Source organism: Streptomyces fulvorobeus (assembly GCF_013167895.1).
GTDB lineage: Bacteria > Actinomycetota > Actinomycetes > Streptomycetales > Streptomycetaceae > Streptomyces > Streptomyces fulvorobeus.
The window spans coordinates 3,649,708-3,705,885 of sequence record NZ_BLWC01000001.1 but is presented as its reverse complement, the minus strand read 5'-3'; the positions used below and the strand labels follow the sequence as shown (position 1 = coordinate 3,705,885).

The following is a 56,178-nucleotide window of genomic DNA, read 5'->3' as shown; positions in this document are numbered from 1 at the left end:
CTCGGTGGCGAACCCGTCCCATCATCACTGACGTACACCGTCACCTGCCTCAGCCTCATGATCACCTCCACCGGGACCAGCCGGGACCGCGTGTGGCAGTGCGCGTTGGTCACGAGCTCGCTCACGCAGAGTCGGGCATCATCCGCGAGCGGGGGGCACCCGGTGCTGCACAGCACACTGCCCACGAAGTCCCGGGCGATTCGGGGGCGGTGGGGCCGCTCGGCACGGTGAGGCGGTCGCGCTCGCCGCGTGGCGGGATGTGCGGAGTGGTGGGTGGCAGGGCGGTTACGGAGGTCTGTCAGGGTTACGGAGGTCATGTCACGGTCTCCCTACGGGATCTGGTCTCGTACACGCCACGCGTGGTCCGGGTCCGTGGCATTGACCACCTGCGACTCAACTGCGTCGCGGGTGGCTGCACTTCAGACCTGACGGCACGTGTTGCGGTGCTGCACATACCGTAGGGTGCATACATGCTACGGGACAAGGTTGTCGAAAGGATTCACACGCCCGGGTGGACCGACGAGGGGGTACGGGCAAGATTGTGGCCGGACAGGGGAAGGTGACATGCCGCCGAGGGACAACCCGACTGCTCGCCAAGCGCGCCTTGGCGGAGAGCTACGGAAGCTGCGCGAGCACGCGGGCAGGACCGCGCGCGAAGCCGCCGGGCTCATCTCCACCGATCAGGCCAAGATCAGCCACATAGAGGCTGGCCGCATCGGCGTCAGCGAGGATCGCATCCGGCGTCTGGCCACCTTCTACGCCTGCGACGACAGGGCGCTGATCGACGCACTGTGCACCATCGCGCGAGAGCACCGCGGCCAGCACTGGTGGGACGAATACCGTGGTGTACTCGCCCCCGGCTTCCTGGACATCGCTGAGCTGGAGCACCACGCGTGCTACATGCGTTGCCTTCAGTCCGTGACACTTCCGGGGGTGTTGCAGACACCGGAGTACGCACGCGCGCTGTTCGCCGGAGTGCTTCCCTCATTGCCCGGTGACGAGGTCGAGGCGCGGATCGAGCACCGCATGCGACGGCAGTCCGTCTTCGACCGGGAGAAGCCCCCGAAGTTCGAGGCCGTTGTACACGAGGCCGCCTTGCGGATGCGCGTCGGTGGACGGAAGGTCGCACGCCGTCAGCTCGAACACCTTCTGGAGGCGACCGAGCACCCCTGGGCGACACTCCGCGTGATCCCCTTCACCAGCGAGGAGTTCGTCGAGGTCACCCAGACGGTGTTGTACACGGGCGGGGTCGTACCCCAGCTCGACACCGTGCACATCGACGCGCCCTTCGGCGGCGTCTACCTTGACGCCGCCGCCGACCTGAACAAGTACCGGATGCAACTCGACTTCGCCCAGCGGGTTTCCATGAAGCCCGAGGAGTCGCGCAGCCTTATTCACCACATCGCACGAGACCTGTGAGAATCCCAGCATGAGCGCAGAAATTGAGTGGCAGAAGTCTTCGTTCTCCGGTGGCGGCGGCGAGCAGTGCGTCGAGATCGCGGAGCATGCCGGAGAAATCCTGATGCGCGAGAGCGATGAACCAGGCGTGGTGACCGTCACGAGCCGGAGCAAGTTTTCCGCATTCATCGAGGGAGTCAAGGCTGGCGAATTCGATCATTTCGCCCGTTAGACACCTGTCGCCCTGAACGTCGAGTGCCCCCTGCCCATGCCGGGGGCACTTTTGCAGCTCTGACACATATGCTCCGGAGCACCCTTGCGCCGCACTGTGACGTGACGCTACCGTCACCATGCGCCGCGCACGTCGGCCGTGATAGCAGCAGGGCCGCCCCTCTGACGACGTAACTTCTTTTACCTGCTGTCCCATTGACGCAGGTTCCCTTGACTGACGCTGCGATCGGACGGTCGACCATGCGTACACCACCTCGTACCGCCACACCCGCCACCCTGCGCCTCGACCGCGGCTTCCGCTTCGAGTCCCTGCGGTGCGCCCCCGCCACCTGCTTCCGTCCCGAACCGGTCGACCTCCGCATTCTGGCCACTCCGCAGGAAGCCATCCGCGCCATCCAACATCCAGCTCCGCGTCAGCCACGTCCTCGGGCTTACCCCGCGCGAACTCGCCCGAGTCCTCTACTGGTCCGACCAGGGCGGCTGGGTGCAGGCGCCCGCCGCGCTTCATCGCGGGGAGCGCTGCGGGTTCGTCCTCATGCTGCGCAAGGGCCGTCACATCGAGTGGATCGTGCGACCTGTGCGATACCACTCGTTGACGCCGCTGGGATCCGCACACTGTGGGTGTCATCGAAACAGCACCGAACGGAATCGTGTTCATGAGTACAACGGTCATCACAGAACACCCGGCCTGGTACGAGACCCCGGATGGTGAGCCCGTACGCGTCGTCGAGCATCAGGGCGCTGCCTGGCTCGCCCACTGGGAACGCGACCGCGAGCACCTACTGTTCCACCCCTCGACCCCGACGTCGGCGAGCAGCCCTCCGTCGCGTATACCTCCTCAATCGACCTGCCCACACCCAGCGAAGCGACGCCATTGCTCGACGAGTTGGTTTGCCTCGGTACGGTGGCCCGGCTCACGAATCCCTCGTTGTGGGACGCGGTCACGACCGCCCTCCTCCGGCAGGTGGTTACCGCCGCGCAGGCCCGGAAGCGACACCGGGCGTTCTACACCGCGTACGGCCGTAGCTTCGTCACTCCGGCCGGTCGGCTCGCTCTGGCCCCTTCCCCCGAGACCGTCCTCGACATCTCCGACGACGGGTTCGCGGCTGTCGGCGCCAAATTCAACCGCACGGCCTTGCGAGCCGCCGCCGAGGCATACCTCGATCGCGGCGAGCACTGGACCACCCTCGACGCTGAATGCCTGATCAAGGAGCTCGTCGAGGTGCCCCGCATCGGCCCGTGGACGGCCGCGGCAGCCGTCGCCGACTACACGGGCGACTTCTCGATCTACCCGCACGGCGACCTCGCCGTGCGCACGTGGGCCGACAAAGCCGCACCCGGTCTCGCCCTGCCGAGAGCCGAAGCACCGTTCGAGGCCCTGTGGCACCGCTGGGCGCCCGACCGCACCCACCTGCACGCCCTGACCCTGTTCACACTCACTTGGGGGAGCAATGACCTTAACGGCCACGGAGGAACACGCAACCACTGATCTGATCGCAGGCGCCGACCCGAACCGCGCGCTCGACGCCCTGTTCGTCAACGCCCCGCTACGCGACTACGGCCTGCGGCCCCGGACCAACGACTACACCTTGCCTGTGCTCGGCATGGCGTACATCGCCACGTACGCGCAGCATGTCGGGGGGTTCAACGTGGGGGTCCTGGACGCCGAGGCACACGGCCTCGGCATCGAGGAAACCATCCGAGTCGTAAACACCGCCCGCCCCGCTGGACGGGCATGAACCTGCTCGCCCCCACGTACGAGATGTCGGCCCGAATCGCCGCCGCCCTCGACCCCGGGATCGCGCTCATGGTCGGCGGACACCATGCCCGTGCCATGCCTACCCGCATCCTCGACGATCCCCGTATGGCGAACCTGCGTGCCCTCGTGATCGGTGAGGGCGAGACCCGCGTCGCCGCCCTGCTCGACGACGAGCACCGTCGCACCGAGTTGCCGGGGGTGATGTGGCGCGACCGCCTGCTCGGTACACACGCCGTCGGCATGACTCGCGGGAACAAGGCTCATTGGCTCGGTCCGGACATCGACGCCCTGCCGCTCGTGAACCGCGTGTTCCTGCCGCAAGACCCCTACGTTGCCGATGACGGGCGGACCGAGGCGAACATCGTCGGCTCACGCGGGTGCCCTTACGACTGCACGTTCTGTGGCGCGGCAGTCTCGGCGAACCCGGACGTCAAGATCCGGCCTCGGTCACCCGAGGGCATCGTCGCCGAACTCGACCACCTGCACGACTCCCACGGAGTGACCGCGTTCCGCTTCGTGGACGACCTCTTCCTCGGCGCCAAGCGGGTGATCGCGCCGCAGATGGAGGCATTCACCCGGCACGGCATCGGTGACCGGTACGTCTGGGACGCCACTGGACGGATCAACGTGATCGACCGTCTTGACGACGACATGCTCGACACGCTCAAGGCGAACGGTCTGCGCGAGGTCGCCCTCGGGATCGAGTCCGGCAGCGACCGCGTGCTCGCTGTCATGGACAAGCGGATCACGGCGGAGATGACCGAGGACGTGACCGAGCGCCTGCTCAAAAAAGGCATCGGCGTAAAGGGCTATTTCATCCTCGGCTACCCGGGCGAAGAGCAGGAAGACCTCGACGCCACCGTGCTCCACATCCACAACCTGTGGAAAATCGCCGACCACAGCCCCGGCCGCTTCCGGGCGAGTGTGTTCGAGTTCCGCCCCTACCCCGGTACACCGGTCTGGCAGGAGCTCACCACCGCCGGCCACGACCCCGACAAACTGCTCGCTTACTCCGACGTCGACCTCACCGCAGACGGCGCCGACGAGTCCATGCGCGCCCGCGATGAGTTCAATTTCTCAGTGAACTTCCAGTTCGGCACCGTCCCCCTGCCCAGGCTGCGTGCCACCCTCGCGACGCTCACCCGCGAGCAGCATGACCGGAACCAGAGGGGGATCGTCGTATGACCCGCCGTTCGGGCGTGTTCGTCACCCTTGACGGCCCGAGTGGCGTCGGGAAGTCCACCACACTCGCAGAACTCGACCGCCTGCTGCGCAACGACGGCCGAACCGTCCACAGCACAACCGAGCCCTCGACAAGCGCCCTCGGCGAGTTCACCCGCAAGAGTGCAGACTCTCTCAGCGGTCGCGCACTCGCGTGTCTCGTCGCCGCCAACCGGTACGAACACATCGACAGGGACCTGCGGCCCCTGCTGGGCACCGGCTTCACCGTCGTCTGCGATCGGTACCTCGCGTCGTCCCTCGTGTTGCAACAGCTCGACGGTGTGCCCGAGCAGTTCCTGCTCGACCTGAACGCCGACATCCTGCTGCCTGACCTCGCCGTGATCCTCACCGCCGAACCGGTCGCCATCGGCGCCCGACTCGCCGAGCGCGGGAAGCGCCACCGATTCCACGACGACCCGAGGGCCCCGCCCGTGAGGTCGAGCTCTATACCGAGGCCGCACAGACCATGAGGAACCTAGGCGTGCACGTTCTCGTACTCGACTCCACCGAGGCATCCCCTTCGGAGGTAGCGGCCCGAATCTCCGACGTGCTACCCCCGGACGGGAGTAGCGTTTAAAGCCCCACCAGACCCGACGACCATACGGTGAACCCATGGCCCCAGCACCCGCAGCCCCCGTCATCGACACACACGTGATCCTGCGCACCGGTGACAAGATCCTGCTGTCTCAGCGCGGTGGACCCTATGGCTACGGCAGGTGGCACGCGCCCTCCGGCAAGCTCGACCAGGGAGAGCCGCTCACCGTCGGCGCCGCCCGCGAGCTGCGTGAGGAAACCGGCGTCGAGGTCGACCCCGGGCATCTGACGCTCGTCCACACTGTGCACCACAGACAGGAGGACGACACCGAGCGCATCGGTCTGTTCTTCGAGGCGACCGAGTGGGAGAGCGAACCGGTCAACCGCGAGCCCGAGAAGTGTCTCGGCCTCGAATGGTTCTCTGTGCACGAACTGCCCGAGGACATCATCGAGTACCCTGCCGCCGGCCTGCTCGGCTACCTCCGGGGGAACGGCGCACTCACCGAACACGGCTGGTAGGCGGCCCTTGCTCACTCCGCCCGCCGGTGCCGTACGCACTCGGCGGGCGAAGTCGTGGGCTCACTTCCGGGGAGCGCCCCGCGTCAGGTCGAGCAGCCGCCAGTGGCAGCGGCAGCGGCTACGTACGCAACATCCGCGAGATTTTCCCTACCGGCGGAAGAACGCCTTCTACTACGTCTGAGGGTTCAACCGGCGTGGGCCGGGCCGTCCAGTCAGGTGCCGGGCGGCCGATCTCGCATGATCAGGAGTTCGGAGCCACCTTCGCGAGACCGTTGATGATGCGGTCCATCGCGTCGCCGCCCGTCGGGTCGGTCAGGTTGGCGAGCATCTTCAGGGTGAACTTCATCAGGACCGGGTGGGTCAGGCCGCGCTGCGTCGCGATCTTCATCACCTTCGGGTTGCCGATGAGCTTCACGAACGCGCGGCCCATCGTGTAGTACCCGCCGTAGGTCTCCTTGAGCACCTTCGGGTAGTTGTTCAGGGCCAGTTCGCGCTGGGCCGGGGTCGCGCGGGCGTGTGCCTGGACGATGACGTCCGCCGCGATCTGCCCGGACTCCATGGCGTACGCGATGCCCTCGCCGTTGAACGGGTTGACCATGCCGCCCGCGTCACCGACCAGCAGCAGCCCCTTGGTGTAGTGCGGCTGGCGGTTGAAGGCCATCGGGAGCGCGGCGCCCCGGATCGGCATCGTCATGTTCTCGGGGGTGTAGCCCCAGTCCTGCGGCATGGACGCGCACCACGCCTTGAGGACCTCGCGCCAGTCCAGCTCCTTGAAGGCGGAGGAGGAGTTGAGGATGCCGAGGCCGACGTTGGACGTGCCGTCGCCCATGCCGAAGATCCAGCCGTAGCCCGGCAGCAGCCGGTCCTCGGCGCCGCGGCGGTCCCACAGCTCCAGCCAGGACTCCAGGTAGTCGTCCTCGTGACGGGGCGAGGTGAAGTACGTACGCACCGCGACGCCCATCGGGCGGTCCTCGCGCCGGTGCAGACCCATCGCGAGGGAGAGCCGGGTGGAGTTGCCGTCCGCGGCGACGACGAGCGGGGCGTGGAAGGTGACCTCGGTCTTCTCCTCGCCGAACTTCGCGTGCACACCAGTGATGCGGCCGGTGCGCTCGTCGAGGACCGGGGCGCCGACGTTGCAGCGCTCGTACAGCCGCGCGCCCGCCTTCTGCGCCTGCCGGGCCAGCTGCTCGTCGAAGTCGTCACGCTTGCGGACCAGTCCGTAGTCCGGGTACGAGGCGAGGTCGGGCCAGTCCAGCTGGAGCCGGACGCCGCCGCCGATGATGCGCAGCCCCTTGTTGCGGAGCCAGCCGGCCTCCTCGGAGATGTCGATCCCCATGGAGACGAGCTGCTTGGTCGCGCGGGGGGTGAGGCCGTCGCCGCACACCTTCTCGCGCGGGAACGCCGTCTTCTCCAGGAGGAGGACGTCCAGTCCGGCCTTGGCCAGGTAGTACGCGGTCGTGGAGCCGGCTGGGCCCGCCCCGACGACGATCACATCCGCGCTGTGTTCGGAGAGGGGCTCGGTCACGGTCGGATCTCCCGAGGAATCGGAATCGTGTGCCGCTCGGCACAGGTCCCGTGCAGTCTATGGGGGCACGCCGGTCAACTCTCCGAAGGGCTCCCCGATGCCGATCGCAGCTGGTCCGACCCCCGCCGTACGTCTGCGCGTCCCGACCGACGAGGACGCCTTCGCCTGGCACCGGGTGTTCGCGGACCCCGAGGTGATGGAGTTCCTCGGCGGCAGGCCGGCGGAACTCTCCGTGTATGAGGAGCTGACCGCGCGCCAGCGCCGCCACGACGCGGAGCTCGGCCACTGCCTGTGGACCGTGCTGGACGACCCGGGCGAGGTGCTCGGCTTCACCGGCGCCCAGCCGTGGCCGCACACCGCCTACGGGCCGGTGGGTGAGACCGAGATCGGCTGGCGGCTCGGCCGGGCCGCCTGGGGGCGCGGTTACGCGACCGCCGCCGCCCGCACCGCCCTGGAGCGGGTACGGGCGGCCGGGGTGAAGGACGTCGTCGCGATGGTCGACTCGCGCAACATACGCTCGCTCGCGGTGGCCCGGCGGCTCGGCATGCGGCAGGCCGAGACCTTCACGACCCCGGTCTCCGGGCAGCAGGCGTACTGCTTCCGGCTGGAGCTGTGAGCGAGCCGGTGCCGCGCGCCCGGCAGACCCCGGGTCAGCGGCGTACGCCCCGGTGCAGGGCCACGACCCCGCCGGTGAGGTTGCGCCAGGCGACGTCCGACCAGCCGGCCTTCTGGAGCAGGGCGGCGAGGCCCGTCTGGTCGGGCCAGGCGCGGATGGACTCGGCGAGGTAGACGTACGCGTCGGGGTTGGAGGACACCGCGCGGGCGACCGGCGGCAGGGCGCGCATCAGGTACTCGGTGTAGACCGTGCGGAAGGGCGCCCACGTCGGCTGGGAGAACTCGCAGATCACGACGCGTCCGCCGGGCTTCGTCACCCGGTACAGCTCGCGGAGCGCCTGCTCCGTGGCCTGCACGTTGCGCAGCCCGAAGGAGATCGTCACCGCGTCGAAGGTCCCGTCGCGGAACGGCAGCCTCGTGGCGTCGCCCGCGGTGAAGGGCAGCCAGGAGTTGCGCTTCTTGCCCTCGCGGAGCATGCCGATCGAGAAGTCGCACGGCACGACGTACGCGCCGGTCGCGGCGAAGGGCAGCGAGGACGTCGCCGTACCCGCCGCGAGGTCGAGGATCTTCTCGGCGGGCCGCGCGTGCACCGCCTTGGCGACCTCCTTGCGCCACAGCCGGGCCTGGCCGAGCGAGAGCACGTCGTTGGTGAGGTCGTACCTGGCCGCCACGTCGTCGAACATCGAGGCGACTTCGTGCGGCTGCTTGTCCAGGGATGCTCGGGTCACCCGCCCATTCAAGCAGCCCGGTGCCTTGCGTACCGCAGCGGTGCGGGAGGGCTGCGGCCTTCCGGGTCCGACCAGGGGCGCCCCGGCCGTGCGCCTCACCGCCGCCGGTGCACCAGCCGCCCCGCCAGTACGGTCGCCACGCACCCGCCGTCACCGTCGATCACGGCCAGATCCGCCCGGCCGCCCACCGTGAGCACCGGCCGGTGACCCGCCGGCACCCGTACGAGACCGGACCGGTCGACCGCGGCCCGTACGGCCGGGTCCGTCAGGTCGTCGACGACCGCGGTGACACCCTCCCCCAGCAGCACGTGGATGCCCCGCCGTACGGACTCGCCCCGGTGGTCCGGCCGTCCGGGCAGATACGCGTCCGGGTGGAAGGTGTCCTCCAGCAGCGCCCGCACCCCGTCCCGCACCCGTCCCGGGGCGATCTCGCCCGGCCAGTGCCGCACCCGCGCGCCCGGGTGGGCGGCGGACAGGTCCTCGTACCCGCCCACGGCCGCGACCAGCCGCCCCTCGACGAGTACGGCGGGCCCGGCCGCGGCCACGTGCAGCGTCAGCACGCGGGGGCTAGTTGGCGCTGAGGAGCCTGAGCTCCGGGTGGGCCGTGCCGCCCGCGATGGCGGTGGACGAGATGTGCGAGACGACGCGCTCGTCGACGGGGTCGTTCGCCGGGTCGTCGTGCACGACGAGGTGTTCGTACGTCGTGGCGCGCTGGGCGGGGACGCGGTCCGCCTTGCGGATCAGGTCGATGATCTCCATGCGGTTGGAGCGGTGCCTGGCACCCGCCGACGAGACGACGTTCTCCTCCAGCATGATCGAGCCCAGGTCGTCGGCGCCGTAGTGCAGGGAGAGCTGGCCGACCTCCTTGCCTGTCGTCAGCCAGGAGCCCTGGATGTGGGCGACGTTGTCGAGGAAGAGCCGGGCGATGGCGATCATCCGCAGGTACTCGAAGAGCGTGGCCTGCGTCTGCCCCTTCAGCTTGTTGTTCTCCGGCTGGTAGGTGTACGGGATGAACGCGCGGAAGCCGCCCGTGCGGTCCTGCACGTCACGGATCATGCGCAGGTGCTCGATGCGCTCGGCGTTGGTCTCGCCGGTGCCCATCAGCATGGTGGAGGTCGACTCGACACCGAGTCCGTGCGCGATCTCCATGATCTCCAGCCAGCGCTCGCCCGACTCCTTGAGCGGGGCGATCGCGGTGCGCGGCCGGGCGGGCAGCAGTTCGGCGCCCGCGCCCGCGAAGGAGTCGAGCCCCGCGGCGTGGATGCGCCGGATGGCCTCTTCGGCCGACACGCCGGAGATCCGGGCCATGTGCTCGATCTCGGAGGCGCCGAGGGAGTGGATGACCAGCTGCGGGTACGCCTTCCTGATCGCGGAGAAGTGCCTCTCGTAGTACTCGACGCCGTAGTCCGGGTGGTGGCCGCCCTGGAACATGATCTGTGTGCCGCCCAGTTCGACGGTCTCCGCACAGCGGCGCAGGATGTCGTCGAGGTCGCGGGACCAGCCCTTGGCCGTGTCCTTGGGCGCCGCGTAGAACGCGCAGAACTTGCACGCGGTGACGCAGACGTTGGTGTAGTTGATGTTGCGCTCGATGATGTACGTGGCGATGTGCTCCGTACCCGCGTACCGGCGGCGGCGTACGGCGTCGGCCGCAGCTCCCAGCGCGTGCAGCGGTGCCGACCGGTAGAGGTCGAGCGCTTCCTCCGGGGAGATCCGCCCACCCTCGGCGGCGCGGTCGAGGACGGTCTGAAGGTCGGCCTTCTCGGTCACCGGGCTGTCACCTTTCGGTGGTTTTACAACGAATCCACGGACCGATCCAGCCTACGCCAGGCCCTGTCGGGCTCAGTCGCCGGACCGGGTGAGCGTGCCGCGCGGTGTGCCCGCGCCCTCCTCGTACGACTGGTAGGCGAGGGTGTCTTCCGGTGTGAGGGTGAAGGTGAGGTCGGCGGCGTCGCCCGTGCACAGGCCGGCGCTGCTCGGCCGGCCGGGGTCGGGGCGTTCGCGGATCTTCACCACCCGGTCGGTGGCGGAGGCCAGTTCACCGATGCTGTGGCAGGTGACGGTCGTGCCGAGCACGGTGAGCGACACCTTCATGCGGGCCACGTCGGCGCCCTTGCGACCCGGGGTGAACACCGTGGTCAGCACGCCGTGCGGGGCGCCGCTCCGTTCGGTCACCGGGCCCTTCCAGGTGCCGGTGAACGCCTTCGGGAGCGCGCCCGTCCGAAGGGCGGACGCCCCGGGCGAGGGCTCGCCCGACCGGCTGGGTCCGGACGGCGCCGCCGCCGGTCCGTTCTCCTTGCCGTCGCCGCTGTCCGGCAGCAGACCGGACAGCACCCCGCTGCCCACGGTCACGGCGGCGAGTGCGCCGGCCACGGCCAGCGCCACGGTGCAGCTCACCCGCCGGCCACGACGGGCACCGGGCCGCGGGCCGGTGTTCAGGGTGAGGGAGAACCGGGGGTCAAGGGTACGAGGCCCTGGCACACCGCCGGAGCCTCCCTGGTCACCGGGACTTCCCGGGCCTCCTGTGCCTACGGCATCTCCCGGGCCTCCTGGGCGTCCCGGGCCTTCGACACCGCCCGCCGACGGTGGGACGGCCGGCCGGGGCGGCGCCATGAGGGGCGGTCCGAACACACCCGCCACCGGGTAGAGCGACGCGTCACGGGACCGCGCGGGCCCTGACGGCTCCGGGTCGTCCTGCGGTTCGAGGTCCAGCAGCGCCACGGCCGCCCGGCTGACCTCGCGCACCAGCGGGTTCGGCAGCCAGCCGGAGGCCACCATCGCGGCGGCGCCGCCCGGTGCGAGCCGCCTGGCCAGCTCCGCCGGGCGGGGGCGGCCCGCGGGGTCCTTCGCCAGGCACCCGGCGACGACCTCGCGCATCTCGCCCTCCAGATCGCCCAGTTCGGGCTCCTCGTGCACCACCTTGTAGAGGAGTACGGCCGAGGAGTCGCCGGGGAAGGGGGCGCTGCCCGTCGCCGCGTACGCGAGGACAGCGCCGAGCGAGAAGACGTCGGCCGCGCCGGAGATGTCCAGACCGCGGATCTGCTCGGGTGCCATGTAGCCCGGCGAGCCGACCGAGACCCCGGTGGAGGTGAGGGAGACGGTGGCGCCGGTGGCACGGGCGATGCCGAAGTCGATCAGCCGGGGGCCGTCGAGGGCGAGCAGCACGTTGGAGGGCTTCACGTCCCGGTGGATGAGGCCCTCGGCGTGGACGGCGGCCAGCGCCTCGCCGAGACCCGCGCCCAGGGTCCGCACCGCGTACTCGGGCAGGGGCCCGTGCGTGGTGACGGCCTGCGACAGCGGGGGCCCGGCCACGTAACCGGTCGCCACCCACGGCACGGCCGCGTCCGGGTCGGCGTCCAGGACCGGGGCGGTCCACTGCGCGCCGACCTGCCGGGCCGCCTCCACCTCGCGGCGGAAACGGGCGCGGAACTGCTCGTCGAGAGCGAAGTGCGGGTGCACGACCTTGACGGCGACGGTGCGTCCGCCGACGCTGCGCCCCAGGTACACCCGGCCCATCCCGCCGGCGCCGAGCCTGCCGAGGAGCCGGTAGGCGCCGATGGTGCGCGGTTCGCCGGCTTCCAGCGGCTGCATATGGACTCCCCCTGTGGACCTCCCGACCTGCGCCCCGAAGCCTAGGCGCACGGGTCACCCGGTCACAGGCAAACGTTCTGCCGATTTCACCCCTATAGGGAACGAACGGCGGTTTTCGCCACGGCGAAAGGCGTGAATGTGCCGTTCATCCGGGCGGTACGGGGACGGATAGCCCGGTCGATAGGGGCCGATACGCGGGGCGATACGGCAGCCGTTACACCGGCCCCAAGCGGAGTGCGCGCGGGACTCGCCGCCGGAGGCCGTCCGCATTCGGTGGACAACGGCCCGTCACACCTGCCGGACGCGCATCCCTTTCGTTCCATTCACCGGAAGGGAATGGAACGGACCGCCTGCGGCGGTAAGGCGATAAACGTCCGCGAGGCCGCGATCCCTCCATTCAGGGCCGGGCCCCATTACCCCGTACCGTCCGCTGGTACGGAGCCGTACTCTCAGCGCCGAGCAGTTCCACCCGCACGTCGGCGGGGAAGCCGGTCGTCGCGCCGGTCCGCCTGGCGAACTCCCGCACACCCTTCAACTGGTCCGGGCCGAAGCGGAAGTCGAGCGTCGTGAAGTACCGCTCCAGGAGTTCCGCGTCGAACACCTCCCAGCGCGCCGCCTGCTCGGCCACCTTGGAGACCTCCTCGAGGGAGACGTCCCGGGAGGCGAGGAACGCCTCGTGGACCTTGGTGACGTACTCGGGGTGCGCGGCCAGGTAGTCCTTGCGGGCCGCCCAGACGGCGAAGACGAACGGCAGCCCGGTCCAGTCCTTCCACATCTGCCCCAGGTCGTGGACCTGGAGGCCGAGGCGCGGGGCGTCGTGCAGATGGGCGCGGAGCGCGGCGTCGCCGATGAGCACGGCGGCCTCCGCCTCCCGCATCATCAGGCCGAGGTCCGGCGGGCAGGTGTAGTAGTCGGGCTCGACCCCGTACCGCTCGGAGAGCAGCAGCTGCGCCAGGCGTACCGAGGTGCGGGAGGTCGAACCGAGCGCCACCCGGGCGCGGTCGAGCTGGTCCAGCGGAAGCTTGGAGACGATCACGCACGACATGACGGGGCCGTCGCAGCCGACCGCGATGTCGGGGAAGGCCACCAGGTCGTCCGCGTTGCGCAGGAACTCGACCAGCGTGACGGGGCCGATGTCGAGCTCGCCCTTGATCAGCTGCTCGCTGAGTCTCTCCGGGGTGTCCTTCGAGAGCTCCAGGTCGAGCAGGGTCCCGGTCCGTGCCAGCCCCCAGTACAGGGGGAGGCAGTTGAGGAACTGGATGTGGCCGACGCGCGGCCGGCTGCGACGGTCGTCGCCTTCGACGGGAGAGACGGTTGAATTGTCCACATCGCGAGGCTAGACCCGCACCCGCCGGGGGGCGTCGGCGGGGCGTCCCGGGCACTCCCCCGAGCCGGCCGCGGGGTCTCCCGGAGCCCCTCTCCGGGGGCCCGTCCGGTCCTCTCGTCAAACATCCGGATGAAGTGATCTTTACCCCTACCGCTCCCCGCGGAGTGCGTGCTAGGCTCGCCGCAAGTTGCAGTTTGGTTTCCCTTGCAGTACAGAGCCTGCGGAGCATGTAACCCGCAGGCTTTTGTAGTTTTCAGACTTGTTTGCAGGTTCTGGAGCAGGGCAACCCTTTGGCCCAAGGAGGGCTTATGGCTACCGGAACCGTCAAGTGGTTCAACGCTGAAAAGGGCTTCGGCTTCATCGCCCAGGACGGCGGCGGCCCGGATGTCTTCGTTCACTACTCCGCGATCAATGCGTCCGGGTTCCGCTCCCTGGAGGAGAACCAGGCCGTGAACTTCGACGTCACTCAGGGACCCAAGGGTCCGCAGGCTGAGAACGTCACCCCGGCCTAGTTGCCCGGGTCGGTCGATCGCGGCCGGCATAGCAGTACCCAAGGAGCCCCGCTCCTCCGCCTCGGCGGGGAGCGGGGCTCCTGCCTTTCCGCCGTCCTGGTTCCGGTACGGCGCTCCGTCGCCCTCCTCCGGTTGCGAATCGTTGTCGAGGGCTTGTGCAGAGCGTCACCCGTAGCTGACGACCCGGGCCAGAACAAGGCAGACTGTTGACCGCGATAGCAGTGGTAAGGAGCGATCCGGATGCACGCCGCACATCGGCACACGGGCGGGCATACCGAACAGGCGCGATATCGGGCAGGACCGGCGGGCGAGCAGGACAGGGGGCATCAATGGACCGTGACAACGGGCCACGCGTGCGCGTTCCGGAGCAACGTGCGCCGCTGCGCGGCGAATCCGGCACCGCGCTGCGCTTCGCCGTGCTCGGGCCCGTACGCGCCTGGCGCGGTGCGGAGGCGCTGCCCTCGGGTTCGCCTCAGCAGCGGGCCCTGCTGACGGCCCTGCTCCTGCGCGACGGCCGCACGGCCACCGCGGCGGAACTCATCGACGCGTTCTGGGGCGAGGACCCGCCCTCCCAGGACTGGCCACCATCCGGACGTACGCCTCACGGCTCCGCAAGATCCTCGGCCAGGACACCCTGGTCAGCGAGTCCGGCGGGTACGCGATCCGGATCGGCCGCGACGCCCTGGACGTCACGCTCGCCCAGGATCTGGCCGCCGACGCGGAGAAGGCGCGGGCGGCCGGGAACCGGCAGCAGGCCCGGGCTCTGATCAACAAGCTCCTGGGCCTGTGGGACGGCGAGGCGCTCGCCTCCGTACCCGGCCCGTACGCGGAGAACCAGCGCACCCGCCTGGAGGAGTGGCGCCTCCAGCTCACCGAGACGCGGCTCGACCTGGACCTGGAGGTCGGCTGCCACGCGGAGGCCGTCTCCGAGCTGACCGCGCTCACCGCGGCGCACCCGCTGCGTGAACGCCTCCGTGAGCTGCTGATGGTCGCCCTGTACCGCAGCGGCCGGCAGGCCGAGGCGCTCGCGGTGTACGCGGACACACGCCGCCTCCTGGCCGAGGAGCTGGGCGTCGACCCGCGCCCGGAGCTGGCCCAGCTCCAGCAGCGCATCCTCACGGCCGACGAGGAACTGGCCCGCCCCCCCGACGAGCCGGTCCCGGCACCTGCGGCGGTCCGCCCCGCCCAGCTCCCGGCGACCGTACCGGACTTCACGGGCCGCTCCTCCTTCGTGGCGGAGCTGGGCGACCGGCTCGCGACCGCCGAGGCGTCCGTCATGGCGGTCTCCGCGCTGGCGGGCATCGGAGGGGTCGGCAAGACGACTCTGGCCGTGCACGTCGCCCATGAGGCCCGGCCGCACTTCCCGGACGGGCAGCTGTACGTCGACCTCCAGGGCGCCGGGGCGCGGGCCGCCGAGCCGGAGACGGTCCTCGGCGCGTTCCTGCGCGCCCTGGGCACCCCGGACTCCGCGATCCCGGACTCCCTCGACGAACGGGCCGCGCTCTACCGGTCCACCCTGGACGGCCGCCGCATCCTGGTCCTCCTGGACAACGCCCACGACGCGGCCCAGATCCGCCCCCTGCTCCCCGGCACGGCGGGCTGCGCGGCCCTCGTGACGAGCCGCGTCCGCATGGTCGACCTGGCGGGCGCGCACCTGGTGGACCTGGACGTGATGTCCCCCGAGGAGGCCCTCCAGCTCTTCACCCGCATCGTCGGCGACGAACGCGTCAACTCCGAGCGCGAGGCGGCCCTGGACGTGGTCGCCGCCTGCGGCTTCCTCCCCCTGGCCATCCGGATCGCCGCCTCCCGGCTGGCGGCCCGCCGCACCTGGACGGTCTCGGTCCTCGCCGCCAAGCTCGCCGACGAGCGCCGCCGCCTGGACGAACTCCAGGCGGGCGACCTCGCGGTGAAGGCCACCTTCGAACTCGGCTACGGCCAGCTGGAGCCGGCCCAGGCCCGCGCTTTCCGTCTGCTGGGCCTGGCGGACGGACCGGACATCTCCCTGGCGGCGGCCGCGGCCCTGCTGAACCTGGAGGTGCACACGGCGGAGGACCTGCTGGAAGCCCTGGTCGACACCTCGCTCCTGGAGTCGGCGGCCCCGGGCCGGTACCGCTACCACGACCTGGTGCGCCTCTACGCACGCGCCTGCGTGGAACGGGACGAGCAGCCGCCGGCCGAGAAGGAGCTGGCGCTTTCGCGGCTGCTGGACTTCTATCTGGCGACGGCGGCGGGGGTGTACGCGCTGGAGCGGCCGGGAGACCGGCTGGTGGACCACCTGGAGCCGACGGAGTACGAGGGACTGTCGTTCGCCAACCGGCGCTCCGCGCTGGACTGGCTCTACGCCGAAGCCGGCCCGCTCCTGTCCTGCGTCCGCCAGTCGACGGGGCCAGGCACCCTGCGCCGGGCGGTCGACCTCCTGTGGGCGGCGCTGGATCTCGGGGAGTCCGGAGCCGATTCCAAGCAGTACGAGTCCGCCGCCTTCGCCGTGCGGGACGCCGCCCGGGCCTGTGCGGACCGGCGCACCGAGGTCCGGGCCCTGGTCACGCTGACCGATGTGCACCACACCACGGGCCGCTTCGACCAGGCCGAGCAGGAGGCGGAGGAGATCACCCGGCTCGTGGAGGCCGAGAGCGATCCGCTGCCGGGCTGCTGGGCTCCCAACGCCCGGGGAATCATGGCGCTCTACCAGAGCCGTCACGAGGACGGCGAGACCTATCTGACCCAGGCCATCGAGAGTTTCCGCCGCATCCAGGACCGCCCCGGCGAGGCCAGCGCCCTGTGCAACCTCTCGCGCATCCACCTGGCGACCGGGCGCACGGCCAGTGCGGTGTCCCTGGCCCAGCAGGGCATAGACATCTACGACAGCATGGGCCACGCCCTGCGGAGCGCGAACGGCCGCTACGCGCTGGGCATGGCACTCACGCAGAGCGGACAGTTCACCGACGCCGCCGACCGGCTCCTGGAAGCCCTGGACGTCTTCCGGGAAAGCCGCCAGCGCCTGTGGGAGGGGATGACGCTCTTCCGGCTGGCCGAGGTCGACCTGGCCGCAGGCAGGCCGGCCGACGCCGCCACGACGGCCGAGCAGGCCCTGACCGCGTTGCGGGGCATCGGCGGCGAATGGCGCCGGGGGAACGTACTCACCGTCCTCGGGCGCGCACTTGAGGACATCGGGCAGTTCGGAAGGGCCCAGGTCTGCTGGCGCGAGGCCCTGGGGATCTACGAAGGACTCGGGTCGAAAGAGGCCGACGACGTCCGCGCCCTGCTCTCGTCCGTGGCCTCGGTAGCACCCGCGTAGGGCCGTAACGGCCGGCGTTCATCGTTCGTTTATCGCGACCCGCCACTCTCATGCATGTCGGTCCGTCGCGTCGGGGGGCAGACGGGGTGGCCGAAAGGCCGTAGCACTATGGTGAGCGGCCCTGGGAGGCCCGTCCGGCAGTCCACGGGGGAACAGCCGGGCGGGCCTCGCCCAAACCAACTCGAAGTACGTCAACGGGAGAGCAGATCATCATGGCTGATGCGACGAAGAAGAACCCGGTGGTCAAGCCGGCCGACATGCACGCCACGGGTGGTGACGCCGAGCAGATCACCACCATGGACATGCACGCCACCGGTGGCACGATCAAGCCTCTGGACATGCACGCGACGGGTGGCGAGGCCACGACCGAGGACATGCACGCCACGTCCGAGCCCGCCAAGTAGCTTTTCGCCGACGGGGGTACGGGGGGAGTGGCCGCGGTGGCGCGGAGGGGAGCCATCGCGGCCACTGCATGTCCGCGCCCGGTCCACGTGTACGCGGTGGGCGGCGCCCCGGTCAGCGGCGGGGCCGCGCCGTGACGCGGCAGCTCTTCACCCTGGATACCTTGCGGGGGCTGTCCATGCGCACGGAGAGGGTCGTGACCTCGCCGTACGCCGAATCGGCGGTGGCCTCGCCCGTGTCGACGGTCCTGCCGCGCGCGTCCAGGAAGGCCACCTCGACGTCGTACGTCCTCGCCGTCCCGGACGCCGTCGACCTGAACTGGACGACGGACGAGGTGACCGCCCCGCGCCTGCCCTTGCGGGCCTGGGCGCAGCGGATGACGCGCACCTCGGGGGCGTCGGTGGCAGTGGAGCCCGGGGTGGGCGTGCCGTAGCCGGTGCCCCCGGACGAGCCGCCCGACGAGTCGTCGTCGGAGCTGTCGTCGGAGACGTGGTCGTCGTTGCTCTTCTTCGAGCTGGAGCAGCCGCCACCGCCGGAACCGCTGCTCTTGCCACTGCGGCTCTTGCCACCGCCGCCCTTGCCCCCGCCGCCGGCCGTCGAGAACCCGCTGAGCGCGAGCACCACCACGACCAGTACCGCCGCGAACCTGATACGTCGCCGCATCATCGATGCAGCCCTCCTTGCGTGGTCGGCACGTTCCCCGGCAGCCGGGCGGACCGCGCGACACCGTCACGCACAGCATGGCGCCGGCGACTGGCAGGACGGTCATGACCCTGTCACGGTCTTGTCATGGTCCCCCGGGACGTCCGCAGGTCTTCCGCCCGGCCGTCCGCCCGGTCGCGAGGGCGTTGGGCCCGGCGTAGCGTCGGTTGCGCGCGGGCGCGTGCGCGCGCAGGCCGCTAGCTCTTCGCGGGAGGCCCCTGATGATCCGCAACGTCCTCGGTTCCCTCGTCGCCCTGGCCGGCGCTGCGGCGGCCGCCGTGAGCCCCTTCCGGGACTGGTACGAGGACCGGGCCGGGCTCGACTACCGCGTCCAGGACCTCTTCGGGGCATCACCGACACGGAGTCCGCGGTGCTGGGCTCCCTCCTGCCGCCGTTCCTCATCGCCGCGCTGGTCGCCCTGGTCGGCGTGGTGCTCCGGTCGCGGCTCGTGGTGGCCTTCGCCGGGCTGGTGGTCCTGGGCCTGACCGTGCTGTGGATGGTCCGCCAGGGTCAGGAGGCCAACGGCCTGACGGTGGGCGGCGACGGTTCCGCGCTCCGGGACGGAGTGGCGCTGGCAGGGGCCGGCGGGCTTCTGCTGCTGCTCGGCGCGGCGCTGATGCCGGGGCGGCGGGCCCGGTCACGGACCGGCCGTACGGAGCCCTACCCGGCGCCCGGGCCGGACCAGCCGGACGCCTGGCCGCCCACCGGGGAGCCGGGACCGCCCGCGCGGCCGTCGCCGTGGCCGGAGCGGGAGGCGGACCCGTACGCGGGGCCCGGTTCCCGAGACGACCAGGAGACGCGTTCGTATCCCACCCGGGGTGAGTGGCCCGACCGACACCGTCCGCCGGACGCCTGACGCCTCACGTCACGCCTGACGCCTCACGTCTGAAGCCGCCTAGGCGCGCGCCCGGTTGCCGGTGCCCGTTCCCTTCAGCGCGTCCAGCGCGTACACGCAGCGGTCCTTGCTGCACGCGTACACCACGCCCGCCTGCACCACCGGCGAGCCCGTGATCTCGCCTCCGGTGGCGAGCTTCCAGCGGAGCTGGCCGCCCGCCGCGTCCAGCGTGTAGAGCACGTGGTCCGCCGAGCCGAAGTGCACGCGCCCGTCCGCGACCACCGCGGTGCCCACCACGTCGCCGCCCGCGGCGAAACGCCACTTCGGCGTGCCGGTCACCGCGTCCAGCGTGTACAGCGCGCTGCCGCTGCCGACGTGGACGTTGCCCGCCGCCACCAGGACCGGCTCGATCGACTGGCGGGCCTCCGTCGCGATCCGCCAGCGGTCCTTGCCCGTCGCGGCGTCGAGGGCGTACACCGTGCCGAGGTAGTCGGCGAGGTACACCCCGCCCCCGGTCACCGCGGGCCCCGGGGCGAAGGCCGGCGGGGAGAGGAAGGCGGCCGGTGACTCGAAGTGCCAGCGCACATGGCCGGAGGCCGAGTCCACCGAGAGCACCCGGGTCCCCGCCGACACGTACACCCAGCCGTCCGCGGCCGGTGCGACCCGGACCGGCACGCCGCCGCAGGACGCCGCGTCCCCGATCGGGTACGACCACCGCTCCGCGCCGGTACGGGCGTCGACGGCGCGCAGCCGGGCGTTCTGCCAGAGGTACACCGTGCCGTCGTGTATCGCGGGCCCGGCCTCCGGCGTCTCGAAGTCCGTCTGGACGCCCGTGGTCTCCCACAGCTTGTCGCCGCTGGACGCCTCCCACGCCTGGACGCCGCCGCCCCGCGTCCCGGTCACCACCGTGCCCCGGTCGGCCTTGAGGGAGTACACCCAGGCATCCGACTGCAGGCGCCAGCGTTCGGCGCCGGTCGCCGCGTCGAGCGCGTACAGGGACGGGCCGTCCGAGCCGTGTATCCGGCCGCCGTCGACGGCCATCGCCCAGGCCACGTCCCGGGTCTTGAACTGCCGTCTCCCGTTGCCCACGTCCAGCGCGTGGACCTCGAACGACGTCACGTACAGCAGGTCACCGGCGACGACCGGCGTCCCCCACACATCGTTCGACATGCGAAAGCGCCAGGGCCGCCAGCGGTCCGGCGCGGCGGGCACCGCATCGGGCGCGGGCGCGGGGCCGGCACGGGGGCGGTCACCGGGGTGGCACCGTTCACCCCGGCGGGCGGGCGCACCCAGCCGGTCGCCGGATCGGCGTGCGCCGCCGCCGCGCCGCGGGTCTCGCCGGGCCGCAGCCCGGGGCCGATCGGCACCTTCGCCCCGGCCAGCCGTACGGGTCCGCCGCCGGGCGGAGGGGATGAGGCGAGGGCCTGGCCCGGCAAGGGGGAACGGAGGTCGGCGCCGCTGCGCCAGGCCGTGTCCCACTCGGCGCCCTGCGGGGGGCGCGGCGGCCTCTGCGGCGGCGGAGGCACTGCCACCGGGGCGGCGTGCGCCGGAGCGTGCGCGGGGACCGGGACCGCCGGAGCGATCGTGCGGCCGCCCCCGCGCCGCTGTTCGATCATGGCGGTGGCCCGGTGCGGCAGCCACGCCGACGCCGTACCGCTGTCGTCGCTGCCGGAGGCGAAGAGGTGCGGGGCGAGCTGTGACTGGAGATCGGCGGGGCTGGGCCGCCGGGTGGCTTCCATCTGCATGCAGGACTCGATCAGCGGCCGCAGATCCTCGGGCAGGCCCTCCGTGTCAGGGCCCTCCCGGAGCAGCATGAACACCGTCTCGACGGGGTTGGCGCCGTGGAACGGCGCGTGCCCGGTCGCGGCGAACACCAGGGTCGAGCCGAGCGAGAAGATGTCGCTGGCCCCGGTCACGCTCCGCGAGTCCCGCGCCTGCTCGGGAGACATGTAGGCGGGGGTGCCGACCGCCACGTTCGTCATGGTCAGGCGGGTGTTGGAGACACCGGACGCGATCCCGAAGTCGATGACGCGCGGGCCGTCCTCGACGACCAGCACGTTGGAGGGCTTCATGTCGCGGTGGACGAGACCGGCGCCGTGGATGGACTGGAGCGCCTCGGCGATCCCGGCCGCCAGCCACCGCACCGCCTGGGTCGGCATGGGCCCGCACTCGTTCACTATCTCCTCGAGCGAGGGCGCGGGCACATAGGCGGTGGCCAGCCACGGCACCGCCGCCCGCGGGTCGGCGTCGACCACGGCTGCCGTGTAGAACCCGCTGACCGCGCGGGCGGCCTCCACCTCACGCGTGAACCGGACCCGGAACAGCTGGTCCTCGGCGAGCTCCGTACGCACCGTCTTGATCGCCACCCGCCGGCCCGACGCCGAGCGCGCGAGATAGACCAGCCCCATGCCGCCGGCGCCGAGTCGTCCCAGCACCTCGAACGGGCCGATCCGCCTCGGGTCGTGCTGCGTCAGCTGTTCCACCACTTGCCCTGCCACCTCCCCGTACGGACCTCAGGAACAGAAGCCCGCGAAATCCCGCCATGTGCAGCGTCTCACCACTGGGCACCACCTGGCGGTGCGCACCCCGATTCTTCCTGTCGGAGGTACCGGTTGCGAACCCGGGGCCGGATCGGGGTGTCCTATGTCACTTCATCCGTTACTGGGACACGGGGGTGCGGGGTGAGGGCGGGAGACGTGCCCCGCTCAGGGCAGGAGTTCGGTCGGCTGGAGTACGGCGAAGGCGGCGCCCTGGTCGTCCTGGACGACCGCCATCCGGCCGTACGGGATGTCGAACGGCGGCGCGGTGACCCGGCCGCCCAGGCGGACGACGGTCTCGGCCGCCCGGTCGCAGTCGGCGACCGCGAAGTAGGTGAGGAAGTAGCTGGGCATCTCGGCGGGGAAGGCGTCCGTGATGAGACTGCGCCCGCCGACCGCCGTGTCGGGCCCCGGTTCGGTGCCCGGGGGCGACCACATCCGGAAGTCGACGCCGGACTCGGCGGTCTCCGCGTGCTCGTCGGCCGGCTCCGCGATGTCCGTCCCCGCGAAGCCGAGAACGCGCTCGTAGAAGGCGTCCACGGCCTTTGGCCGGCGGGTGTGGACCTCGGTCCAGCAGAAGGAGCCCGGTTCGTTCTGCTTCTCGAAGCCGGACCGGTCGCCGGCCTGCCACAGCCCGAACACCGCGCCGCCCGGGTCGGCCGCCAGGGCGAGCACTCCGGCCCGGCCCGCCCGCACGGGGTCGGTGATCACCTGGCCGCCCGCTTCCCTGACGAGGGCCACCGTGGTGGTGATGTCGTCGGTGGAGAAGTAGACGCCCCAGGCGGTCGGCATCCGGCCGTCCTGTTTGGCGGCGAGCGCGGCGACGAGCCGGCCGTCGCTGAAGGCGTCGGCGAACGGCAGGCCGTCGCCCGCGCGGAAGGTCCAGCCGAAGAGCCCGCCGTAGAAGCGCTTGCCCGCCTCCAGGTCGGAGAGCTGCACATCCACCCAGCACGGTACGGAGTGCGCGAATGCGGCCATGGGGCCCGGTCCTTCCGTAGCGACGACAGCCGGACGGTGACGCCCGTCACAGTCAACGTAACGGCGCGCGCGGCACCGCGCGCCCCGGGGCGCCCATACAGAACATTCACCCCAGTCGGGAAGACCTCGCACCCGGCGTGGGCGGAGTTGTCCACCGAAGTTGTCCACAGGCTGTTGATAACACTTATGCCGTGTGAGCTCCGGGCCGCGCTCCACAGTGCGAAATCTGGCCGAAAAGGGACCCCCACACCCCTCCGGTCCTGCGGCGTTCCCCATTTGCAGTCGGCCGAATCGCGCTCCGATCACCCCTCGGTAAGCTGACGGCATGACAGGACAAGTACGCACTGTCGACGGCCGCGTGGCCGGTCGACGCGGTCAGGCGACGCGGCAGAAGCTGCTCGACTGCCTCAGCGAGATGCTCAGCTCCTCGCCGTACCGGGACGTCAAGGTCATCGACGTGGCCCGGAAGGCGGGGACCTCACCCGCGACCTTCTACCAGTACTTTCCCGACGTCGAGGGCGCCGTTCTCGAAATCGCCGAGGAGACGGCCAAGGAGGGCGCGGGGCTGACCCGGCTGGTCGCCGGCCGCTCCTGGGTCGGCAAGGCCGGCTGGCAGACCTGCGAGGAACTGGTCGAGGGGTTCCTCGACTTCTGGCGCCGCCACGACGCCATCCTCCGGGTGATCGACCTGGGTGCCGCCGAAGGCGACAAGCGGTTCTACAAGATCCGCATGAAGATCCTGAATTCGGTCACCAACTCCCTTACGGAGTCGGTGAAGGAGCTCCAGGCCAAGGGCAAGGTAGACAAGGACGCCAGCCCCGCGGCGATGGCGGGCTCCCTGGTCGTGATGCTGGCGGCGGTCGCCTCCCACCAGAAGGGCTTCACCACCTGGGGCGTCAAGCCGGCCGAACTCCGCCCCAATCTCGCCATGTTGGTATACCTGGGCATCACCGGCAAGAAGCCGTCGAAGTAGGGTCGGCGCCGGCACCCTCACCCGCCTGCCGGGACCTCAGCGCATCCTCCCCGAACCGGGCACCCGCCTGCCGGGACCTCAGCGTCCCCTCCCCGCCTCAGCGCATCCTTCCCGCCTCAGCGTCTCCTCCCTGGGGTGAAATGACCCCATGCCCGATTCGCACAGCACCTTCCTCGGCCTGCTCCACACCCAGCGCGTGTGGGACATCGACCTCCCCGCCTTCGACCCGGCCACCGCGCCCGGCGATCCCCTCCCCCTCTTCCACACCTGGTTCGCCGAAGCCGTGGCCGCCGGGCAGCCGGAGCCGCACACCATGTCCCTCGCCACCGTCGACGAGGAGGGCCGCCCCGACGTCCGTACGCTGATGCTGCACGACGCGGACCGGCGCGGCTGGCACTTCGCCTCGCACGCGACCAGCGCGAAGGGCCGCCAGCTCGCCGCCAGGCCGTACGCCGCGCTCGGCTTCTACTGGCCGGCGCGGGGGCGGCAGGTGCGGGTGCGGGGACCGGTCCGCGAGGCGGACCGGGCGGAGAGCCTGGCCGACCTGCACGCCCGCTCGACGGGTGCGCTGGCATCGGCGCTGGTGGGGCGGCAGAGCGAGGTCCTCGCGAGCCGGGACGAGCTGGTCCGGGCCTCCGAGGCCGCCTGGGAGCGGGCCGGTGCCGCCCCGGCCACCGAGGTGCGCAGCTGGACCCGGTACGTGGTCGAGCCGCGTGAGGTCGAGTTCTTCCAGGGCGACGCGCGGCGGCAGCACGTACGTCTGCGGTACCACCTGGACGCCGGCTCCTGGGTGCGGGAACTCCTCTGGCCCTGAGCCGGGCCCGTCCCGTACCGGCCCGTGATCAATTCGCAACCGATTCCGCCCTTGACCGAGACCCATCAAGTGAGCGCGCGATTACGCTCCATAGCCATGCCCGACAGCACGTCCGCCCCCCGCAGCCCCGTATCCGCCACCGCCGAGGCCGGTCCGGCCGACCTCACCGACGACCGGCCCGTCTACGTCGTCGGCGCGGGGCCCGGCGGTCTCGCCGTCGCGGCCGCCCTGCGCGCACAGGGCGTACGGGCCGTCGTGCTGGAGAGGTCCGAGAACGTGGGGGCCTCCTGGCGCCGCCACTACGACCGGCTGCGTCTGCACACCACCCGCCGCTGGTCCGCGCTGCCCGGCCTCGCGATACCCCGCCGGTTCGGGCGCTGGGTGGGCCGTGCGGACGTGGTGCGCTACCTGGAGAAGTACGCCGAGCACCACGCGCTCGAAGTGGTCACCGGCGTCGAGGTCTTCCGTATCGACCGGGCGCAGGACGGCACGGGCTGGCAGCTGACCGCGAGCGGCGGCCGGGTCCTGACCGGGCGGGCCGTCGTCGTCGCCACCGGGTACAACCACACCCCGCACGTCCCTGACTGGTCCGGACGCGACACGTTCACCGGCGCGCTGCTGCACGCGTCGGAGTACCGCGCCCCCGCCCCGTACGCCGGAAAGGACGTCCTCGTCGCCGGGATCGGCAACACGGGGGCGGAGATCGCCGTGGACCTGGTGGAGGGCGGCGCTTCCCGGGTCAGGATCGCGGTGCGCACCGCTCCGCACATCGTCCGCCGCTCCACCGCCGGCTGGCCCGCGCAGGCGACCGGCATCCTCGTGCGGCGGCTGCCGGTACGGCTCGTGGACCGTGCGGGCGCGGTGATGGCGAGACTCGCCGTACCCGACCTGTCCGCCCACGGTCTGCCCCGCCCCGCCACGGGGCTCTACTCCCGGGTCAGGGAGGGTGCGATCCCGGTCCAGGACGTGGGCCTGATCGGCGCGGTGAAGTCCGGCCGGGTGGTGCCGGTGGCGGCCGTGGAGTCCTTCGACGGGGACGCGGTGGTCCTGGCCGACGGCACCCGGGCCACCCCGGACGCGGTGATCGCGGCGACCGGGTACCGGCGGGCCCTGGAGCCCCTGGTCGGCCACCTCGGCGTCCTCGACGCGCGGGGGCGTCCGGTGGTGCACGGCGGCCGTGCGCCGAAGGGTGCGCCGGGCCTGTACTTCACCGGGTTCACCAACCCGATCAGCGGCATGTTCCGCGAGATGGCCCGGGACGCCCGCAAGATAGCCAGCAGCGTCTCCCGCGGGCGCTGAGGCCGGAACCCGCCGGGAGACCGTCCGCGCGCCCGTGCGTCTGCCTATCGTTGCGCCATGGACGTGTTCGATGAACTGCTGGGCGGCGTACGGGGCAAGGGCACGGTGTTCGGCCGTTCGGTGCTGTGGCCGCCGTGGTCGCTGCGGTTCACGGACTGTGCGTATCTGACCCTGTGCGTGCCGCTGCGCGGAGCCGGGTGGATCGTTCCGGAGGGCGGGACTCCGCTCCGGGTGGAGGTCGGCGAGGCCGCGATCGTACGGGGGCCCGCGCCGTTCGTCTTCACCGACGACCCGGAACGGGCGGCGGGTGCCGCGGTACGGGACGTGCACTGGTCAGGGGAGACGGGCGGCGAGCGGGTCCCCGTGGGGGAGACCGACGGGCCCACCGTCCTGATGGCCGCCGTCTACGACGTGCAGGCCGCCGTGCCGCAGCGGCTGCTGCGCGTTCTGCCGCCGGCCCTGGTGGTCACGGACGAGCACGACTGCGCGCCGCTGCGGGACTACCTGGAGGCGCAGATCGCCGGGCCGGGACCGGGGCGGCAGACCGTGCTCGACCGGCTGCTGGACTGGCTGCTGGTGTGCACGCTGCGCGACTGGTTCGACCGCCCGGAGGCCGAGCCGCCCAAGTGGTACGGGGCGCTCGGGGACGAGGTGGCGGGGCCCGCCCTGCGCGCGATGCACGAGGACCCGGCGCACCCGTGGACGACGGCGGAGCTGGCCGACCGGGCGGGGGTGTCGCGCACGACCCTGGCCAAGCGGTTCACGGAACTGGTCGGGGAGAGCCCGGTGGCGTATCTGACGGAGTGGCGGATGACGCTCGCCGCCGACCTGCTGGTGCGCCCCGAGCTGACGGTGGGGGCCGTGGCGCGACGGGTGGGGTACGCGGACGCGTTCGGCTTCAGCGCGGCCTTCAAGCGGCTCAGGGGCGAGAGCCCGAGCGCCTACCGGCGGGACGCCCCGGACGCCCGCCGGAACCAGGAGGCCCCGGCGGGCTGAGCGGCGGGGCGGGCGCGCGGGTTCGGGTAGGGGTCGCGGCAGCGGGGCGGCGCGGGAGCGGGGACAGTTCCTCCGCTGTCCGCGCCTCCGCTCCTCCGCGCCCCGCTCCCTCTCCGCCCGTCAGCGCTGCCAGGCGCCGCCCGCCGCCGCGTCCCGGACGAAGTCGGCGAAGTCGCGGGGCTCGCGGCCCAGCGCGCGGCGCACGCCGTCCGCGACCACGGCCTCCCGGTGCGTACGGATCGGCCTCAGCGCGTCGGTCCACAGGGCCGCTTCGTCTTCCGGCATCCCCTGGGCGAGCAGGCCCGCCAGGAACTCCCGCTCGTCGGCCGGCACGTACACGCACCGAACGCCGGTCGCCTTCTCGATCTCGGCGAGTGCCGCGCCCATGGAGAGCGCCCGGGGGCCGGACAGCTCGTACACCTGGCCCTGGTGGCCGTCCTCGGTGAGCGCGGCGACCGCCACCGCCGCGATGTCGTCGGCGTCGACGAAGGCCACGGCGCCGTCCCCGGCGGGCAGGGCGAGTTCGCCGGAGAGCACGCCGTCCAGGAAGACGCCCTCGTCGAAGTTCTGCGCGAACCAGCCGGGCCGCAGGACCGTCCACTCCACGCCGGAGCCACGGACGGCGGTCTCACTCTCCATGTGCGGCCCGTTGCCGTCGTAGGACGCACCGAAGTAGCCGGGGACGTCCACGCCGCGGGCGGAGAGCAGGACGATCCGCCGCACCCCGCTCGCCACAGCCTCCTCCACGAGGGCGGGCGTCGGGGAGGGTGAGACGTCCAGCGGAACGATGTAGACGGCGCCCGCCCCGGCGAGGGCGGGCCGCCAGGTGGAGCGGTCCGCCCAGTCGAACGGGGTCTCCCCGGACCGCGAGGCCGCCCGCGTCTCCACCCCTCGCGCACGGAGTCCGGCCACGACGCGGCGCCCGGTCTTGCCGGTGCCGCCGATCACTACCACGGTTTCATCAGTCATGATCCGAGCATGCGCCGGCGCTCGGGCCGTGCCCATGTCCCACCGTCCGCGATGGATGTCCGGGCGTCCGCCGACGCCCGGACGTCCGGGCCGGGTTACGCCTTGGGCGTCGGGTTCACGACCACCTTGGCGGTGTTGTTACGGGTGTTCGGGTCGAACGCGAAGGCGGGCAGGCCCGGGCTCTCCGGGCGCAGGTACACCCGGCCCTTGGCGTCCGGGACGACCTCGTCGATCCGCAGCTGGAATGGGAAGGTCCGCTTCGTGCTCTCCGAGACCCAGTACGGCATGGCGCACGAGTAGCGGGGAGCGCCCAGGTGCCGCGGGTAGTAGGCGCCGGACAGCGTCCTGGCCTGGCAGCCCTCGGGCGCTCCGGTGACGGTCACGCCCCGCGGGACGGTGAAGTCGACGACGGCGACGGCGTCACCGGAACCCAGGTTGCCGACCCAGGCCGGTCCCCTGTTGCGGAAGGTGAGGGCGGCGGGGACGGTGTCGCCCGCGGCACCCGCGACCCGTGCGCCGCGCACGGCGAAGTCCGCCGTGTTGACCACGTCGAAGGCGGCGATGCCGTAGTTGTCCTCGGCCGAGAGGTCCGTGGCGCCCGCGCCCGGCTCGATCCCGACGTCCAGTCGCTCGTCAAGCGCGTGCGCGGCGAGCGCGAGCTTCAGCCCCCCGGGCAGCGCGAAGGACGCGCCGGGCTCGATCACCTCGTCGAACGTGCAGTCCACGTGGGTCATGATCGCCTCGCCACCGTCCGTGTCCCGGTAGGTGCACGCGGGGTGGCGGGCGGCGAAGCCGAGCCCGTAGGAGGCGGACATGCGGACCGAGAAGCCCTGGGACCGCTCGTTGCCCTTGTTCGTCACGGTCAGCGGTACGTCGTGGACGGTGCCGGGGAGGACGTCCTTGACCGGGGCAAGCCCGCCGAGGGCGAGGTCGGGGCCCGACGCGACCGTCAGGGTCGTGTCGAACGAGTCGAGCGGGGCCCGCATCTCGCCCTCGGGTCCGGTGGCTACGGCGGAGTAGACGATCCGGCCCGTGGCCCCGGCGGCGGCGCCGTCCGCTGCGCGGACCGTCAGGTTCACCTGCGGGTGTAGTCACCCCAGCCGACGGGGACCTCGGGCACGCTGCACACGGCCGTGGTGCCGCTCGGCGCGCAGTTGCCCGGCCAGGTCACGTCGGCGATCCCGGCGATGCCCGTGATGTCGACCGTGAGCCGGCCGTCCGTGACCGTGAAGTTGTCGTTGTCGTGGGTGAGGCCGACGTCGAGCGCTCGCTCCTGGGCCGCACCTCCCGCCGCCCCGAGCGGCAGGCTCAGCTCGCCGGGAACGCTGACCCACAGCGTGTCGCTGTCGGCGGCCGCGGGGGTGGCGAGGCCGCCCACCAGGAGTGCGGCAGCCGCCGCGGCGCAGGTGCCGAGGTAGACGGCACGTCGGGTCGGGACAGGTCTCATGTGATCCCCCATGGGTGGTGCTCCGGCAGTATCAGGGCGTCAGCAGTGGGTTCTCCGCAGGGCGGCGCCGACGCCGGCACCTGTTGGACGGGTGAGGAGGCCGTGAGGTTGTAGCAAAAACGATCTTTACCGACTTCGCGTGTCCCGCCGGAGGACGTGCGGCTGCTTCACTGGCTGACCGGCACCTGACCGGGCCATCACGGCGGGGAGCGGCGGGGAGCGGTGAGCGCGGACGTGAGCGGTGCTCACCCGCGCCCCGGCACACCGCCGCCCCGCCGCCTCACCCGGCCGTACGCCCGCGCACCCGGCCGCGTATCGCCCAGGCGTGCGCGCATCCCGCGGCGGCCGCCCCCACCCCGTACCAGAACAGGTCCGGAGCGTTGAAGGTCGAGCCGAGCACCAGCCGGGCCGCCGTGCTCCTGGCCGCCAGCTCCGCCGGTACGTCCGTCAGTTGCGTGAACTCCACCGCCCAGCTGAAGGCCAGCGCGATCCCGGCCGCCACCGGTGGCCGGACCCGGGGGCGGCCACCACCACGAGCGTGTGGATCAGGACCGTGTAGAGCGCGTCCCCCGCGTACTTCGCCACGTCCCCGTCCGCCGCCGCCCGCACCCCGAGCCCGGCCGCCACGGTCAGCACCGCGGCACCCGCGGCGGACAGCCGCACGCCATTCGTTCCGTTCATCCGATCCGCTCCAGCCGTCTGATCGGCCGCGCCACCAGCAGCACGGCCACCACCCCCATGTTGATCACCGCTCCCGCCAGCAGTACCTCCGGGGCCCCCACCGCCTCGGCGACCGGTCCGGCCAGCGCGCGGCCCGCCGCGACCATCAGGAGGGAGCCGGCCACGTCATAGGCGTGCAGCCGGTTCAGGGCCTCGGGCGGCACATGGGTCTGCACCGTCGTCGACCACATCACCAGCCAGAACGCGGACACCGCGCCTCCGACGAACTGCCCGGCCGCCAGCGCCGGCACGGACATGTCGAACCCCAGTGTCAGCAGGGTCAGCGCCACACCCGACAGGGCGACGGCCCCCGCCGCGAGCGGCCGGCGCGGGCGCAGCCGCAGGGCGAGCAGTCCGCCGAGCACGCTGCCGGCGCCGTTGACCGCCATCATCACGCCGTACGTCGTAGAGCCGTGCCCCTCGGTGACCAGGACGGCGGTCAGCGGGAGCATGGGACCGAGGACCGTGAACCCGTACACCGTCCAGACCGCGATCACTCCCCACAGCCAGGAGCGGGCCATGAACTCCCGCCAGCCGTCCACGAGTTCGGCGGCGAACGTGCCGCGTACCGCCTCGTCGGACGGCGCCGGGGCGAGGCGCAGGAGGAACAGGCAGACGCCGGACACGGCGAAGGTCACCGCGTTCGCCGCGTAGACCGCCCCGGCGCTCGCCAGCCCGACGAGCACCCCCGCGAAGGCGGGCCCCGCCATGGTCATGAGTGCCTCGGCGACCCTCAGGACGGCGTTGGCGCGTTGTACGTCGGCGGAGACCCGGGGCACGGTCGACGCGACGCCCGGCTGGAAGAGGGCGGCGCCGACCCCGGCCACGGAGCTCAGCGCGTACACCACCCAGAGCGGCGGATCACCCGCCGTGAAGGTCACGCAGAGCACGACGGCCCCGCCCAGGCGCAGCACATCGGCGATGATCATCATCCGGCGCGGGGTGAACCGGTCCGCGAGCACACCGCCGAACAGCACGAAGAACGCCAGCGGGCCCATCCAGGCGGCCAGCGCGAAGCCCACGGAGGACGCGGGGCGGCCCGCGCCGAGCAGTCCCGCGGTGAGCGCCACGGGGATCATCCCGTCACCGAAGAGCGCGACGGTACGGGCCACGAAGAAGAGCCGGAAGTTACGGTTCCACAGCGGCCCCGGCAGGGCGGTCCCCTTCGACCCGGAGGGCGGCGGGAAGGCCGGGAGGAGCGGCTCGGCGGCACGTCCGGCATCGGGTACGCAGACGCCGTCCGCGGGTTTCTCCATCACAGCGGTGACATGTATCAGCTTTTGGTCTGTACCAGCTAGTGGTGAAGGGAGTCCGCATGCCGCAGCGGATCGTCCTCCTGGCTCTCGACGGGCTGCTCCCGTTCGAACCGGGCACTCCGCAGAGGCTGTTCGGCGTCAGCCGGCGGACACCCCCTGGAGGGTGTCCGCCGGGTGTCACCCGTTCCTGCTCTGCGCGATGCCCGAGCCGGTCACCGGCACCACCGGTACTCCGCTCGCCCCTGCCACCGCCCGCTGAACACCGAACGCCGCTCCGGGGACCACCACAGGAACGGCCGGGACCCCGGAAGCCGCACGGGCCGGCAGCGGCACACCGCTGTCGACCTCGCACCAGATCTGCTTCCCGGCACCCTCCGGCTGCCAGCCCCAGCGGTCCGCGAGGCCGTCCACCAGCTCCAGGCCGCGGCCGTTGGTGTCGTCGCCTTCCGCGTGCCGCGGCCGCGGAGGACACCCGCTGGCGTCGGCGACCTCGACCCGGACCGTGCCGACCTCCCCGGCCGAGCCGAAGAGCATCCGCAGCACGGCCGGACAGCCGGTGTGGACGACCGCGTTGGTGACCAGCTCCGAGATGAGCAGGATGAGCGTCTCCGCGAGCGGCTCGTCGTCCCCTATCCCGGACCCGACCAGCCTCGACCGCGCCCACCTGCGGGCCCGCCCCACTTCCGCGGGATCCGGCCCGACCTCCAGCTGAACCTGAAGCACCTGCACCGCTCACACCATCCGAACCGGCGGACACATCGCCTCGCGCCTCCTGAGGGTCACGGAACGTGACTCCCCTGCGAGACAGCATGGTTGACGTACAGTCACCGCAACAAGCGCTTCGGGCATATTCCAGCGCGAAGGAGTACGCGTGCCGCATACTGTGCGACGCGCGTTGCGGGGAGTCGAACAGGAGCACGCCGACTCGGCGGGAAACGCTCCCCGGCCAGGCCCGGCACAGCCCCCAGGAGTGCGAGCAGGGCACCGCACCCTTACCGGAGCGGCCGCACAGGCCGCCCCCGGGTCATCCGGTTCCAGAACCACTCGCATCCACCGGAGCGTACCCGAGCCCGGCGCCGACTCCGCCCCGTGACGAATCACGCGAAGGACACAACCCGGTATCGACCGCAGACCGACTGCTCTGCGTCACATCCCACCCCAAAGCCTCAGGAGACCCCTGAAAACCCCTCGCCCCGTACCGCGGTCCGCGCGGTACGGGGCGAGGGGGCGGCGAGCGGGCCGCGGAAACCTGCGTCGGGGCGGCTAGGCGTCCGGGAGGATCACCGTGAAGTACGCGGCGAGTGCGCCGACCGCCTCCGTCTCGGCCACCCGCCCGTCCCGGTCGGTGTCGAGCTGCCGGGCGGCCGCGTTCGCGGTCCCGGCGTCGGCGCCCAGGACCCGCAGCGCCCGCTCGACGGCCTCCACCGAGGCCGCCCCGTCGCCCCGGTCGTCGGCGACGGCGATCGCCGCGCGCAGGAAGGGGCGGGCGATCTCCGCGAAGCGCTCGGGGTTGTCACGCAGCCGCTTCACCGCCCCGCCGACGAACTCCTCACGGGTGACCCGCTGGTCCCCGTCCACGTCCGCGATGCCCGCCATGCCCTGCCAGAACGCCTCGGCCCCGGTGTAGAGCGCCTGGCCCCGGTCGCAGCGGGCCGTCGTACCGAACTCGTTGAGCAGCCGTGCCGCTGCGGCGTTGAAATCGGCGCGATCGATATAACCGTTGCCGTCCTGGTCGAGGGCGGCGAAACGGTGCGCGATCTTGCGCTCGTACTCTGCGCTGTCCATGCGGCGAGCGTACGACGCCCACGGGCGTGGCGCGTCACGATCGCGGGCTGCCGGTGTTACAACATGGTCCTGAAACCGGCCTGTCACGCCGAGAGCGGCTGGGCTTCTTCCATGATCGCCGCGGCCGCGTCGGGGTAGACCTCGAAGAGTCTGCGCACCCCGAGGGCGCCGAGCACCTTGTTGACGTGGGAGCCCTCCTCCACGCCCCGGGCCGGGAGCACCAGCCGCAGCCGGCCCCCGCAGGACTTCATCAGGCGGCGGGAGGTGATGAGCACGCTGACGCCGCTGGAGTCGCAGAAGAACACCCCGGTGAGGTCGAGGACCACGTCGTGCTGGCCCTCGGCCACCGCCCCGTGGACGGACTGACGTACGGCGGGTGAGCTCACGAGATCGAGTTCGCCGCGTATGCGCAGCACGGTCCAAGCACCCTGTTCGGATTCGTCCACCTGCAGCGTCACGCGACTGGACCTCTCGTTCAGCGGAGCCCGGCGATGCGGAAGTTCTAGTTCCCTCTCGCGGCTGCCCAGCTTCACTCCTCCGAAACCCCCGGCGCCCGGTGTTTCCCTATCATCCGGCGCCGGTCAGGGAGGCGTACTTGGGCCTACTTGGGGCAAAACCCCGTTCCGGAGGGTGCGCGGGACTACATTCGGGGTGACGAGGGGTACAGAGCGGCTGGGGGGATCATGGCAAAGGACACACCACCCCGCTGGGACCGCAGGATGCAGCAGCGGCTGGCGCGGGGCGAGGCAGCGGCCCTCGGCGAGCTCTACGACCGTTTCGCCGCACTCGTCCACAGCCAGGCCCACCGGATGCTGGACGACGAGGACGCCGCCGACCTGGTGACCCGGGAGGTCTTCGGTTACGTCTGGGAGAATCCGGACGCCTACGACCCGAAGCAGGGTTCGATGAGGTCCTGGGTGGCCCGGCTCACCCACCGCCGGTCCGTGCAGCGTCTGCGCGACGCGGAGGCGTCGCCCTACGGGTCCGCCGCGGGCGACGAGGACCGGGCGCCGGGCCCCGACGGCCTGGAGGAGCGGGTCCGCAGGGCGACGGCGGCGGCCCGCGCCGACTACATCGTGGCCTCGATGCCCGCGCCCCTGCGCGCCGCCCTGGAACTGGCGTACATCCAGCGCAGGGACTACCGCCAGACCGCCGCCGACCTCGGAGTCACCGAGGACGAGGCCAGGCGCAGGCTGCGCCTCGGTCTCCAGCTGCTCTCCACCGCGAACACCCGCCCGCTGGAGGGCTCCTCACCGCCCGGATACGGGCGGTCCCTGTGAGCGGCGACGGCGAGGGCAGGCACGACGACGGCAGCCGCGGGAGCGCGGGGCGGGACGAGGAGGTGCGGGGCGCCCGGTGCATACCCGGCCCAAGGCCCGCCGCCGACGCCCTCGGCCTGGCCCCGTCCGCCGCGCCGCTCCCAGGAGAACCCCGAAACCCCCTGGAACTCGCAGAGCCCCGAGAACCCCGAGACCTCGGAGAACCCGCACCGCCCCCGCCCGAAGATCCCGCACCAGCTCCGAGACCGGAACCGGAATCCCCCGTGGCACCTCTGTCCACGCCCGTCCTTTCCCACCGCGTCCTCAAGGCCCTGCTGGGCGCCTGGGCCCTGGCCGCCTGCTCCGCCGAGGAGACGGCAGCAGTCGAGGAGCACCTCACCGAGTGCGCGCCCTGCGCGGACGAGGCCCTGCGCCTGCGCGACGCGGTGGGCCTCCTGCACACGGACCGCAGCCTGGATCTCGACCCGCTGCTGCGCTCCCGGGTCATCGAGGGCTGCCTGAGTCGCCGGCCGGCCAGAATCCCGATTCCCGCCTGGGCCGCTCCGTACGACGCGGAGACCGCCAGGCTCGACGCCCTGCTCGGTGACATCGGCGCCTCGGAATGGCACGCCCCGGTCCGGCTGAGGTGGTTCGACGGCGAGCAGGCCGTCAACCGCAGGACGACGGTCGCCGGAGTGATCGGTCACCTGATGACCGTCGACGGTCTGGTCTCCACCGCTCTCGGGCTGGACGATCCGCTCGGCCCGGGCCAACGGCTCCACTCGCCCCTTGAGCGGACCGAAACATACTGGGCAGCCGCTTATCGGCCGCTGACCAGGACGGTCCGCGAGCCCTGGCGCGAGCAGAGCCACACCCTGATCCGGACCGTGTCCTTCGCGGGCCGGGGCGTCGCGGAACTCTCCGTACCCTACGGGGACTTCGCCCTCCCCCTCCAGGACTCGCTGCTCGACCGGGCGTTCGAGTGCTGGGTGCACGGCGGCGACATCGCGGCCGCGGTGGACTACCCGTACGAGGCTCCGTCCCCTTCGCACCTGCACCGGATGATCGACCTGGCGGTCCGGATGCTGCCGGCCGCTCTGGCCGAACGCCGCCGCGCGGGCCTGGCGGGACCCGCCCGCCATCTCGTCACGGCCGGTTCCCCGGGCCGCTCCCTGCATCTGGAGGTCGAGGGCCTCGGCGGCGGTGACTGGTACATCGCGCTGGACTCGCCCGCCGCGGTCGGCTCCCCCGGCCACACGGTGGCGCAGGTGGCACTCGACGGCGTGGAGTTCTGCCGGCTCGTGGCGGGCCACACCTCGCCCGTGGAAGCGGCTGCGGGCCAGGAAGGGGACCGCGAGGCGATCCGCGACGTGCTGTTCGCGGCGGCGGCGCTCAGCCGTCTGTAGAACCGGGCCGCCTACGCGAAGACCACCGTGCGGCGGCCGTTCAGCAGGATGCGCCGTTCCGCGTGCCACTTCACCGCGCGCGCCAGCGCCTGGCACTCCACGTCACGGCCCACGGCGACCAGCTGGTCCGGCGTGACGCCGTGGCCGACGCGCTCCACCTCCTGCTCGATGATCGGCCCCTCGTCGAGGTCGGCCGTCACGTAGTGCGCGGTCGCGCCGATCAGCTTCACCCCGCGCGCGTGCGCTTGGTGGTACGGCTTCGCGCCCTTGAAGCTCGGCAGGAACGAGTGGTGGATGTTGATGATCCGGCCGCTCAGCTGCTTGCACAGGTTGTCCGAGAGCACCTGCATGTAGCGGGCGAGCACGACCAGCTCGACGTCCTCCGCACGGACCAGTTCCAGCAGGCGCGCCTCCGCGTCCGGCTTCGTCTCCCTGGTCACCGGGATGTGCCGGAAGGGCACGCCGTACGAGGCGACGAGCTCCGCGAAGTCCTGGTGGTTGGAGACGACGGCCGCGATCTCGACCGGCAGCGCGCCGCTGGCCGAGCGGAACAGGAGGTCGTTGAGGCAGTGGCCGAACTTGCTGACCATCAGGACGATCCGCATCCGGTCCGACGAGCGGTGGATCTGCCACTCCATCCGGAACGGGTCGCCGATCACGCCGAAGCCGGCCCGCAGCTTCTCCGCCGTCACGCCCGGGTCCGCCGTGAAGTGGACGCGCATGAAGAACAGACCGGTGTCGCGGTCCCCGAACTGCTGGCTGTCCTCGATGTTGCACCCGGTCGTGAAGAGATAGCTCGACACGGCGTGCACGATGCCCTTGGTGTCAGGGCACGAGAGCGTGAGGACGTACTGCTCGGACTCGGCGTCCGGGGCAGCGGCGGGAACGGAGTCGGCAGGCTGCGGCGCGGTCATGCCCGTAGGGTGCCACACCCGCCTCTTCTCAGGCCGATCTGGTCATGATGCGGAGCACGTCGAGCGAGTGCGGCGGGGTGTCCGGGTCCTCGCCGTCGTTCGTGGCGAGGAGCACGTGGGCGTCCCGGGCGGCCCGTACGGCCTCCGGCCAGCCGTGGTGCTCCAGATAGGCGGAGACGGGTGCGTCGGCGCCGACCTGGTGCATGATGCGCAGCACCCGGAGCGCGGCGACGTCCACGAGGGCGGCCTCGCCGGAGTCGCGGAAGATCGTGCCGACGTACTTCTCGGCGGACCAGTTGTCCAGCCAGGTGTCCTCGACCAGGCGGTACACGGCGTCGGTGACGTCCCCGTACCCGTCCAGGCCGGCCAGCCAGCACTCGTGGTGGAAGACGGGATCGGAAAGCATGTGCAGCGCCGAGCGCACGTTGCTGCGCCAGCGCCACCACGGCATGTCATTGAGCGGCATGCCGCCCATGGTGGAGGAGCGACGGCCGCGACGGGAAGTGTTCTCCGAACCTTGCTGCACGGTGGTCGATCGTACGTTCCCTTTGCTCGTGTGCGTACGGCCCCCCGTAATTCACCTGGACGTCACCGTGCGTTGCTCCTCGCACACAGCGGCGTTACCCCGCACCCGGAAACGTTCACTTCCATGACCGGACGGCGATGCCTCATCCCACTCCGCCCCTCCCGACTCCTCTCCGCGGCGGCCGTCGCGGGGGCGCTGCTCATATCCGGCTGCGGCGTGCTCCCCGGCTCCTCCGGCTCCGCCGACCAGCCCGTGACCGTGATGACCTGGGCCCCCGAGCGCGCGCCTGACGGTTCGCCCCACGCGATGGCCGGCGCCACGGCCATGGCGACGGCCTACGCCCGCTGGGTCAACGAGGAGGGCGGCATCGACGGCCACGAACTGCGCGTGATCACCTGCGACGAGGGCGACACCCTGCTCGGCGCTGGGCGGTGCGCCCGCGAGGCGGTCAAGCGGGACGCGGCGGCGGTGGTCGGGTCGTACAGCCGGCACGGGCAGGCGTTCATGGCCCCGCTGGAGGCCGCCGGAATCCCGTACATCGGCGGTTACGGCGCCTCGACCGAGGAGTTCACGAGCTACAACTCCTACCCGGTCAACGGCGGCCAGTCGGCGCTGCTGGCCGGCAACGGCAGGCAGCTGGCGGCCGGTTGCGACCAGGTCTCCCTGGTACGGCCCGACTCGATCAGCGGCGACGGCATGCCCCCGCTCCTCGACACCGGTCTCAGCGAGGCCCGTGGGCCCAGGTCCGTCGACATCCTGGCCCCCGAGGACGCCACCTCCTACGCCGCCCAGGCCGCCCAGGCGCTGGAGAAGTCGGGCGACGGCTGTGTGACGGCGGTCCTCGGCGACCGCACGGAGACGTTCTTCGACTCCTTCCGCCGCCTCGAACCGGAGGGCAGCCGGGTCCGCGTCTCGTCCGTGCTCGGCAGTGTCGGCCAGCCGCTCATCGACCGTACGGGCGGGCGGAACAGCCCGTTCGAGGGTGCGTACGTCACCGGCTGGTACCCGGACTCGAACGACTCCAGCTGGTCCGGGATGCGCCGGGTGATCCGCACGCACGCGTTCGCCGACAACCGGGTCGACCCGGAGGACACCGGGGTGCAGACCGCCTGGATCGCGTACACGGTGCTGCGGGCGGTCATCGAGGCGATCGACGAACCGCGGATCACGGCCGGAAAGGTCTCCTCCAGCCTCAACCGAGGGACCCAGGTGGACACCGGCGGGCTCACCCCGGTGCTGCGCTGGCGCTACAAGGACATGCTGGGCACCTCGGCGTACCCGCGCATCATCAACGGACAGGTGACCTTCCAGGTCGTACGTGACGGCCGCCTCGTCGCCGACCGGAAGGGCTTCGTGGACGTCTCGGAGACCCTGTCGGACGCCCACAGCATCAACTGATCCCGGCGGCGGGACAGAGGGCCCGGCCCCGGACTCGTCCATGGACTCGTCCGGGGCCGGGCCCTCGCGTCACGGCGTCAGAGCTCCTGCGGGCTGCGCTGCGTCAGCCCGTACTCCGTCGCGATGGAGTTCCACAGACCGGACGCCTCCCGCTTGGCCGTGGTGGCCTCGCCGCTGCGCACGGTGGCCCGCACCGTCTCGTCGGTCGACTTCGCGGTGCCGCCCTTGCAGACCTTCTTGTCGTTCTTCGCCTGCACCGCCCAGGCGGCGTAGTGGTCGTCGGCCGAGGCGGACGCCCGCCACGCCTTCGTCAGCGACGCCGAGAGCTCGGTGTGGCGCGGCAGCTTGTCGATGGCGACGTCCTTGAGCCGGGTCACCAGGTCGCGGCGCTGCTGGGCCGCACCCTTCAGATCGCTCGCGGCCTGGTCCAGGGCCTGGCACGACTTGATCTTCTCGACCGCGCTGATCACGGCCGACCGGCTGTCGTTGCTGTCGGCGAGCAGCTCGTCAAGTGCCTTCGCCTGCGGCTCGGCGGGGTCCGCGGGCGGCTGCTCGCCCGGCTGCTCGGCGGCCGAACTCTGCGAGGCCACCGGCTTCCTGTCCTCCGGCCCCTCGTCGCCGGAGGACATCAGGGCGCCCGCCCCGAGGCCGATGACGGCGCAGCCCACCACGACCCCGGCGATCAGCGGAACGTGCGCGGACCGCTTGCGCCGCGGCTCGGGCTGCGGCTCAGGCCCGGGCTGGGGGTGCTGCTGGTACGGGCCAGGCGGCCGCTGTTGGCGGTGGGGCTGCTGGGGCTGTTGCTGCGAGGGGTCGAAGTGCGGCATCTGCTGCGTCGCACCCGCGGGCTCCTCGCTGCGGAACAGGTTGTCGAACTCGGCGGGCGGCGGGCGTTCACCGGGGGTTCCCGGTCTGATGCCGTACGGGGCGCCACCGGGCACCGGCGGTATGAGCTGGGTCGCGTCGGCCTCGCCCGGCGGTGTCTGCCCGGGGAACCGCGCGGGCGCCGCGGGGCGCTCGGGCGGCAGCCCCCCAGGACCCGTGCCCGCGGGCACGGGCGCGATGAACTGCGTGGCGTCCGCGTCCCCGCCGGCCCCCGGCCCGCTGCCCTGCCCGGCCTCCGGCGGCAGCGGCTGAGCGTACGGCGGTGGCTGCGCGGGCCCCGGGGCGTGCGGCCCGCCCGGGTAGCCGCCGGGCTGCTGCGGCTGGTCCTGGTAGGAGCCCTGCTGGGGTGCGTACGGGTCCTGCTGCCGGTAGGGGTCCTGCTGGTACGGGTCCTGCCGGTACGGGTCATGCTGCTGGTACGGCCCCGGCTGGGCGGGATACCCGCCCGGCTGAGGCGGTGACGGCGCGTTCCCGTACGGGTCCGGCTGCCCGCCCCCGTACGGCTGCGCGGGCGGCTGGTGCCCGTCCTGCCGGGCCGGGGGAGTTGGCCGGGGGTCTGGGCGTCAGGGAGCTCCGGCTGACCGCCCTGGGGCCCCCAGGGCGATCCCCAGGGCTGCCCTCCCGCCGGGACGGCCCTGTCGGCCGGTCCGGCCGCGGGCGGGCCCACCGTCCAGCGGACACCGCCCTCCGCGGGCAGCACGACACCTTCGTGCGCGGGCCGTTCAGCGGGGGACCGCTGTTCGTCACCCTGTCCGCTCTGCGTCACCGGGACTCCTACGTGTCAACCTACGGAATCGTCGGCTCACGCTATCGGGTGATTGCCGTACTCCGCCAAGCGCCGGGCTCAGGCCGCCTGCAACTCCAGCCGGGCGCCGAACTCACGGACCGCGGGCTCGTCCCCGTACGGCACGAGCCGCTGCTGCAGATCATCGAGGTACTCCGCGCCCCTGCTGGAACGCACCGTCGTCAGCAGCTCCGCCGCCCGGCTTCCCGTGTCGCACGCCTGCTCCACCTGCCTCATCTGCACCTGCGCGGTCGCCAGCAGCACCAGCCCGATGCCCCTGCGCCGCACCTTGGACTCCGGCAGGGCGGCCAGCGCCTCCGTCGCCCGCCGGGCGGCGGCCTCGCCCTGCCCCAGATCGCGGTGGCAGTGCGCCAGTTCGTCCGCGAGGTAGCCCGCGTCGAAGTGGGCGATCCACGGCGGGTCGTCGTCGGTGCCGGACTCCGCCCGCTCCAGCGCCGTCAGCGCGCGGCCCGCCGCCGCCTGGCAGGTGCGGGCGTCACCGAGCAGCGCGTGCCCGCGCGCCTCGGCGGCGTGGAACATCGCCTCGGCGCGCGGCGTCACCCGGCCCGCGCGCCCTCCTGCGCGGCCCGTGCCAGCTGCGCGATCTCCCGGGGATTGCCGAGCTGCGCGGCGAGGTGGCTCATCGACGCGGCCAGCACGTAACCGCCGTACGCCCGGTCGCCCGCCGCCTGGGCCAGCCGCAGCGCCTGGATGTAGTACCGCTGGGCGAGCCCCGGCTGACCGGTGTCCACCGCCATGTACCCGGCGAGTTCGGTGAGCCGTGCCACCGCGCCGAACAGCTCCCGGCCGACCGCCTCGCGGTACGCGCCCGAAAGCAGCCCGGACACCACGCTGTTGAGGTAGTGCACCAGGACCGGCCGCACGTGTCCGCTGCCGAACCGGTGGTCCAGGTCGACGAGCGCGGCCGTCATCGCCCGCACCGCCTCCACGTCGGGCATGCCGACGCGGGCGCCCGCGGTCCGGGCGACCTGCGGGTCCGCTCCGGTGATCAGCCAGTCGCGGCTGGGTTCCACGAGGGCGGAGGCGGCCACCGCCGATCCGGCGAGCAGATCGCGCCGTCCCACGTCGCTGCGCCACAGCTCGCAGACCTGCTCGATCGCGCCGGTCACTGTCGGGGCGAACTGGAGGCCCACGCCCGAGGCGAGGTTCTTGCCGTTGGCCATGCCGATCTCGTCGATCGTGACCGTACGGCCGAGCTTGCGGCCGAGCGCCTCGGCGATGATTCCCGGTGCCCTGCCCCGCGGTTGCTGCCCTCGCAGCCACCGGGCGACGGACGTCTTGTCGTAACGGAGGTCGAACCCGCGCTCGGCCCCGACCATGTTGACGCGGCGGGCGAGGCCCGCGTTGGAGCAGGCGGCTTCCTGGATGAGCGTCTGGAGCCGCTCGTTCGGCTGGCGGGTGACGAGAGGTCTGGCTGCCATGTTTCCCCCTGGGACCGCAGTGATCGGTGGAGGCATCACTGCCCGGCACATATACAAGAAATGCGCATATTCATCGGCATTCGATACGAGCTGTCGCTGAATCTCCGGCACGGGTCAGCACACAGTCCTGTACGTGGCTACCCCCACATCGGTGCGCCGCCGCACGCGCGCCCCCACTCGTGCCTCGATGCGCCCCGTATGCGGGACCGGTGCACCGTGTCCGGGTCCGCCCCGCCCGTAACCCCAGGTGACGGCGGGAGTTGAGCTGTCCGTGGAAGAGCCCATCGGAGTCATGGAAACCGCGAAGATCCCCCAACAGCGAGGTGAACAGCTGCTCGACGCCGCGGTGCGGTACACGGAGGAGCGGCACTGGGACGTGTTCCCGGGCACCTGGCTGGAAGCCGTCGAGGGGGGCGAACGCTGCTCGTGCGGGGACCCCGGCTGCGCGGCGCCCGGAGCCCATCCCCTGCGGGCGGACTGGGCGGGCCAGGCGACGGGCAGCGCGGCGGCGGCCCGCCGGCTGTGGTCCAGGCAGCCGACGTCGTCGATCCTCCTGCCGACCGGGCGGACCTTCGACGCGATCGACGTGCCGGAGTCCGCCGGCTGCCTGGCCCTGGCCCGGATGGAACGGATGGCGCTGCCCCTCGGCCCCGTCACCTCCACCCCCGACCGCCGGATGCTGTTCTTCGTCCTGCCAGGAGCCGCCGCGAAGACCCCCGGCCTGGTACGGCACCTGGGGTGGAACGCCGACGCCATCGGCCTCGTGAGCCGCGGCGACGGCCATTACGTGGCCGGTCCGCCGACCCGCGTGGGCGGACGGGGAGCGGTCCAGTGGGCCCGGCGCCCCACCCCGGCCAACCGGTGGCTGCCGGACGCGGAGGAGCTGATCAGCCCGCTCGCCTACGCCTGCGCGCGCGAGGCCGCCGACGCCAGGGCGCGCCTTTCGTAGGGTGGTCCCCACCATCGGGGATATCGAAAGGCAGTGCCATGCCTGACCGGGCAGAAGCAGCGGCGGAGCGTACGACCACCACGACCGAGACGACAGCCGGAGCGGGCGGCGCGCGGACAGCGCCGCCCGCTGTCCGCGTCCAGGGCCTGTGGAAGCGGTTCGGGGAACAGACCGCGGTCGCGGGAATCGACCTGGAGCTGCCCGCGGGCAGGTTCATCGGACTCGTGGGACCCAACGGCGCCGGAAAGACCACCACGCTCTCGATGGTGACCGGACTGCTCAGGCCCGACATGGGGAAGATCGAGGTCGGCGGCCACGACGTGTGGCTGGACCCGGTCCAGGTGAAGTCCCGGATCGGCGTGCTCCCGGAGGGGCTGCGCCTCTTCGAGCGGCTCTCGGGACGTGAACTCCTCGCGTACACCGGGCGCTTGCGGGGGCTGCCGGGGGCGGAGGTCGACAAGCGCGCCACCCAGCTGCTCGACGTACTGGACCTGGCGGGCGCCCAGCACAAACTGGTCGTGGACTACTCGACCGGCATGCGAAAGAAGATCGGGCTGGCGGCCGCGCTGCTGCACAACCCGGAAGTGCTCTTCCTGGACGAACCGTTCGAGGGCGTCGACCCGGTGTCCGCCCAGACGATCCGCGGCGTACTGGAGCGGTACACGCGCTCCGGCGCGACCGTCGTCTTCTCCAGCCATGTGATGGAACTGGTCGAGTCGCTGTGCGACTGGGTGGCCGTCATGGTGGGGGGCCGCATCCGGGCACAGGGCACGCTCGCCGAGGTACGGGGCGAAGCGCCCTCCCTCCAGAGCGCCTTCCTCGACCTCGTCGGCGCGGGCCGCCACGACTCCGGGGACTCCCTGGACTGGCTGGGCGGCACCCGATGACCGTCCTCGACGCCCCTGCGGGGACCGTGGCTCCGGCCGGCCGTCGCGAGGGGATCGTCTCCGTCTTCGTACGGCTCAAGCTGACGCTCCTGCGCAACGGACTGCGCCGGTCGTCCGGCCGGAAGGCCGCGTACATCTCGTCCATGGTGTTCGCGCTGCTGCTGGCGGTGGGCCAGGTGGTCGGACTGATCGCCCTTCGGGGCAACACCCACTCGACAACGGTGGTGGTGCTGCTGACCGGGTTGGTGGCGCTCGGCTGGGCCGTGATGCCGCTGTTCTTCCCGAGCGGTGACGAGACCCTCGACCCGAGCCGCCTGGTGATGCTGCCGCTGCGGCCCCGCCCGCTGATCGGCGCCCTGCTGGCGGCCTCGCTGGTCGGCATCGGGCCGCTGTTCACCCTGTGCCTCGCCCTCGGCTCGGTCGCCGCCGTGGCGCACGGGGCGGCGGCCGCCGCGACCGGGGTGGTGGCCGTCCCGCTGACCCTGCTGGTCTGTGTCGCGCTGGCGCGATCCGTCGCCACCGCCAATGTCCGGCTGCTGACCTCCCGCAAGGGCCGCGATCTGGCGGTCCTCAGCGGGCTGGTGATCGCGGTGGGCATCCAGTTCGTCAACTTCGGCATACAGCGGCTCGGCCGGGCCGGTGGTCTCGCCTCCCTGGAACCGGCCGCGGACGTCGTGGGCTGGCTGCCGCCCGCCTCGGCGATCGGCGCGGTGGGTTCCGTGTCGGAGGGGGCGTACGGAAGGGCCGCCCTGCAACTGCTGATCTCGGTGCTGGCACTGGGCGCCCTGGTGTGGCTGTGGGAGCGCAGCCTCACGAAGTTGATGACGGCGCCGGACGGTTCCACGCTCGCGACGGCCGAGCCGAGCCGCGGCACGTCAGGAACAGGGCGCTCCGGGCTCTTCGCGCTGCTGCCCGAAGGGCGCACGGGGACAGTGATGGAGCGCAGCCTGCGGTACGTGGTGCGGGACCCGAAGACGAAGGCGACCTGGGTGGCGGCACTGGCCATCGGGCTGATCGTGCCGATGCTCAACGCCCTCCAGGGCACCGGCTCGGTCTACCTCGCGTGCTTCGCGGCCGGGATGCTCGGCATCCAGATGTACAACCAGTTCGGCCAGGACACCTCCGCCTTCTGGATGGTCTCCCTGACGATCTCCTCGACCCGGGACGCCTACGTGGAACTCCGCGCCCGGGCCCTGGCACTGCTGCTGATCACGCTGCCCTACACGGTCCTGGTGACCGTGCTGACGGCCGCGGTGCTCGGGGACTGGGAAGCGCTGCCGGAGGCCATGGGGCTCTCCTTCGCCGTCCTGGGCGCGATGCTGGCGACCGGGGCGCTGGCCTCCGCGCTGTACCCGTACTCGATCCCGCAGGAGGGGGCGTTCAAGAACGTGGCGCCGGGGCAGGCCGGCCTGGCGTGGATCTCGATCCTCGGCGGGATGGTCTCGGGCACGCTGCTCTGCGCGCCGGTGATCGCCCTCACGATCACCCTCCATGTCAGCGACATGCGGGGCTGGTTGTGGCTGCTGCTGCCGGCGGGGGCCGTGTACGGCGCGCTCATCGCGTGGGCGGGGGTGCGGCTGGCGGCCCCCCGCACGGCCCGCCGGCTCCCGGAGATCCTGACGGCGGTCAGCAAGGGCTGACCGCTACCGGCGGACCGGGGTCACGGCAGGACCGGTGCGCGGTGGTCGCGGGTGTCCTCGGCGAGCTGTTCCAGGAAGGGTTCCACGGCGGCCCGCCAGCCCTCCGGCCGGTCGTAGTGGAGGAGATGACCGGCGTCCGCGACCTCCGCGTACTGCCCGTGCGGCAGGACGCGGACCATCTCCTGGGCCTCCGCCCTTCCCAGCTCGCCTTCGATCCCGCGCAGGACCAGGGCGGGGCAGCGGACCTGGGCAAGCTCGTCCCAGTGCGCCTCGCAGACCCAAGCGGCCCGGGACTCCAGCATCCGGTCGCGGGAGAAGACGGGCTCCCAGCCGTCGGCCCCCTCCGCCATCACCTCGGCGAAGAACTCGCCGCGGGCGGGGGCGGGCCGCTCCAGCCAGGGGTCGTCCTCGCCGAACCACTTGCGTACGTCGGCGAGGGTCGCGAAGGGGACGGGCCAGGCGTCGAACCAGTCCGCCCACTCCCGCTGGGAGGCCGCCCCGAGTGCGGAGGCCCGCATGTCGCAGATGACGAGGGCGCGGACGAGGTCGGGGCGCTTCGCGGCGAGCTGCCAGGCGGTGAGGGCGCCCATCGCGTGTCCGACGAGGGTGACGGGGGCGAGTCCGAGCTGTTCGACGGCGGCCTCGGCGTCCGCGACGTAGGCGTCCCGGGTGTACGGGCCGTCGGCCGGCTTCTCGCTGCGGCCGTGCCCGCGCTGGTCGAGGCCGTACACCCGGTGGCGCCCGGCCAGCCGGCGGGCCGTGGAGGTCCAGTGGGCGGCCCGGCCCATCAGCCCGTGGAGCATGAGGATGCCGGGCGCGCGCGCCGCCGTCTCGCTCGCCCTCGGCGTCGGGACCGGATCGGCGAACTCCCACGCCGCGAGGCGTACACCGTCGTGTCCCGTCACATCGATACGCCGCGCCATAGCCCTGGCACCCCCTTGTCGTCCGATCCCGTCCGCTCACCGCGTGGTCGCGTCACGCCAGACTATCGAACTGTTATTCGAAAACCGGGTCTCGGCAGAGAACACCCCTCGTTCGAGTGACCCCTCTCAAGGATTGGCGCCGACCGCCTTGGGGAGATCTCCTCCAGGAGGCGGGCCGCTCGGGGAAAACGGTCCGCCGGGTCCGACCTGAAGAGCTCGGGGCTCCAGGTCGGCGAAGGGGAGGACGGGCTCCGGCGCCGACACGTGCCGGGGCCCGCCTCTGTTCCGGAGCAGCTCCTACGGCACCGGCACCGCAGGCCAGGTGCGCGCGGGTCTTCTCGGTGCGTGCCGCTCGTACGAGAACGCGGGCGGCCATGAGCGTGGCAGTCACCTTCCGGTGCACATGCCGGTACGACGGGCGCATTGCCTGCTCCCTCCCCGACCGCGCGCCCGGATCGATCCGGTCCGGGCGACACCCTCAGGTCATATGGCTGGCCACAGCCTGGCACGCGATCCGTCCGGACGCTGCGGTTCCGGACGGAAAACAGAAAGCGGGCGTTACGGTCCGGTCACCGACCCTCCGGCAGACCATCGCCGTACCGCCACGCCACCGCTCCGGGGCGCCGTACGCCCCCTCCTCCTGCCGGACCGTCCTCCGCTCAGCGCTTGGCGACGAAGACGTGGGAAGCGACCTCGTCGTCCAGCTCGGCCGCCTCACCGCTGGAGCCCACCAGCACACCGCCGGGCGACGCCGTCACGCTGACCACCGAGCCGGGCTGCACTCCCGCCCGCCGCAGCGAGTACATCAACTGGGCGTCCGTCTGGATCGGTTCACCGATCCGGCGCACCACCACCGTCTTGCCCTCGACGCCCGGGTCCAGCTCGGCCAGGCTCACCATGCCCTCGTTCAGGAACGGATCGGCCTCGGCCGCCTCGCCGAGCTCCTCCAGCCCCGGGATCGGATTGCCGTACGGAGACTCGGTCGGATGCCGCAGCAGCTCGAGCACCCGGCGCTCCACCGCCTCGCTCATCACGTGCTCCCAGCGGCACGCCTCCGCGTGGACCTGCTCCCACTCCAGGCCGATCACGTCGACGAGGAGGCACTCGGCGAGCCGGTGCTTGCGCATGACGCGGGTGGCGAGCCTGCGGCCCTCCTCGGTCAGCTCCAGATGGCGGTCTCCCGCCACCTGGACCAGCCCGTCGCGCTCCATGCGCGCCACCGTCTGGCTGACCGTCGGACCGCTCTGGTCCAGCCGTTCGGCGATCCGGGCGCGCATGGGGACCACGCCTTCCTCTTCGAGCTCGAGGATGGTGCGGAGATACATCTCCGTGGTATCGATCAGTCCGGACATACGTGCCCCTCGATGCTGTGACATGAAGTCGTCGTGCGATGGCCCTGCATCAATTCTGACGCATCCCGCCGACAACCGTGCCGCCCCGGCGCAGCAGCGTGCTGCGCGGGGCCCTTCACGGTATTGACAGGCCACTGGTCCGGACCGCAACGTGATCGGCGGCACGGACACTCCCTCCCGCTGAAAGGCCCTCCTCGATGAGCGACACCACGCCGGCCGGTCGGTTCTTCGACGCGGCGATCGGCCTGCTGGAGCGCGTGCGGGACGAGGAGGCAGCGAGCATCGCCGCCGCCGGCGCCGCGATCGCCGACACCGTCGCCTCGGGCGGCCGGCTCTTCGCGTTCGGTGCCGGACACTCGTCGCTCGCCGCGCAGGACGTGGTGTACCGGGCGGGCGGCCTCGCTCTGATGAACCTGCTCGCGGTACCCGGCACGGTGGGTGTGGACGTCATGCCGGCCACGCTGGGCTCCGCGCTGGAGCGGGTGGACGGGCTGGCCGGGGCGGTGCTGGACTCCAGCCCCGCGGCCTCGGGCGACCTCCTCGTGATCATCTCGCTCTCCGGGCGCAACGCGCTGCCCGTCGAGATGGCCCAGAACGCGCGCGCGCTCGGCCTGACGGTCATCGGGGTCACCTCCGTCGCGTACGCCACGGAGACCAGGTCCCGGCACGCGTCGGGCGGATTCCTGCGCGACCACTGCGACATCGTCATCGACAGCAAGATCCCGGTCGGCGACGCGGAGCTGACGGCTGCGGGCGTCGGGGCCCCGTTCGCCCCCGCCTCGACCGTGGTCACCAGCGCGGTGATGCAGGCGATGACGGCCGCCGCCGCGCAGGAGCTGGTGGCCCGGGGCATCGAGCCGCCGCTGCTGCGCTCGGGCAACGTCGACGGCGGGCACGAGTGGAACGGGCGCGTGATGAAGGAGTACGCGGACCGGATCTTCTACCGCCACTGACTTCTGCCGCTACCGGGCGGCACGGACACCCGGCGGTCCGGACGGGCCGTCACCCGCGGAGCGGCCCGGCCAGGTCCAGGGCCGCGGCGACCCTCGCGGCCACCGTCTCCGCGTACACCGCGTCCGGACGCGAGCCGTCCGCCATTGCCGCACGTCACCACCGTTCAACTGGAAACGTGACCCGGAACACGTCCCCTTCCCGGGAATCCGGGAGCCGATCCGATGCGGTTATTCGGTTGTGCGGGGGCGGAGAGGTTCCTACGGTGGAGGTACACGTCGAAAGGAGGTGATCCGAAAAGTGCAGTCTTATCGGATTCGTGAGGTGACTGCGGGCTGACAGCCCGTCGTCGCACACTGTGCACCCCGGCAGGCTGTCTGCCGAGAACCACGCAGTCACCGACCCGCAGGCTCGCCGGTAGATCCGGCCGGCTCCTCCGCGAGGAGGAACCAGGGCCTGCGGGTTTCCGCGTGTCCGGGCCGGTGACGTTCCGGCGGGTCTACGGGCAGAGGCGTTCGACGTGCCAGCCGGCCGGGTTCTCGGGGGAGCGGGTGTAGCGCAGGCGGTCGTGGAGACGGTTCGCGTGGCCCTGCCAGAACTCGATCGAGTCCGGTACGACGCGGAAGCCGCCCCAGTGCGGGGGCACCGGGACCTTCTCGCCCTCCGGGTGGCGGGCGGCCAGTTCCTCGTAGCGGGCGACGAGTTCCGCGCGTGAGCCGATCACCGTCGACTGCTCGCTCGCCCAGGCGCCCAGCTGGGAGCCGTGCGGGCGGGTGCGGAAGTAGGCGACCGTCTCCTGGCGGCTCACCCGGGCCGCGCTGCCGGTGACGATGACCTGGCGGGCCATCGGGTGCCAGGGGAAGAGCAGCGAGACGTACGGGTTGGCGGCCAGCTCGTGGCCCTTGCGGGAGCCGTAGTTCGTGAAGAAGACGAAGCCCCGGCCGTCGTACTGCTTGAGCAGCACGGTCCGGGAGGACGGGCGGCCCTCGGGTGTGGCCGTGGAGACCACCATCGCGTTCGGCTCGTGGAGCACACCGCCCGCCGCGACCTGGCTGAACCACTGGGCGAACTGGTCCATCGGGTCGGCGGCGAGGTCCTTCTCGACGAAGTCCTCGGAGCGGTAGTGCTCGCGCATCACGGCCGGATCGGTGGTGCGGTCGTAGCGAGGGGTGCGAGGGGTGCGAGCGGAGGAAGGTGCGGAGTCTGGGGTGGGCACGGGGCCATCCTGCCGCAGAGGCGGAGTGTGCCCGGCGGGGAGGGGCCGCAACCCCCCGACGGGGAAATGGGACCCTGTGCCGGATGTCACGCTTCCCCGCGTCGTGGGAACCCGCCAATATCTTGGGGCAGGCCCCTGTGGCCTTCGCACAGCCGACGTTCCGGAACCATCCGCCGAACTGACTGAGGGAGCCGCCCCATGTCCGCCTTCGTACCCGGACTCGAGGGAGTCGTCGCGTTCGAAACGGAGATCGCCGAACCGGACAAGGAGGGCGGCTCGCTCCGCTACCGCGGGGTCGACATCGAGGACCTCGTCGGGAAGGTCTCCTTCGGCAACGTCTGGGGCCTGCTGGTGGACGGGGCCTTCAACCCGGGGCTGCCGCCCGCCGAGCCGTTCCCGATCCCCGTGCACTCCGGCGACATCAGGGTGGACGTGCAGTCCGCCCTGGCGATGCTCGCGCCCGTGTGGGGTCTCAAACCGCTGCTGGACATCGACGAGAGGACCGCGCGCGACGATCTGGCGCGGGCCGCCGTGATGGCCCTGTCGTACGTCGCCCAGTCCGCGCGCGGGCAGGGGCACGCCATGGTGCCGCAGAGCGAGATCGACAAGGCGGAGTCCGTCGTCGAGCGCTTCATGATCCGCTGGCGCGGTGAGCCGGACCCCAAGCACGTCAAGGCCGTCGACGCCTACTGGACCTCGGCCGCCGAGCACGGCATGAACGCCTCCACCTTCACCGCCCGCGTCATCGCCTCCACCGGCGCCGACGTGGCGGCGGCGCTGTCCGGCGCGGTCGGCGCGATGTCGGGTCCGCTGCACGGCGGTGCCCCGTCCCGGGTCCTCGGCATGATCGAGGAGATCGAGCGGACCGGTGACGCCTCGGCGTACGTGAAGCAGGCCCTGGACAAGGGTGAGCGGCTGATGGGCTTCGGCCACCGCGTGTACCGGGCGGAGGACCCGCGGGCCCGCGTCCTGCGGCGTACGGCGCGGGAGCTGGCCGCGCCGCGCTTCGAGGTCGCCGAGGCGCTGGAGAAGGCCGCGCTCGAGGAGCTGCACGCGCGGCGCCCCGACCGGGTGCTGGCGACGAACGTGGAGTTCTGGGCGGCGATCGTGCTGGACTTCGCGGAGGTTCCGGCGCACATGTTCACGTCGATGTTCACCTGTGCCCGTACGGCGGGCTGGTCGGCGCACATCCTGGAGCAGAAGCGCACGGGCCGGCTGGTGCGGCCGTCCGCGACGTACATCGGTCCGGGCTCGCGTGATCCGCGTGAGATCGGCGGGTTCGAGCAGATCGCCGATCTGGGGAACTGACGCGGGCCGCCGCGAGGGGGCCCGTCAGTCCAGTACGCCGTCCAGCAGGGCCGCCCACTGGGTGACGACCCTGCGGCGGCGTGCCGCGTCGTCGGTGAGCAGGTTGGCGAGGCCGAGACCGCGGGCCATGTCCAGGAGTCCCTGGACCGTCTCGCGTACGCCCGGTCTCTCCTCGTCGGCGCCGAGGAGCTCCACGGCGATGCGGTGGGTCTCGCGGCCGACGCGGGCTTCGAGCTCCGTCACGCGGGGCCGCAGCTGCTCCTCGTTGGAGGCGGCGACCCAGAGCTGGAGGGCCGCGCGGAAGAGCGGTCCGGTGTAGAGGCCGACCAGGGCGCCGACGACCTCCGCGCGGGCCTGGACGGGCAGGGCGCGCAGGGCGGCGGAGCGTTCCTCGGCGACGTACTCGACGGCCGCGGTGAACAGGTCCTCGCGGGTCGGGAAGTGGTGCTGGGCCGCGCCGCGCGACACCCCCGCGCGTTCGGCGACGACGGAGACGGTGGAGCCCGCCCAGCCGTGTTCGGCGAGGCAGGCGACCGCGGCTTCCAGGAGGCGCAGGCGGGTGGCGCGGCTGCGGTCCTGCTTCGGTGTCTTCGGGGGTGTCACAACACCCATGCGGGGTCCCGTCGTTCGAGGAAGGCCGTCATCCCCTCCCGGGCCTCGGCGGAGGTGAAGAGGGCTGCCGAGCGGGCGATGAGGTCTTCGGCGTGCTGGTCGAAATCCTCCAGCACAGTAGCCGTGACCAGCTCCTTGGATGCCTTCAGCCCTTGCGGGGAGGCCCGGCGCAGTCCGTCCAGTACCGGTTCGAGTGCCTTGTCCACGTCGTCCGCCGCCAGGGTGAGGAGGCCGGTGCGGGTGGCTTCGGCCGCGTCGAAGCGTTCGCCGGTGAGGAAGTAGCGGGCGGCGGCCGCGGGGTCCATGCGGGCCAGCAGCGGTATCGAGACGACGGCCGGGGCGAGGCCGAGGCGTGACTCGGTGAGGGCGAAGGAGGCGCCGGGCCCGGCCACCGAGATGTCGCAGGCGCTCAGCAGGCCGAGTCCGCCCGCCCGGACGTGGCCGGTGACCCGGGCCACGACCGGTTGGGGCAGGGTGACGATCCGGCGCATCAGCGCGACGAACGCGGCCGGGTCGGGCGGTGCCGTCAGGTCCGCCCCGGCGCAGAACGTGGTGCCGGTGTGGGTGAGGACGACCGCCCGTACGGCGGTGTCGGCCGCGCACGCGTCGAGGGCCTCGCCGAGCGCGCCGACGAGCCGCGCGGAGAGCGCGTTGCGGTTCGCCGGCGAGTCGAGGGCGAGGGTGGTGATGCCCCGGTCGTGCGTCGGAGCGGCGAGGGTCATGCGGTGCTCTCCTCTTCGGGGGCGGTGGGGCCGGGCAGGTCGGGTACGGGCGCCGTCACCGGCTCCGTCAGTACGACCTGGGAAGTCCCAGTGACTGGTGCGAGACGTAGTTGAGGATCATCTCGCGGCTGACGGGTGCGATCCGGGCGACGCGGGCGGCGGTGACGAGCGAGGCGAGGCCGTACTCGCGGGTGAGGCCGTTGCCGCCGAGGGTGTGTACGGCCTGGTCGACGGCGCGCACGCAGGCTTCGGCGGCGGCGTACTTCGCCATGTTCGCGGCCTCGCCCGCGCCCGTGTCGTCGCCCTCGTCGTAGAGCCGTGCCGCCTTCTGCATCATCAGCCGGGCCAGCTCCAGCTCGATGTGCGACTGGGCGAGCGGGTGGGCGATGGCCTGGTGGGCGCCGATGGGGTCCTTCCACACCTGCCGGGTGCGGGCGTATTCGACGGCGCGGGCGATCGCGTACGTGCCCATGCCCAGGGCGAAGGCGGCGGTCATGATGCGCTCGGGGTTGAGCCCGGCGAAGAGCTGGAGCAGCCCCGCGTCCTCGTCGCCCACGAGAGCGTCGGCGGGCAGCCTCACGTCGTCGAGTACCAGCTCGAACTGCTTCTCCGGCGCCTGGAGTTCCATCTCGATCCGCGAGCGCCAGAAGCCGGGGGCGTCGCGCGGCACGATGAAGAGGCAGGGCTTGAGCCTGCCGGACCGGGCGTCCTCGGTGCGGCCGACGACGAGCGTGGCCTCGGCGATGTCGACGCCGGAGACGAACACCTTGCGCCCGGTGAGCACCCAGTCCTCGCCGTCCTTGCGGGCGGTGGTGGTGATCCGGTGCGAGTTGGACCCGGCGTCGGGTTCGGTGATGGCGAAGGCCATGGTGACGCTGCCGTCGGCGAGCCCGGGGAGCCACCGCCGTTTCTGGGCCCCGGTACCGAAGCGGGCGATGACGGTGCCGCAGATGGCCGGGGAGACGATCATCATGAGCAGCGGCGAGCCGGCCGCGCCCAGCTCTTCGAGGACGATGGAGAGTTCGGCCATGCCGCCGCCCCCGCCGCCGTACTCCTCGGGGAGGTTGACCCCGAGGTAGCCGAGCCCGGCGGCCTCGGCCCACAGTTCACGGGGGTGAGCGCCCTCGCGCACGAGGGCGCTCAGGTAGTCGCGGCCGTAGCGTCTGCCGAGGGCGGCCACCGCGGCGCGCAGGGCCTTGTGCTCTTCGGTCTCCAGGACGGTGCTCATACGTTCTCCTCCGGGGCTGCGGGTGCGGTGACGACGGCCAGCAGGGCGCCGACCACGACCTGGTGGCCGGGGCGGTGTGGAGCGCGGTGAGGGTTCCGGACGCGGGGGCGAGGATGCGGTGCTCCATCTTCATGGCCTCCAGCCAGATCAGCGGCTGCCCGGCCTCGACGGCCGAGCCGGGCGCGAGCCCGTCCGCGAGGCGGACGACGGTGCCGGGCATGGGCGCGAGCAGCGAGCCGGGGCCCGTGCGCTCGGCGGGATCGGTGAAGCGGGGCAGGGCGGTGAGGGTGAAGGAGCCGGTGGCGGTGTCGACGTACACCCGGTCCTGGTGGGTGGTGACGGTGTAGTGCCGGGTGACTCCGCCGGTTTCGAGCGTGACGCGCCCCGGGCGGGCGGCGATGACCCGTACGCCGGCGGCCCCGCCGGCCGGGACGGGGCCGGTGCGGGTGGTCCGGTAGGCGGCTTCCGCCGCGGCGCCGTCGGGTTCGCTGCGGTACCGCTTGGTCTGCGGCTGCGAGGGGAGGTTGCGCCAGGCGCCGAAGCGGGCGGGGCCGGGGCCCGCGCCCCGGGTGCGGCGGGCCGCCCCGTCCGCGAGTGCCGCGGCGAGGGCGGCGAGTCCGAGGTCCCCCCGGGGCCGGGTGAGGGTGTCCAGGTGGCGGTCGTAGAAGCCGGTGTCCAGGCGGGCGGCGGCGAAGTCCGGGTGGCGCAGCGACCGTACGAGGAATTCGCGGTTGGTGGCGGGCCCGTGGACGCGGGCGCGCTCCAGGGCACGGGCGAGGTGGCGTACGGCTTCGGTGCGGGTGGGGGCGTGGGCGATGACCTTGGCGAGCATGGGGTCGTAGTGCACGCCGACCGTGTCGCCGGCGGTGTATCCGGTGTCCAGGCGCAGCCCGGGTTCCCGTGGCACGTCGAGTGCGAGCAGTGCTCCGGTCTGCGGCTGCCAGTCGCGGGCCGGGTCCTCGGCGTAGAGGCGGGCCTCGACCGCGTGGCCACGCGGCTGCGGGGGCCGCCCGGCGGCAGCGGCTCACCTTCGGCGGTGCGCAGTTGCAGGGCGACCAGGTCGAGCCCGTACACGGCTTCCGTCACGGGGTGTTCGACCTGGAGGCGGGTGTTCATCTCCAGGAAGTACGGATGGCCTCCGGCCGATACGAGGAACTCGACGGTGCCCGCCCCCAGATAGCCGACAGTCCGCGCGGCGGTGGCGGCGGCTTCGTGCAGCCGGGTCCTGAGCGCGTCGTCGAGTCCGGGCGCGGGGGCCTCCTCGATCACCTTCTGGTGGCGGCGCTGGAGCGAGCAGTCCCGGGTGCCGAGCACCCACACGGCCCCGTGGCTGTCGGCCATGATCTGGACCTCGATGTGCCGGCCCCGTTCGACGTACGGCTCGGCGAAGACCTCGCCGTCCCCGAACGCGGCGGCGGCCTCCGCCGAGGCGGCCGTCAACTCGCCTTCCAGTGAGCCCAGTTCGCGTACGATCCGCATGCCCCGCCCGCCGCCGCCCGCCGCCGCCTTGAGCAGCAGGGGCAGATCGGCGGCGGTGGCGGTGGCCGGGTCCACGGGGGCGAGGAGCGGCACGCCGGCCGCCGCCATGAGTTCCTTGGCCCGGGTCTTGGACGCCATCTGCTCGATGGCCCCGACCGGTGGCCCCACCCAGACCAGCCCGGCGTCCAGCACGGCGGCGGCGAATCCGGCGTTCTCGGAGAGGAAGCCGTACCCGGGGTGCACGGCGTCGGCGCCCGCCGCGAGAGCGGCGGCCACGACGAGATCGCCGCGCAGATACGTGTCGGCAGGGGCGGCCCCCGGCAGACGTACGGCGGTGTCCGCCTGCCGTACGTGGAGCGCGTCGGCGTCCGCGTCCGAGTAGACGGCGACGGTGGAGATGCCCAGCTCACGGCAGGTGCGGAAGATCCGGCAGGCGATCTCGCCCCGGTTGGCGACCAGCAGGGTGGTGATCACGTCTCTCCTCACATCCGGAAGACGCCGAAGCCGCCGCGGGCGCCCTCGACCGGTGCCGTGTGGATCGCGGACAGGCACATCCCGAGGACGGTCCTGGTGTCGCGCGGGTCGATGACCCCGTCGTCGTACAGCCGCCCGGACAGGAACATCGGCAGGGACTCCGACTCGATCTGCTGCTCCACCATGGCGCGCAGCCCGGCGTCGGCCTCGGCAGCCGCGTCGTCGTACGGCAGCCCCCTGGCGGCGGACGAGGCGCGTGCGACGAGCGAGAGCACGCCCGCGAGCTGCTGCGGCCCCATCACGGCGGACTTGCCGCTCGGCCAGGCGAACAGGAAGCGCGGGTCGTAGGCCCGCCCGCACATGCCGTAGTGCCCGGCGCCGTACGAGGCCCCCATGAGCACCGACAGATGCGGCACCCGGGAGTTCGACACCGCGTTGATCATCATCGCGCCGTGCTTGATGATGCCACCCTGCTCGTACTCCTTGCCGACCATGTAGCCGGTGGTGTTGTGCAGGAAGACCAGCGGGATGTCGCGCTGGTTGGCGAGCTGGATGAACTGGGCGGCCTTCTGCGACTCCTCGCTGAACAGCACGCCCCGCGCGTTGGCGAGGATGCCGGCCGGATAGCCGTGCAGCCGGGCCCACCCTGTCACCAGGCTGGTCCCGTACAGCGGTTTGAACGCGTCGAAGTCGGAGCCGTCGACCAGCCGGGCGATGACCTCGCGCGGGTCGAAGGGGATCTTCAGGTCCCCCGGCACGATGCCGACGAGCTCGTCCTCGTCGTACACGGGTGGCGCGGCCGGTCCCGGATCGGCGTGTGCCTTGCGCCAGTTGAGGCGGGCGACGATACGCCGGGCC

At 72.1% G+C, this 56,178-nt stretch carries 49 protein-coding genes and 6 pseudogenes (2 of these 55 cut by a window edge); 25 read left to right on the top strand and 30 right to left on the bottom strand.

The genetic code is table 11. The features are described 5' to 3' along the window. Window positions 1-317, bottom strand: partial view of an ATP-binding protein gene (locus tag Sfulv_RS31510; protein ID WP_371874677.1) — the 5' portion only. It extends 199 nt beyond the left edge of the window; the window shows 317 of its 516 coding nt (coding positions 1-317); the start codon lies at window positions 315-317; the stop codon falls past the left edge of the window. Window positions 318-564: 247 nt separating this feature from the next. On the opposite strand from Sfulv_RS31510, the gene Sfulv_RS16840 reads away from it, so the two are divergent. The 7 genes from Sfulv_RS16840 (at window position 565) to Sfulv_RS16815 (ending at window position 5,662) form a co-directional block, all read left to right on the top strand. Beyond that, entirely contained in the window at window positions 565-1,419 is an 855-nt protein-coding gene (locus Sfulv_RS16840) for a helix-turn-helix domain-containing protein (RefSeq protein WP_173314821.1), read from the top strand. Window positions 1,420-1,429: 10 nt separating this feature from the next. Then, entirely contained in the window at window positions 1,430-1,630 is a 201-nt protein-coding gene (locus Sfulv_RS16835; RefSeq protein ID WP_173314818.1) for a DUF397 domain-containing protein, read from the top strand. Between the two features lie 903 nt (window positions 1,631-2,533). Then, the gene (locus Sfulv_RS16830) at window positions 2,534-3,118 is read left to right on the top strand and encodes a DNA glycosylase family protein (protein ID WP_173314815.1); all 585 of its coding nucleotides are present in this window, start codon (window positions 2,534-2,536) and stop codon (window positions 3,116-3,118) included. After that, window positions 3,081-3,368, top strand: coding sequence for a hypothetical protein (locus tag Sfulv_RS30505; RefSeq protein ID WP_256668962.1), 288 nt, complete (start codon window positions 3,081-3,083; stop codon window positions 3,366-3,368). Before Sfulv_RS16830 ends, Sfulv_RS30505 begins: the two co-directional genes overlap by 38 nt. Then, window positions 3,365-4,573 carry a B12-binding domain-containing radical SAM protein gene (locus tag Sfulv_RS16825; RefSeq protein WP_256668961.1) on the top strand — a complete coding sequence of 403 codons (1,209 nt, stop codon included), beginning with the start codon at window positions 3,365-3,367 and terminating at the stop codon, window positions 4,571-4,573. The genes Sfulv_RS30505 and Sfulv_RS16825 overlap by 4 nt, the downstream gene beginning before the upstream one ends. Beyond that, window positions 4,570-5,079 carry a dTMP kinase gene (gene tmk / locus Sfulv_RS16820; protein ID WP_256668960.1) on the top strand — a complete coding sequence of 170 codons (510 nt, stop codon included), beginning with the start codon at window positions 4,570-4,572 and terminating at the stop codon, window positions 5,077-5,079. Before Sfulv_RS16825 ends, tmk begins: the two co-directional genes overlap by 4 nt. A gap of 142 nt (window positions 5,080-5,221) precedes the next feature. Next, on the top strand, window positions 5,222-5,662 hold the full coding sequence (locus tag Sfulv_RS16815; protein ID WP_173314812.1) for an NUDIX hydrolase: 441 nt from the start codon (window positions 5,222-5,224) through the stop codon (window positions 5,660-5,662). Between the two features lie 241 nt (window positions 5,663-5,903). Here the strand turns inward: Sfulv_RS16815 and Sfulv_RS16810 are convergent, their stop codons facing one another. Further along, complete coding sequence (locus Sfulv_RS16810) at window positions 5,904-7,187, bottom strand: geranylgeranyl reductase family protein (RefSeq protein WP_173314809.1); 1,284 nt, start codon at window positions 7,185-7,187, stop codon at window positions 5,904-5,906. A 97-nt stretch (window positions 7,188-7,284) separates the two neighbouring features. Between Sfulv_RS16810 and Sfulv_RS16805 the strand changes: the two genes are divergently transcribed. Continuing rightward, the gene (locus Sfulv_RS16805) at window positions 7,285-7,803 is read left to right on the top strand and encodes a GNAT family N-acetyltransferase (protein ID WP_173314806.1); all 519 of its coding nucleotides are present in this window, start codon (window positions 7,285-7,287) and stop codon (window positions 7,801-7,803) included. Window positions 7,804-7,837: 34 nt separating this feature from the next. Here Sfulv_RS16805 and Sfulv_RS16800 read toward each other — a convergent pair whose 3' ends face one another. The 5 genes from Sfulv_RS16800 to Sfulv_RS16780 all read right to left on the bottom strand — a co-directional run bounded on the left by Sfulv_RS16800 (window position 7,838) and on the right by Sfulv_RS16780 (window position 13,445). Next, a complete protein-coding gene (locus tag Sfulv_RS16800; protein ID WP_173314803.1) occupies window positions 7,838-8,530 on the bottom strand; it encodes a demethylmenaquinone methyltransferase in 693 nt (230 codons plus the stop codon). Between the two features lie 95 nt (window positions 8,531-8,625). Beyond that, window positions 8,626-9,090, bottom strand: a complete 465-nt coding sequence (locus Sfulv_RS16795; RefSeq protein WP_173314800.1) for an imidazolonepropionase-like domain-containing protein — start codon at window positions 9,088-9,090, stop codon at window positions 8,626-8,628. A gap of 7 nt (window positions 9,091-9,097) precedes the next feature. Continuing rightward, window positions 9,098-10,297, bottom strand: coding sequence for a cyclic dehypoxanthinyl futalosine synthase (gene mqnC / locus Sfulv_RS16790; protein WP_173314797.1), 1,200 nt, complete (start codon window positions 10,295-10,297; stop codon window positions 9,098-9,100). A gap of 72 nt (window positions 10,298-10,369) precedes the next feature. Next, window positions 10,370-12,118 (bottom strand): serine/threonine-protein kinase, encoded by a 1,749-nt coding sequence (locus Sfulv_RS16785; RefSeq protein WP_173314794.1) that lies wholly within the window; start codon window positions 12,116-12,118, stop codon window positions 10,370-10,372. A 397-nt stretch (window positions 12,119-12,515) separates the two neighbouring features. Then, window positions 12,516-13,445: a menaquinone biosynthetic enzyme MqnA/MqnD family protein gene (locus tag Sfulv_RS16780; protein ID WP_173314791.1), complete on the bottom strand. Its 930-nt coding sequence runs from the start codon at window positions 13,443-13,445 to the stop codon at window positions 12,516-12,518. A gap of 308 nt (window positions 13,446-13,753) precedes the next feature. Between Sfulv_RS16780 and Sfulv_RS16775 the strand changes: the two genes are divergently transcribed. The 3 genes and pseudogenes from Sfulv_RS16775 to Sfulv_RS16765 all read left to right on the top strand — a co-directional run bounded on the left by Sfulv_RS16775 (window position 13,754) and on the right by Sfulv_RS16765 (window position 17,656). Continuing rightward, the gene (locus tag Sfulv_RS16775) at window positions 13,754-13,957 is read left to right on the top strand and encodes a cold-shock protein (RefSeq protein WP_023587141.1); all 204 of its coding nucleotides are present in this window, start codon (window positions 13,754-13,756) and stop codon (window positions 13,955-13,957) included. A gap of 329 nt (window positions 13,958-14,286) precedes the next feature. Beyond that, window positions 14,287-17,252: pseudogene (gene afsR / locus Sfulv_RS16770) on the top strand (SARP-family global regulator AfsR). Window positions 17,253-17,464: 212 nt separating this feature from the next. Continuing rightward, on the top strand, window positions 17,465-17,656 hold the full coding sequence (locus Sfulv_RS16765; RefSeq protein ID WP_173314788.1) for a hypothetical protein: 192 nt from the start codon (window positions 17,465-17,467) through the stop codon (window positions 17,654-17,656). 112 nt (window positions 17,657-17,768) lie between these two features. On the opposite strand, the gene Sfulv_RS16760 is transcribed toward Sfulv_RS16765, so the two are convergent. Then, window positions 17,769-18,320, bottom strand: a complete 552-nt coding sequence (locus Sfulv_RS16760) for a hypothetical protein (protein ID WP_173314785.1) — start codon at window positions 18,318-18,320, stop codon at window positions 17,769-17,771. A gap of 257 nt (window positions 18,321-18,577) precedes the next feature. Here Sfulv_RS16760 and Sfulv_RS16755 point away from each other — a divergent pair. Then, window positions 18,578-19,212 (top strand): annotated as a pseudogene (locus tag Sfulv_RS16755) (hypothetical protein). A gap of 39 nt (window positions 19,213-19,251) precedes the next feature. Here the strand turns inward: Sfulv_RS16755 and afsK are convergent. Then, a pseudogene (gene afsK, locus Sfulv_RS16750) lies at window positions 19,252-21,677 on the bottom strand (protein serine/threonine kinase AfsK). Window positions 21,678-21,896: 219 nt separating this feature from the next. Further along, window positions 21,897-22,706, bottom strand: a complete 810-nt coding sequence (locus tag Sfulv_RS16745) for a VOC family protein (RefSeq protein WP_173314782.1) — start codon at window positions 22,704-22,706, stop codon at window positions 21,897-21,899. 325 nt (window positions 22,707-23,031) lie between these two features. Here Sfulv_RS16745 and Sfulv_RS16740 point away from each other — a divergent pair, with 325 nt between their 5' ends. The 4 genes from Sfulv_RS16740 (at window position 23,032) to Sfulv_RS16725 (ending at window position 26,788) form a co-directional block, all read left to right on the top strand. Then, window positions 23,032-23,679 (top strand): TetR family transcriptional regulator, encoded by a 648-nt coding sequence (locus tag Sfulv_RS16740; protein WP_173314779.1) that lies wholly within the window; start codon window positions 23,032-23,034, stop codon window positions 23,677-23,679. Window positions 23,680-23,827: 148 nt separating this feature from the next. After that, window positions 23,828-24,493, top strand: a complete 666-nt coding sequence (locus Sfulv_RS16735; protein ID WP_173314776.1) for a pyridoxine/pyridoxamine 5'-phosphate oxidase — start codon at window positions 23,828-23,830, stop codon at window positions 24,491-24,493. Between the two features lie 96 nt (window positions 24,494-24,589). Continuing rightward, a complete protein-coding gene (locus Sfulv_RS16730; RefSeq protein WP_173314773.1) occupies window positions 24,590-25,792 on the top strand; it encodes a flavin-containing monooxygenase in 1,203 nt (400 codons plus the stop codon). 57 nt (window positions 25,793-25,849) lie between these two features. Then, window positions 25,850-26,788: an AraC family transcriptional regulator gene (locus tag Sfulv_RS16725; protein WP_173314770.1), complete on the top strand. Its 939-nt coding sequence runs from the start codon at window positions 25,850-25,852 to the stop codon at window positions 26,786-26,788. Window positions 26,789-26,908: 120 nt separating this feature from the next. Here the strand turns inward: Sfulv_RS16725 and Sfulv_RS16720 are convergent, their stop codons facing one another. The 8 genes and pseudogenes from Sfulv_RS16720 to Sfulv_RS16690 all read right to left on the bottom strand — a co-directional run bounded on the left by Sfulv_RS16720 (window position 26,909) and on the right by Sfulv_RS16690 (window position 33,423). Then, on the bottom strand, window positions 26,909-27,757 hold the full coding sequence (locus Sfulv_RS16720) for an NAD(P)H-binding protein (protein ID WP_173314767.1): 849 nt from the start codon (window positions 27,755-27,757) through the stop codon (window positions 26,909-26,911). A gap of 95 nt (window positions 27,758-27,852) precedes the next feature. Continuing rightward, window positions 27,853-28,836, bottom strand: coding sequence for a hypothetical protein (locus tag Sfulv_RS16715; RefSeq protein ID WP_256668959.1), 984 nt, complete (start codon window positions 28,834-28,836; stop codon window positions 27,853-27,855). Next, window positions 28,833-29,204 (bottom strand): hypothetical protein, encoded by a 372-nt coding sequence (locus Sfulv_RS30500; RefSeq protein WP_256668958.1) that lies wholly within the window; start codon window positions 29,202-29,204, stop codon window positions 28,833-28,835. The genes Sfulv_RS16715 and Sfulv_RS30500 overlap by 4 nt, the downstream gene beginning before the upstream one ends. Before the next feature lie 280 nt (window positions 29,205-29,484). After that, window positions 29,485-29,885, bottom strand: a pseudogene (locus Sfulv_RS16710) (ribosomal maturation YjgA family protein). After that, on the bottom strand, window positions 29,882-31,180 hold the full coding sequence (locus Sfulv_RS16705; RefSeq protein WP_173314764.1) for an MFS transporter: 1,299 nt from the start codon (window positions 31,178-31,180) through the stop codon (window positions 29,882-29,884). Before Sfulv_RS16705 ends, Sfulv_RS16710 begins: the two are co-directional and overlap by 4 nt. 177 nt (window positions 31,181-31,357) lie before the next feature. Next, window positions 31,358-31,909 (bottom strand): ATP-binding protein, encoded by a 552-nt coding sequence (locus Sfulv_RS16700; RefSeq protein WP_256668957.1) that lies wholly within the window; start codon window positions 31,907-31,909, stop codon window positions 31,358-31,360. A 534-nt stretch (window positions 31,910-32,443) separates the two neighbouring features. Then, window positions 32,444-32,965 carry an EF-hand domain-containing protein gene (locus Sfulv_RS16695; protein WP_173314762.1) on the bottom strand — a complete coding sequence of 174 codons (522 nt, stop codon included), beginning with the start codon at window positions 32,963-32,965 and terminating at the stop codon, window positions 32,444-32,446. Window positions 32,966-33,048: 83 nt separating this feature from the next. Continuing rightward, window positions 33,049-33,423, bottom strand: coding sequence for an STAS domain-containing protein (locus Sfulv_RS16690; protein ID WP_173314759.1), 375 nt, complete (start codon window positions 33,421-33,423; stop codon window positions 33,049-33,051). Between the two features lie 225 nt (window positions 33,424-33,648). Between Sfulv_RS16690 and Sfulv_RS16685 the strand changes: the two genes are divergently transcribed. Both Sfulv_RS16685 and Sfulv_RS16680 read left to right on the top strand, forming a co-directional pair. After that, entirely contained in the window at window positions 33,649-34,245 is a 597-nt protein-coding gene (locus Sfulv_RS16685) for an RNA polymerase sigma factor (RefSeq protein WP_173314755.1), read from the top strand. Further along, the gene (locus tag Sfulv_RS16680) at window positions 34,242-35,630 is read left to right on the top strand and encodes a zf-HC2 domain-containing protein (protein ID WP_173314753.1); all 1,389 of its coding nucleotides are present in this window, start codon (window positions 34,242-34,244) and stop codon (window positions 35,628-35,630) included. Before Sfulv_RS16685 ends, Sfulv_RS16680 begins: the two co-directional genes overlap by 4 nt. Before the next feature lie 11 nt (window positions 35,631-35,641). Here the strand turns inward: Sfulv_RS16680 and purU are convergent, their stop codons facing one another. Together purU and Sfulv_RS16670 are read right to left on the bottom strand one after the other, a co-directional pair. Continuing rightward, window positions 35,642-36,544 carry a formyltetrahydrofolate deformylase gene (purU, locus tag Sfulv_RS16675; protein WP_173314750.1) on the bottom strand — a complete coding sequence of 301 codons (903 nt, stop codon included), beginning with the start codon at window positions 36,542-36,544 and terminating at the stop codon, window positions 35,642-35,644. A 28-nt stretch (window positions 36,545-36,572) separates the two neighbouring features. Further along, window positions 36,573-37,019, bottom strand: a complete 447-nt coding sequence (locus Sfulv_RS16670) for an SCO4402 family protein (protein ID WP_173317929.1) — start codon at window positions 37,017-37,019, stop codon at window positions 36,573-36,575. A gap of 174 nt (window positions 37,020-37,193) precedes the next feature. On the opposite strand from Sfulv_RS16670, the gene Sfulv_RS16665 reads away from it, so the two are divergent. Continuing rightward, on the top strand, window positions 37,194-38,468 hold the full coding sequence (locus tag Sfulv_RS16665) for an ABC transporter substrate-binding protein (RefSeq protein ID WP_173314748.1): 1,275 nt from the start codon (window positions 37,194-37,196) through the stop codon (window positions 38,466-38,468). A 77-nt stretch (window positions 38,469-38,545) separates the two neighbouring features. On the opposite strand, the gene Sfulv_RS31505 is transcribed toward Sfulv_RS16665, so the two are convergent. Continuing rightward, window positions 38,546-39,523 (bottom strand): hypothetical protein, encoded by a 978-nt coding sequence (locus Sfulv_RS31505; protein WP_371874675.1) that lies wholly within the window; start codon window positions 39,521-39,523, stop codon window positions 38,546-38,548. Window positions 39,524-39,637: 114 nt separating this feature from the next. Between Sfulv_RS31505 and Sfulv_RS31500 the strand changes: the two genes are divergently transcribed. Then, complete coding sequence (locus Sfulv_RS31500; protein ID WP_371874674.1) at window positions 39,638-39,814, top strand: hypothetical protein; 177 nt, start codon at window positions 39,638-39,640, stop codon at window positions 39,812-39,814. 383 nt (window positions 39,815-40,197) lie between these two features. Here the strand turns inward: Sfulv_RS31500 and Sfulv_RS16655 are convergent. Next, window positions 40,198-41,579: pseudogene (locus tag Sfulv_RS16655) on the bottom strand (NsdA family TPR-like regulatory protein). Window positions 41,580-41,871: 292 nt separating this feature from the next. On the opposite strand from Sfulv_RS16655, the gene Sfulv_RS16650 reads away from it, so the two are divergent. From Sfulv_RS16650 to Sfulv_RS16640, 3 genes are read left to right on the top strand one after another with little or no spacing between them, the layout of a single operon-like run. Next, window positions 41,872-42,528: a bifunctional DNA primase/polymerase gene (locus Sfulv_RS16650; protein WP_173314745.1), complete on the top strand. Its 657-nt coding sequence runs from the start codon at window positions 41,872-41,874 to the stop codon at window positions 42,526-42,528. A 38-nt stretch (window positions 42,529-42,566) separates the two neighbouring features. Further along, on the top strand, window positions 42,567-43,415 hold the full coding sequence (locus Sfulv_RS16645) for an ABC transporter ATP-binding protein (RefSeq protein WP_173314742.1): 849 nt from the start codon (window positions 42,567-42,569) through the stop codon (window positions 43,413-43,415). After that, window positions 43,412-45,055 carry a transporter gene (locus tag Sfulv_RS16640; protein WP_173314739.1) on the top strand — a complete coding sequence of 548 codons (1,644 nt, stop codon included), beginning with the start codon at window positions 43,412-43,414 and terminating at the stop codon, window positions 45,053-45,055. The genes Sfulv_RS16645 and Sfulv_RS16640 overlap by 4 nt, the downstream gene beginning before the upstream one ends. 20 nt (window positions 45,056-45,075) lie before the next feature. Here Sfulv_RS16640 and Sfulv_RS16635 read toward each other — a convergent pair whose 3' ends face one another. Then, window positions 45,076-45,978 carry an alpha/beta fold hydrolase gene (locus Sfulv_RS16635; protein ID WP_173314736.1) on the bottom strand — a complete coding sequence of 301 codons (903 nt, stop codon included), beginning with the start codon at window positions 45,976-45,978 and terminating at the stop codon, window positions 45,076-45,078. Between the two features lie 659 nt (window positions 45,979-46,637). Further along, on the bottom strand, window positions 46,638-47,330 hold the full coding sequence (locus Sfulv_RS16630) for an iron-dependent transcriptional repressor DtxR (RefSeq protein WP_173314734.1): 693 nt from the start codon (window positions 47,328-47,330) through the stop codon (window positions 46,638-46,640). Between the two features lie 197 nt (window positions 47,331-47,527). Here Sfulv_RS16630 and Sfulv_RS16625 point away from each other — a divergent pair, with 197 nt between their 5' ends. Then, the gene (locus tag Sfulv_RS16625; protein ID WP_173314731.1) at window positions 47,528-48,283 is read left to right on the top strand and encodes an SIS domain-containing protein; all 756 of its coding nucleotides are present in this window, start codon (window positions 47,528-47,530) and stop codon (window positions 48,281-48,283) included. 497 nt (window positions 48,284-48,780) lie between these two features. On the opposite strand, the gene pdxH is transcribed toward Sfulv_RS16625, so the two are convergent. Beyond that, window positions 48,781-49,416 carry a pyridoxamine 5'-phosphate oxidase gene (pdxH, locus tag Sfulv_RS16620; RefSeq protein WP_173317927.1) on the bottom strand — a complete coding sequence of 212 codons (636 nt, stop codon included), beginning with the start codon at window positions 49,414-49,416 and terminating at the stop codon, window positions 48,781-48,783. Window positions 49,417-49,695: 279 nt separating this feature from the next. Between pdxH and Sfulv_RS16615 the strand changes: the two genes are divergently transcribed. Further along, window positions 49,696-50,805 (top strand): citrate synthase 2, encoded by a 1,110-nt coding sequence (locus Sfulv_RS16615; protein ID WP_173314728.1) that lies wholly within the window; start codon window positions 49,696-49,698, stop codon window positions 50,803-50,805. A 24-nt stretch (window positions 50,806-50,829) separates the two neighbouring features. Here Sfulv_RS16615 and Sfulv_RS16610 read toward each other — a convergent pair whose 3' ends face one another. From Sfulv_RS16610 to Sfulv_RS16590, 5 genes and pseudogenes are all read right to left on the bottom strand, one after another. Continuing rightward, a complete protein-coding gene (locus tag Sfulv_RS16610) occupies window positions 50,830-51,417 on the bottom strand; it encodes a TetR/AcrR family transcriptional regulator (protein WP_173314725.1) in 588 nt (195 codons plus the stop codon). Next, a complete protein-coding gene (locus Sfulv_RS16605; RefSeq protein WP_173314722.1) occupies window positions 51,405-52,139 on the bottom strand; it encodes an enoyl-CoA hydratase family protein in 735 nt (244 codons plus the stop codon). The genes Sfulv_RS16610 and Sfulv_RS16605 overlap by 13 nt, the downstream gene beginning before the upstream one ends. Before the next feature lie 67 nt (window positions 52,140-52,206). Continuing rightward, window positions 52,207-53,367 (bottom strand): acyl-CoA dehydrogenase family protein, encoded by a 1,161-nt coding sequence (locus Sfulv_RS16600; RefSeq protein ID WP_173314718.1) that lies wholly within the window; start codon window positions 53,365-53,367, stop codon window positions 52,207-52,209. Further along, window positions 53,364-55,320 (bottom strand): annotated as a pseudogene (locus Sfulv_RS16595) (acetyl/propionyl/methylcrotonyl-CoA carboxylase subunit alpha). Before Sfulv_RS16595 ends, Sfulv_RS16600 begins: the two are co-directional and overlap by 4 nt. Window positions 55,321-55,328: 8 nt before the next feature. Next, window positions 55,329-56,178 carry the 3' portion of an acyl-CoA carboxylase subunit beta gene (locus Sfulv_RS16590; protein WP_173314715.1) on the bottom strand. The gene runs 758 nt beyond the window's last position, so the window shows 850 of its 1,608 coding nt (coding positions 759-1,608); the start codon falls outside the window, past its right edge; its stop codon occupies window positions 55,329-55,331.

Coding starts and splice junctions, on each gene's coding strand:
- Sfulv_RS16840 (WP_173314821.1), top strand. CDS start 565: ATGCCGCCGAGGGACAACCCGACTGCTCGCCAAGCGCGCCTTGGCGGA.
- Sfulv_RS16835 (WP_173314818.1), top strand. CDS start 1,430: ATGAGCGCAGAAATTGAGTGGCAGAAGTCTTCGTTCTCCGGTGGCGGC.
- Sfulv_RS30505 (WP_256668962.1), top strand. CDS start 3,081: ATGACCTTAACGGCCACGGAGGAACACGCAACCACTGATCTGATCGCA.
- Sfulv_RS16825 (WP_256668961.1), top strand. CDS start 3,365: ATGAACCTGCTCGCCCCCACGTACGAGATGTCGGCCCGAATCGCCGCC.
- tmk (WP_256668960.1), top strand. CDS start 4,570: ATGACCCGCCGTTCGGGCGTGTTCGTCACCCTTGACGGCCCGAGTGGC.
- Sfulv_RS16815 (WP_173314812.1), top strand. CDS start 5,222: ATGGCCCCAGCACCCGCAGCCCCCGTCATCGACACACACGTGATCCTG.
- Sfulv_RS16805 (WP_173314806.1), top strand. CDS start 7,285: ATGCCGATCGCAGCTGGTCCGACCCCCGCCGTACGTCTGCGCGTCCCG.
- Sfulv_RS16785 (WP_173314794.1), bottom strand. CDS start 12,118: ATGCAGCCGCTGGAAGCCGGCGAACCGCGCACCATCGGCGCCTACCGG.
- Sfulv_RS16775 (WP_023587141.1), top strand. CDS start 13,754: ATGGCTACCGGAACCGTCAAGTGGTTCAACGCTGAAAAGGGCTTCGGC.
- Sfulv_RS16765 (WP_173314788.1), top strand. CDS start 17,465: ATGGCTGATGCGACGAAGAAGAACCCGGTGGTCAAGCCGGCCGACATG.
- Sfulv_RS16760 (WP_173314785.1), bottom strand. CDS start 18,320: ATGATGCGGCGACGTATCAGGTTCGCGGCGGTACTGGTCGTGGTGGTG.
- Sfulv_RS16745 (WP_173314782.1), bottom strand. CDS start 22,706: ATGGCCGCATTCGCGCACTCCGTACCGTGCTGGGTGGATGTGCAGCTC.
- Sfulv_RS16740 (WP_173314779.1), top strand. CDS start 23,032: ATGACAGGACAAGTACGCACTGTCGACGGCCGCGTGGCCGGTCGACGC.
- Sfulv_RS16735 (WP_173314776.1), top strand. CDS start 23,828: ATGCCCGATTCGCACAGCACCTTCCTCGGCCTGCTCCACACCCAGCGC.
- Sfulv_RS16730 (WP_173314773.1), top strand. CDS start 24,590: ATGCCCGACAGCACGTCCGCCCCCCGCAGCCCCGTATCCGCCACCGCC.
- Sfulv_RS16725 (WP_173314770.1), top strand. CDS start 25,850: ATGGACGTGTTCGATGAACTGCTGGGCGGCGTACGGGGCAAGGGCACG.
- Sfulv_RS16720 (WP_173314767.1), bottom strand. CDS start 27,757: ATGACTGATGAAACCGTGGTAGTGATCGGCGGCACCGGCAAGACCGGG.
- Sfulv_RS30500 (WP_256668958.1), bottom strand. CDS start 29,204: ATGAGACCTGTCCCGACCCGACGTGCCGTCTACCTCGGCACCTGCGCC.
- Sfulv_RS16705 (WP_173314764.1), bottom strand. CDS start 31,180: ATGGAGAAACCCGCGGACGGCGTCTGCGTACCCGATGCCGGACGTGCC.
- Sfulv_RS16695 (WP_173314762.1), bottom strand. CDS start 32,965: ATGGACAGCGCAGAGTACGAGCGCAAGATCGCGCACCGTTTCGCCGCC.
- Sfulv_RS16685 (WP_173314755.1), top strand. CDS start 33,649: ATGGCAAAGGACACACCACCCCGCTGGGACCGCAGGATGCAGCAGCGG.
- purU (WP_173314750.1), bottom strand. CDS start 36,544: ATGACCGCGCCGCAGCCTGCCGACTCCGTTCCCGCCGCTGCCCCGGAC.
- Sfulv_RS16670 (WP_173317929.1), bottom strand. CDS start 37,019: ATGGGCGGCATGCCGCTCAATGACATGCCGTGGTGGCGCTGGCGCAGC.
- Sfulv_RS16665 (WP_173314748.1), top strand. CDS start 37,194: ATGACCGGACGGCGATGCCTCATCCCACTCCGCCCCTCCCGACTCCTC.
- Sfulv_RS16650 (WP_173314745.1), top strand. CDS start 41,872: ATGGAAACCGCGAAGATCCCCCAACAGCGAGGTGAACAGCTGCTCGAC.
- Sfulv_RS16645 (WP_173314742.1), top strand. CDS start 42,567: ATGCCTGACCGGGCAGAAGCAGCGGCGGAGCGTACGACCACCACGACC.
- Sfulv_RS16640 (WP_173314739.1), top strand. CDS start 43,412: ATGACCGTCCTCGACGCCCCTGCGGGGACCGTGGCTCCGGCCGGCCGT.
- Sfulv_RS16635 (WP_173314736.1), bottom strand. CDS start 45,978: ATGGCGCGGCGTATCGATGTGACGGGACACGACGGTGTACGCCTCGCG.
- Sfulv_RS16630 (WP_173314734.1), bottom strand. CDS start 47,330: ATGTCCGGACTGATCGATACCACGGAGATGTATCTCCGCACCATCCTC.
- Sfulv_RS16625 (WP_173314731.1), top strand. CDS start 47,528: ATGAGCGACACCACGCCGGCCGGTCGGTTCTTCGACGCGGCGATCGGC.
- pdxH (WP_173317927.1), bottom strand. CDS start 49,416: ATGCGCGAGCACTACCGCTCCGAGGACTTCGTCGAGAAGGACCTCGCC.
- Sfulv_RS16615 (WP_173314728.1), top strand. CDS start 49,696: ATGTCCGCCTTCGTACCCGGACTCGAGGGAGTCGTCGCGTTCGAAACG.
- Sfulv_RS16610 (WP_173314725.1), bottom strand. CDS start 51,417: ATGGGTGTTGTGACACCCCCGAAGACACCGAAGCAGGACCGCAGCCGC.
- Sfulv_RS16605 (WP_173314722.1), bottom strand. CDS start 52,139: ATGACCCTCGCCGCTCCGACGCACGACCGGGGCATCACCACCCTCGCC.
- Sfulv_RS16600 (WP_173314718.1), bottom strand. CDS start 53,367: ATGAGCACCGTCCTGGAGACCGAAGAGCACAAGGCCCTGCGCGCCGCG.